At 73.2% G+C, this 57,671-nt stretch carries 43 protein-coding genes and 2 tRNA genes (1 of these 45 running past the window's edge); 30 read left to right on the top strand and 15 right to left on the bottom strand.

The features are described from left to right. A protein-coding gene (locus tag ACZ3KJ_RS13680) for an NYN domain-containing protein (protein ID WP_467526836.1) crosses the window boundary here: on the top strand, positions 1-210 show its end. It extends 696 nt beyond the left edge of the window; only the last 210 of its 906 coding nucleotides appear in the window; its start codon lies off the left edge, out of view; the stop codon is at positions 208-210. A 153-nt stretch (positions 211-363) separates the two neighbouring features. Here ACZ3KJ_RS13680 and ACZ3KJ_RS13675 read toward each other — a convergent pair whose 3' ends face one another. Further along, positions 364-1,248: an alpha/beta fold hydrolase gene (locus ACZ3KJ_RS13675; RefSeq protein ID WP_467526738.1), complete on the bottom strand. Its 885-nt coding sequence runs from the start codon at positions 1,246-1,248 to the stop codon at positions 364-366. A gap of 158 nt (positions 1,249-1,406) precedes the next feature. After that, positions 1,407-4,334, bottom strand: a complete 2,928-nt coding sequence (locus ACZ3KJ_RS13670; protein ID WP_467526737.1) for a DEAD/DEAH box helicase — start codon at positions 4,332-4,334, stop codon at positions 1,407-1,409. 521 nt (positions 4,335-4,855) lie between these two features. On the opposite strand from ACZ3KJ_RS13670, the gene ACZ3KJ_RS13665 reads away from it, so the two are divergent. Continuing rightward, positions 4,856-5,593, top strand: a complete 738-nt coding sequence (locus ACZ3KJ_RS13665) for a ferritin-like fold-containing protein (RefSeq protein WP_467526735.1) — start codon at positions 4,856-4,858, stop codon at positions 5,591-5,593. A 44-nt stretch (positions 5,594-5,637) separates the two neighbouring features. Here ACZ3KJ_RS13665 and ACZ3KJ_RS13660 read toward each other — a convergent pair whose 3' ends face one another. From ACZ3KJ_RS13660 to ACZ3KJ_RS13645, 4 genes are all read right to left on the bottom strand, one after another. Continuing rightward, a complete protein-coding gene (locus ACZ3KJ_RS13660) occupies positions 5,638-5,910 on the bottom strand; it encodes a hypothetical protein (RefSeq protein ID WP_467526733.1) in 273 nt (90 codons plus the stop codon). A 275-nt stretch (positions 5,911-6,185) separates the two neighbouring features. Next, positions 6,186-6,413, bottom strand: coding sequence for a DUF3107 domain-containing protein (locus ACZ3KJ_RS13655; RefSeq protein ID WP_030784015.1), 228 nt, complete (start codon positions 6,411-6,413; stop codon positions 6,186-6,188). A 147-nt stretch (positions 6,414-6,560) separates the two neighbouring features. Next, positions 6,561-7,202 (bottom strand): TetR/AcrR family transcriptional regulator, encoded by a 642-nt coding sequence (locus tag ACZ3KJ_RS13650; RefSeq protein WP_385061927.1) that lies wholly within the window; start codon positions 7,200-7,202, stop codon positions 6,561-6,563. Between the two features lie 261 nt (positions 7,203-7,463). Beyond that, the gene (locus ACZ3KJ_RS13645) at positions 7,464-7,688 is read right to left on the bottom strand and encodes a hypothetical protein (protein WP_467526732.1); all 225 of its coding nucleotides are present in this window, start codon (positions 7,686-7,688) and stop codon (positions 7,464-7,466) included. Positions 7,689-7,880: 192 nt separating this feature from the next. Here ACZ3KJ_RS13645 and ACZ3KJ_RS13640 point away from each other — a divergent pair, with 192 nt between their 5' ends. From ACZ3KJ_RS13640 to moeZ, 7 genes are all read left to right on the top strand, one after another. Further along, positions 7,881-8,912 carry an alpha/beta fold hydrolase gene (locus ACZ3KJ_RS13640; RefSeq protein ID WP_467526730.1) on the top strand — a complete coding sequence of 344 codons (1,032 nt, stop codon included), beginning with the start codon at positions 7,881-7,883 and terminating at the stop codon, positions 8,910-8,912. A gap of 680 nt (positions 8,913-9,592) precedes the next feature. Continuing rightward, positions 9,593-10,747, top strand: coding sequence for a DUF3152 domain-containing protein (locus ACZ3KJ_RS13635; protein WP_467526729.1), 1,155 nt, complete (start codon positions 9,593-9,595; stop codon positions 10,745-10,747). A gap of 246 nt (positions 10,748-10,993) precedes the next feature. Further along, complete coding sequence (locus tag ACZ3KJ_RS13630; RefSeq protein ID WP_467526727.1) at positions 10,994-12,952, top strand: DUF3492 domain-containing protein; 1,959 nt, start codon at positions 10,994-10,996, stop codon at positions 12,950-12,952. Further along, positions 12,949-14,430 carry a hypothetical protein gene (locus tag ACZ3KJ_RS13625; RefSeq protein ID WP_467526725.1) on the top strand — a complete coding sequence of 494 codons (1,482 nt, stop codon included), beginning with the start codon at positions 12,949-12,951 and terminating at the stop codon, positions 14,428-14,430. Before ACZ3KJ_RS13630 ends, ACZ3KJ_RS13625 begins: the two co-directional genes overlap by 4 nt. Positions 14,431-14,763: 333 nt before the next feature. Then, on the top strand, positions 14,764-15,726 hold the full coding sequence (locus tag ACZ3KJ_RS13620) for an NAD-dependent epimerase/dehydratase family protein (protein WP_467526723.1): 963 nt from the start codon (positions 14,764-14,766) through the stop codon (positions 15,724-15,726). Beyond that, positions 15,714-16,469, top strand: coding sequence for a spherulation-specific family 4 protein (locus ACZ3KJ_RS13615; RefSeq protein WP_467526721.1), 756 nt, complete (start codon positions 15,714-15,716; stop codon positions 16,467-16,469). The genes ACZ3KJ_RS13620 and ACZ3KJ_RS13615 overlap by 13 nt, the downstream gene beginning before the upstream one ends. Positions 16,470-16,532: 63 nt before the next feature. Then, a complete protein-coding gene (gene moeZ, locus ACZ3KJ_RS13610; protein ID WP_389514011.1) occupies positions 16,533-17,711 on the top strand; it encodes an adenylyltransferase/sulfurtransferase MoeZ in 1,179 nt (392 codons plus the stop codon). A gap of 65 nt (positions 17,712-17,776) precedes the next feature. Here moeZ and ACZ3KJ_RS13605 read toward each other — a convergent pair whose 3' ends face one another. The 3 genes from ACZ3KJ_RS13605 to ACZ3KJ_RS13595 all read right to left on the bottom strand — a co-directional run bounded on the left by ACZ3KJ_RS13605 (position 17,777) and on the right by ACZ3KJ_RS13595 (position 23,928). Continuing rightward, on the bottom strand, positions 17,777-19,339 hold the full coding sequence (locus ACZ3KJ_RS13605) for an alpha/beta hydrolase (protein ID WP_467526719.1): 1,563 nt from the start codon (positions 19,337-19,339) through the stop codon (positions 17,777-17,779). A gap of 171 nt (positions 19,340-19,510) precedes the next feature. Continuing rightward, the gene (locus ACZ3KJ_RS13600; protein ID WP_467526717.1) at positions 19,511-21,055 is read right to left on the bottom strand and encodes an alpha/beta fold hydrolase; all 1,545 of its coding nucleotides are present in this window, start codon (positions 21,053-21,055) and stop codon (positions 19,511-19,513) included. A 167-nt stretch (positions 21,056-21,222) separates the two neighbouring features. Beyond that, entirely contained in the window at positions 21,223-23,928 is a 2,706-nt protein-coding gene (locus tag ACZ3KJ_RS13595) for a lysylphosphatidylglycerol synthase transmembrane domain-containing protein (protein WP_467526715.1), read from the bottom strand. A 321-nt stretch (positions 23,929-24,249) separates the two neighbouring features. On the opposite strand from ACZ3KJ_RS13595, the gene ACZ3KJ_RS13590 reads away from it, so the two are divergent. The 5 genes from ACZ3KJ_RS13590 to nudC all read left to right on the top strand — a co-directional run bounded on the left by ACZ3KJ_RS13590 (position 24,250) and on the right by nudC (position 34,885). Beyond that, the gene (locus ACZ3KJ_RS13590) at positions 24,250-24,606 is read left to right on the top strand and encodes an MGMT family protein (protein ID WP_467526834.1); all 357 of its coding nucleotides are present in this window, start codon (positions 24,250-24,252) and stop codon (positions 24,604-24,606) included. 275 nt (positions 24,607-24,881) lie between these two features. After that, on the top strand, positions 24,882-28,379 hold the full coding sequence (locus ACZ3KJ_RS13585; RefSeq protein ID WP_467526713.1) for an ATP-dependent helicase: 3,498 nt from the start codon (positions 24,882-24,884) through the stop codon (positions 28,377-28,379). A 135-nt stretch (positions 28,380-28,514) separates the two neighbouring features. After that, entirely contained in the window at positions 28,515-32,360 is a 3,846-nt protein-coding gene (locus tag ACZ3KJ_RS13580) for a UvrD-helicase domain-containing protein (protein WP_467526711.1), read from the top strand. 10 nt (positions 32,361-32,370) lie between these two features. Beyond that, the gene (locus ACZ3KJ_RS13575) at positions 32,371-33,783 is read left to right on the top strand and encodes a dipeptidase (RefSeq protein WP_467526709.1); all 1,413 of its coding nucleotides are present in this window, start codon (positions 32,371-32,373) and stop codon (positions 33,781-33,783) included. 157 nt (positions 33,784-33,940) lie between these two features. Continuing rightward, positions 33,941-34,885: an NAD(+) diphosphatase gene (nudC, locus tag ACZ3KJ_RS13570; protein ID WP_467526707.1), complete on the top strand. Its 945-nt coding sequence runs from the start codon at positions 33,941-33,943 to the stop codon at positions 34,883-34,885. 74 nt (positions 34,886-34,959) lie between these two features. On the opposite strand, the gene ACZ3KJ_RS13565 is transcribed toward nudC, so the two are convergent. After that, positions 34,960-35,202, bottom strand: a complete 243-nt coding sequence (locus ACZ3KJ_RS13565) for a mycoredoxin (protein WP_037937849.1) — start codon at positions 35,200-35,202, stop codon at positions 34,960-34,962. A gap of 207 nt (positions 35,203-35,409) precedes the next feature. Between ACZ3KJ_RS13565 and ACZ3KJ_RS13560 the strand changes: the two genes are divergently transcribed. The 4 genes from ACZ3KJ_RS13560 to ACZ3KJ_RS13545 all read left to right on the top strand — a co-directional run bounded on the left by ACZ3KJ_RS13560 (position 35,410) and on the right by ACZ3KJ_RS13545 (position 39,025). Then, positions 35,410-37,671: an ATP-dependent DNA helicase UvrD2 gene (locus ACZ3KJ_RS13560; RefSeq protein WP_467526705.1), complete on the top strand. Its 2,262-nt coding sequence runs from the start codon at positions 35,410-35,412 to the stop codon at positions 37,669-37,671. Positions 37,672-37,837: 166 nt separating this feature from the next. Then, positions 37,838-38,164 (top strand): hypothetical protein, encoded by a 327-nt coding sequence (locus ACZ3KJ_RS13555; RefSeq protein WP_467526703.1) that lies wholly within the window; start codon positions 37,838-37,840, stop codon positions 38,162-38,164. Between the two features lie 172 nt (positions 38,165-38,336). After that, entirely contained in the window at positions 38,337-38,705 is a 369-nt protein-coding gene (locus tag ACZ3KJ_RS13550) for a WhiB family transcriptional regulator (protein WP_388567928.1), read from the top strand. Next, on the top strand, positions 38,702-39,025 hold the full coding sequence (locus ACZ3KJ_RS13545; RefSeq protein ID WP_467526701.1) for a hypothetical protein: 324 nt from the start codon (positions 38,702-38,704) through the stop codon (positions 39,023-39,025). Before ACZ3KJ_RS13550 ends, ACZ3KJ_RS13545 begins: the two co-directional genes overlap by 4 nt. Positions 39,026-39,181: 156 nt before the next feature. Here the strand turns inward: ACZ3KJ_RS13545 and ACZ3KJ_RS13540 are convergent, their stop codons facing one another. After that, the gene (locus ACZ3KJ_RS13540) at positions 39,182-40,552 is read right to left on the bottom strand and encodes an ABC1 kinase family protein (protein WP_467526699.1); all 1,371 of its coding nucleotides are present in this window, start codon (positions 40,550-40,552) and stop codon (positions 39,182-39,184) included. Further along, positions 40,545-41,759 (bottom strand): TOMM precursor leader peptide-binding protein, encoded by a 1,215-nt coding sequence (locus tag ACZ3KJ_RS13535; RefSeq protein WP_467526697.1) that lies wholly within the window; start codon positions 41,757-41,759, stop codon positions 40,545-40,547. The genes ACZ3KJ_RS13540 and ACZ3KJ_RS13535 overlap by 8 nt, the downstream gene beginning before the upstream one ends. A gap of 262 nt (positions 41,760-42,021) precedes the next feature. On the opposite strand from ACZ3KJ_RS13535, the gene ACZ3KJ_RS13530 reads away from it, so the two are divergent. From ACZ3KJ_RS13530 to ACZ3KJ_RS13515, 4 genes are all read left to right on the top strand, one after another. Further along, positions 42,022-42,618, top strand: coding sequence for a M48 metallopeptidase family protein (locus tag ACZ3KJ_RS13530; protein WP_467526695.1), 597 nt, complete (start codon positions 42,022-42,024; stop codon positions 42,616-42,618). Between the two features lie 135 nt (positions 42,619-42,753). Continuing rightward, positions 42,754-44,466 (top strand): TerD family protein, encoded by a 1,713-nt coding sequence (locus ACZ3KJ_RS13525; RefSeq protein ID WP_467526694.1) that lies wholly within the window; start codon positions 42,754-42,756, stop codon positions 44,464-44,466. A gap of 11 nt (positions 44,467-44,477) precedes the next feature. Next, positions 44,478-45,158 carry an AIM24 family protein gene (locus ACZ3KJ_RS13520; protein ID WP_389514042.1) on the top strand — a complete coding sequence of 227 codons (681 nt, stop codon included), beginning with the start codon at positions 44,478-44,480 and terminating at the stop codon, positions 45,156-45,158. A gap of 16 nt (positions 45,159-45,174) precedes the next feature. Continuing rightward, entirely contained in the window at positions 45,175-45,930 is a 756-nt protein-coding gene (locus ACZ3KJ_RS13515) for an AIM24 family protein (protein ID WP_467526692.1), read from the top strand. Positions 45,931-45,983: 53 nt separating this feature from the next. Here the strand turns inward: ACZ3KJ_RS13515 and ACZ3KJ_RS13510 are convergent, their stop codons facing one another. Both ACZ3KJ_RS13510 and ACZ3KJ_RS13505 read right to left on the bottom strand, forming a co-directional pair. Next, positions 45,984-46,511 (bottom strand): NUDIX hydrolase, encoded by a 528-nt coding sequence (locus ACZ3KJ_RS13510; protein WP_389514044.1) that lies wholly within the window; start codon positions 46,509-46,511, stop codon positions 45,984-45,986. Further along, on the bottom strand, positions 46,508-47,953 hold the full coding sequence (locus ACZ3KJ_RS13505; RefSeq protein ID WP_467526690.1) for a zinc-dependent metalloprotease: 1,446 nt from the start codon (positions 47,951-47,953) through the stop codon (positions 46,508-46,510). Before ACZ3KJ_RS13505 ends, ACZ3KJ_RS13510 begins: the two co-directional genes overlap by 4 nt. Before the next feature lie 192 nt (positions 47,954-48,145). Here ACZ3KJ_RS13505 and ACZ3KJ_RS13500 point away from each other — a divergent pair, with 192 nt between their 5' ends. The 4 genes from ACZ3KJ_RS13500 to ACZ3KJ_RS13485 all read left to right on the top strand — a co-directional run bounded on the left by ACZ3KJ_RS13500 (position 48,146) and on the right by ACZ3KJ_RS13485 (position 51,282). Next, positions 48,146-49,255, top strand: coding sequence for an SDR family oxidoreductase (locus ACZ3KJ_RS13500; protein WP_467526688.1), 1,110 nt, complete (start codon positions 48,146-48,148; stop codon positions 49,253-49,255). 121 nt (positions 49,256-49,376) lie between these two features. Beyond that, entirely contained in the window at positions 49,377-49,838 is a 462-nt protein-coding gene (locus ACZ3KJ_RS13495; RefSeq protein ID WP_467526686.1) for a molybdenum cofactor biosynthesis protein MoaE, read from the top strand. Between the two features lie 73 nt (positions 49,839-49,911). Beyond that, entirely contained in the window at positions 49,912-50,133 is a 222-nt protein-coding gene (locus tag ACZ3KJ_RS13490; RefSeq protein WP_385061945.1) for a hypothetical protein, read from the top strand. Between the two features lie 54 nt (positions 50,134-50,187). Beyond that, positions 50,188-51,282: a YlbL family protein gene (locus tag ACZ3KJ_RS13485; protein WP_467526685.1), complete on the top strand. Its 1,095-nt coding sequence runs from the start codon at positions 50,188-50,190 to the stop codon at positions 51,280-51,282. A 51-nt stretch (positions 51,283-51,333) separates the two neighbouring features. On the opposite strand, the gene ACZ3KJ_RS13480 is transcribed toward ACZ3KJ_RS13485, so the two are convergent. After that, positions 51,334-51,873, bottom strand: a complete 540-nt coding sequence (locus ACZ3KJ_RS13480) for a PPA1309 family protein (protein ID WP_389514052.1) — start codon at positions 51,871-51,873, stop codon at positions 51,334-51,336. Between the two features lie 165 nt (positions 51,874-52,038). Here ACZ3KJ_RS13480 and ACZ3KJ_RS13475 point away from each other — a divergent pair, with 165 nt between their 5' ends. The 4 genes from ACZ3KJ_RS13475 (at position 52,039) to ACZ3KJ_RS13460 (ending at position 57,663) form a co-directional block, all read left to right on the top strand. Then, positions 52,039-55,059: a UPF0182 family membrane protein gene (locus tag ACZ3KJ_RS13475; protein WP_467526833.1), complete on the top strand. Its 3,021-nt coding sequence runs from the start codon at positions 52,039-52,041 to the stop codon at positions 55,057-55,059. 57 nt (positions 55,060-55,116) lie between these two features. After that, a tRNA-Met gene (locus ACZ3KJ_RS13470) sits at positions 55,117-55,190 on the top strand. 208 nt (positions 55,191-55,398) lie between these two features. Then, positions 55,399-57,228, top strand: a complete 1,830-nt coding sequence (locus ACZ3KJ_RS13465) for a tetratricopeptide repeat protein (RefSeq protein ID WP_467526683.1) — start codon at positions 55,399-55,401, stop codon at positions 57,226-57,228. A gap of 361 nt (positions 57,229-57,589) precedes the next feature. After that, positions 57,590-57,663: transfer RNA gene (locus ACZ3KJ_RS13460), tRNA-Met, on the top strand. Positions 57,664-57,671 lie beyond the last annotated feature (8 nt).

Genomic DNA, 57,671 nt, shown 5'->3' with positions numbered 1-57,671 from the left:
GGCGCGCAGATCGCCGCGAAGTGGCTGGCGGCGCGGGGCAGGGAGTCCCTCGGGGAACTGCTGCCCGGCCACCCCTACCTGCCCGGTTCCGTCGACCAGGACCTCCTGGTCGAGGCGGAGGGGCTCCTGCAGTACTCCCTGCGCGGCCAGGCGGACCTGCGGCGCGCGCTGCGGGACGGCTTCTGGGAGCACCTTCAGACGCAGTACTAGCGGGACCCGGGTGTACCGGCGGGGCGGGGCGCGGCGTGCTGGCGGGACCGGTGGTACCGGTGGTACCGGTGGTGCAGGGGGTGCAGGGGGTGCTGGGGGTGCAGGCGGTGCAGGCGGTGCAGGCGGTGCGGGCGGTGCAGGCGGGACTGTCTGCTATAGGCCGTACCGGTCCTGCTGGACCTTGTCCCAGAAATCCGCGAGGCCGTGGGCCGTCGGCAGGGGCTGGTCCATGTTCGGCGAGTGCTCCGCGTCCGGGACGACCGTCCGGTGCGCCCCCAGCCGTACGGCCATGTCGTCGAGGACCGTCACCGGCCAGGTGTCGTCGTGGACCCCCGACAGGACGTGGAACGGCAGCGGGACGGCGGCGAGTTCGTCGACGCGGTCCGGCTCGACGGTCAACTGACGTCCGGTGGCCAGGAGTTGCGCGGGCTTGTGGTTCAGCCAGCGCTGCCGCCGAAGGGCGAGGCCCCCGAGGCCGCGGGCCGGTCCGCCGACCTCCTCCGGCGGACCCATCGCCAGGATGGCTTCCCACACCTCGGACATCGTCAGCACCGCGAGCGCCTCGTGCAGCAGCCGCACGCGTTGCTGCTGGGCCGGGGAGATCCTGGCCGGGCCCGAGGAGAGCAGGGTGAACGAGACGAAGGGGGAGTGGTCCAGGAGGACGGCGGCCCGGGCGATCTGTCCGCCCAGGGAGTGTCCGACGAGGTGGACGGGTGTGTCGAGGGCGGCCGCCTGGGCGAGCACGTCCCGCGCCAACTCCTGCTGTGCGTAGGGTGCTTCGTCGTGCGCGGGACCGTCCGACTCGTTCTGTCCGCGCCCGTCGACGGCGACGGTGCGGTACCCGCGCGCCGCGAGGGGTTCGTGCAGGAGGTGGAAGTCCTCCTTGCTGCCGGTGAACCCGGGCACCAGCAGCGCGACCCCCCGGGGCTCGACCCCGGCGGCCACGGGCGCGTCGACGACGGCGAACTCACCGCGCTCGGTGCGCAGGCGGTGGGCGCGGGCGCCGGGAGGGGGCGTGAAGCTGATCGGCGTGGTCACGGAGCGAGGTTATCGGGCGGGTGGGCCGGGGCGGTGCCGGGTGTCCGGTGCCCGGTGTCGTGCGGAACGCCGACGGCCCGGCGCCTCCGTGCGGGAGGAACCGGGCCGTCGGGCCGTTCTGCCTTGCCTTGCCTTGCCGGGCCGTTCCGGCCGGGCGATCAGCCGTCCGCGGGCTCCGCGGGGACCGTCGCCTTGCGGGTGGTGCGGCGTGCCCTCGGCTTCGCTTCGGCCGTGTCGGCCGTGCCCGAGGTGGTGTCGACCGTCGTGGTGGCGGCGGTCTTGCGGGTGCGGCGGGGCTTGGGCTCCGGTTCCGCGGTGGCCTGGGCCGGGATGCCGGCGGTGGTGGCCGGTTCCGGCTGGGTGGCCTTGCGGGTGGTGCGGCGGCGGGGCTTGGCCTCGGTGCCTTCGGCGGTGTCGACGGCCGCGACGGCGTCGGCGGTCCCGGCGGGTGCCTCGGTCGGGGCGGCGGCCGCGGTCTTGCGGGTGCGGCGCGGCTTGGCCTCGGGGGCCGCCTCCACGGCGTCAGCCGGGCTCTCGGCCTTCGCCGCCGTCTTCCGCGTGCGGCGCGGCTTGGCCTCGACGGTCTCGGCCGTGTCGGCCGTGGTCTCGGCCTTCGCCGCCGTCTTCCGCGTGCGGCGCGGCTTGGCCTCGGTGGCTTCGGCCGTGTCGACCGCCGCTTCGGCCGCTTCGGCCGCTTCGGCCGTGTCGGTCGCAGCGGCCGCCTTACGCGTACGACGCGGCTTGGCCTCGGCCGCGTCCGGGGCGACCTCCGGAGCTTCGGTGCTCGCGGCGGCCTTCCGGGTGCGGCGCGGCTTGGCCACCGTAGCCTCGGCCGTGTCGACAGCCTCGGCCGTGTCGACGGCGGCTTCCGCCGTCGCCGTCGCCTTGCGCGTGCGGCGGGGCTTCGCCACCGCGGGCTCCGCCGTCGCCGGCGTCTCCTCGGCGGTCGTCGCGCTGTCCGTCGTCGTCGTGGTGGCGGCGGCGGTCTTGCGGGTGCGGCGGGGCTTGGGCTCCGGTTCCGCGGTGGCCTGGGCCGGGATGCCGGCGGTGGTGGCCGGTTCCGGCTGGGTGGCCTTGCGGGTGGTGCGGCGGCGGGGCTTGGCCTCGGTGCCTTCGGCGGTGTCGACGGCCGCGACGGCGTCGGCGGTCCCGGCGGGTGCCTCGGTCGGGGCGGTCGCCGCGGTCTTGCGGGTGCGGCGCGGCTTGGCCTCGGGGGCCGCCTCCGCGGCCTCGGCCGTGTCGACCGTCGCGACGGCGGCCTCGGCCGGGGCCGCGGCAGCGGTCTTGCGGGTGCGGCGGCGCGGCTTGGCCTCCACGGCCTCCACAGCCTGCACGGCCTGCACAGCCTGCACGGCCTCTAGAGGCTGCACGGTCTCCACGGCCTGCGCCGAGTCGACGGCGGCCTCGGCGGCCGTGGCCACCGCAGCCTGCGCGACCGTCTCCGCCGTGGGCTCGACGACCGTCTCCGCCGGTGTCTCGACGGCCGTTCCGGCCGGGGCGTCCGCCCCGCGACGGGTGCGGCGGCGCCTCGGCTTCGTCGGCGTCTCCGGAGTGCCCAGGGCCGGGCTCTCCGCCGTCGTGACGGCCGCTTCCGCGGCCTCGGGTGCGGGGGCGGTGACGGTCACGGCCGGTGCGGTGTTGACGGCCTCCTGCGCGGCACCGCCGCGCATACGGCGGCGACGGCGCGGAGTGCGCGAGGGAGCCGCGTCCTCCGCCACCGGGGTCTGCTCGACGGCGGGAGCGGGAGCGGCAGTCGGCGTCGCGTCGAGCGAGGACCCGCCCCGGGTACGGCGTCGGCGGCGCGGCGTCCGCGCGGGGCGCTCGTGGTCGGCGGAGCGGGACTCGTCCCGGCCGCCGCCGCGGCGGTCACCGCGACCGCGTCCACCACGGCCACCCGGCTCGCCCAGGTCCTCCAGCTCCTCCGCGTCGAGCCCGGCGCGGGTGCGCTCCGAACGGGGCAGGACACCCTTGGTGCCGGCGGGGATGCCCAGGTCCTCGAAGAGGTGCGGGGACGTGGAGTACGTCTCCGGCGGGTCGGCGAAGTCGAGCTCCAGCGCCTTGTTGATCAGCTGCCAGCGCGGGATGTCGTCCCAGTCGACGAGCGTGATCGCCGTGCCCTTCGCACCCGCGCGGCCCGTACGGCCGACGCGGTGCAGGTACGTCTTCTCGTCCTCGGGGGACTGGTAGTTGACGACGTGGGTGACGCCCTCGACGTCGATGCCGCGGGCGGCGACGTCGGTGCAGACGAGCACGTCGACCTTGCCGTTGCGGAAAGCGCGCAGCGCCTGTTCGCGGGCGCCCTGGCCGAGGTCGCCGTGGACCGCGCCGGAGGCGAAGCCGCGGCGCTGGAGCTGCTCGGCGATGTCGGCGGCCGTCCGCTTCGTGCGGCAGAAGATCATCGCGAGTCCGCGGCCGTCGGCCTGCAGCATGCGGGCGACCATCTCCGGCTTGTCCATGGAGTGCGCGCGGTAGACGAACTGCTTGATGTTGGCGACCGTCGCGCCCTCGTCGTCCGGCGCGGTGGCGCGGATGTGCGTGGGCTGCGACATGTAGCGGCGCGCGAGGCCGATGACCGCGCCCGGCATGGTCGCCGAGAACAGCATGGTCTGCCGCTTCGCCGGCAGCATGTCGATGATCTTCTCGACGTCGGGCAGGAAGCCCAGGTCCAGCATCTCGTCGGCCTCGTCGAGGACGAGGGACTTGATGTGCTTCAGGTTCAGCTTCTTCTGGCCCGCGAGGTCCAGCAGGCGGCCGGGGGTGCCGACGACCACGTCGACGCCCTTCTTCAGGGCCTCGACCTGCGGCTCGTACGCACGGCCGCCGTAGATCGCGAGGACGCGCACGTTGCGCACCTTGCCCGCGGTCAGCAGGTCGTTGGTGACCTGGGTGCACAGCTCGCGCGTGGGGACGACGACGAGCGCCTGCGGGGCGTCGGTGAGGTCCTCGGGACGGGCGCGGCCCGCCTCGACGTCCGCGGGGACGGTGACCCGCTCGAGGAGGGGGAGGCCGAAGCCGAGCGTCTTGCCGGTGCCGGTCTTGGCCTGGCCGATGACGTCCGTGCCCGACAGGGCCACGGGGAGCGTCATCTCCTGGATGGGGAAGGGGGTGATGATGCCGACGGCCTCGAGGGCTTCGGCGGTCTCGGGGAGGATTCCGAGCTGTCGGAACGTCGTAGTCAGGGTGCTGCCTCTTCTGTGTGCGCGGTGCGAGGCGAGCGCGGGGGGTCTTTGACGGACCGTGCCGGGGACGTCGGCTGCCTTACGGGCATACCGCTGGGGCAAGCCGTATGGCACGGGACCACTGCCGACGCTCTAGCGCTCGTACCGCTGAGGGGTTCCCTCCGGTCGCCGTACGCGATGTGCCGTACGAGCCGGTAGGGCTGTCGGGTCGGAGCCGATCGGGCCACCGACCGGGCATCCTCATACGTGCGGCCCGTCGAGATACGTCAACGTACTCAGCAGGCGCATTACCACCATACCCCGGATTCGCGCACATGCGATGGCCGATTCGGTCACGTTGTGGTTGTCACACCGACGGGCCCGGTCCTCGGAGCGTCGTGGCGGCACTGTCCGACCAGGGCCTTCCCGTACGCGACGGGCGAGCTATTGTGCGCTTCATGACGACCTCTGACAAGCCCGAGAACGCCGCCACCGGTATCGCAGCCCAGGACTGGGCGAGCGCCTCCGCGGATCCCCAGTACCGCGCCGCGGTCGTGGACCTGCTCGGCGCGCTCGCGTACGGCGAGCTGGCGGCGTTCGAACGGCTCGCCGAGGACGCCAAGCTGGCGCCCTCGCTGGAGGACAAGGCGGAGCTGGCGAAGATGGCGTCGGCCGAGTTCCACCACTTCGAGCGGCTGCGCGACCGGCTCGCGGAGATCGGCCAGGAGCCGACGAGCGCGATGGAGCCGTTCGTCGCCGCGCTCGACGGCTTCCACCGGCAGACGGCCCCCTCGGACTGGCTCGAGGGCCTCGTCAAGGCCTACGTCGGCGACTCGATCGCCAGCGACTTCTACCGGGAGGTCGCCGCGCGCCTGGACTCCGACACCCGCGCGCTGGTGCTGGCCGTGCTCGACGACACCGGGCACGCGGGATTCGCCGTGGACCGGGTGCGTGCGGCGATCGACGCCGACCCGCGCGTGGGCGGACGTCTCGCCCTGTGGGCGCGGCGGCTGATGGGCGAGGCCCTGTCGCAGTCCCAGCGGGTGGTCGCGGACCGCGACGCGCTGTCGACGATGCTGGTGGGCGGTGTCGCGGACGGCTTCGACCTCGCGGAGGTCGGCAGGATGTTCTCCCGGATCACCGAGGCGCACACCAAGCGGATGGCCGCTCTGGGCCTCGCGGCCTAGCCGGCGTTCGCTCGCCGCCGCTTCCGCTCCGCCGACGCTTGGCCCTAGGCCGTCGCTGATCGTCGGCGGAGCCGGCGGCCCGCGGGACGCAGCAGCAGGGAGAGCGAGGCGGCGGAGACGACCGCCGCGCCGATGAGGCTCACCGGCGCGGAGCCGGGGCCCAGCGCGCTGTGGGTGACGAAGTCGCCGAAGAGCGCTCCGGCGACGCCCGTCGCGAAGACCAGGGTGGGCGCCGGCAGCCGGTGGGACAGGCGGTGGACCGCCGCCCACGCGAGCACCAGACCGAGCACAGCGGAGCTGAGCGCTTCCAGAATCATGCGGGTCCCTCCGAGACGGCCTGGCTGTGCATCGAGGTCGTAGCCGGTCTTACCCGTGACCTGCGGAATGCAATCCTCCCCTGTGGCCGAGATGTGCTCCATCTGTGGAGGGCCGGACGGGTGTACGGAGGAAGCGGCCGGGCCCGGCGGGCGGGTGCCGGTGACGGGCCGGAGAGGGGCGAAGAGGAGCGCGGGGCGGAGCGGCGCGCTCAGGAGCGGAGACGAGAAGGGGCCCGGCGACCGCATGGTCGCCGGGCCCCTTCTCGCGTATGTGCCTACAGCGCGCCGAAACCCACCTTGCGCGGGGCCGGCTCGCCCAGCTCGACGTAGGCCAGGCGGTCCGCCGGGACCAGGACCTTGCGGCCGTGCTGGTCCACGAGGCTGAGCAGCTGCGACTTTCCGGCCAGGGCCTCGGCCACTACCCGCTCGACCTCCTCGGGAGTCTGACCGCTCTCCAGAACGATCTCGCGGGGCGCGTGCTGCACGCCGATCTTGACCTCCACGGCTATGTCCCTCCGACGGTCAGTGGTGCGCGGGCGTCCGCGCCGTACGCTGCACACATTAGCCCGGTGAGGGGACGGACACGGCATGGCCGTCCACGCCACGAGCGAACAGCGGGCGGGAACAAACGGCCGACACGCGGGAACGGCTCAGTGCTGATCGGTGCCGTGCAGCGGGAAACCGGCGATGCCGCGCCAGGCCAGCGAGGCCAGCAGCTGCACCGCCTGGTCACGCGGGACGCTGCGGTCGCTGTGCAGCCAGGAGCGGGCCACCACCTGGGCGAGCCCGCCGAGACCCGAGGCCAGCAGCATCGACTCCGCGCGCGAGAGACCGGTGTCCTCGGCGATCACGTCGCAGATCGCCTCGGCGCACTCGTTGGTGACCTTGTCGACGCGTTCGCGCACCGCGGGCTCGTTCGTCAGGTCCGACTCGAAGACCAGCCGGAAGGCTCCTCCGTCGTCCTCGACGTACGCGAAGTAGGCGTCCATCGTCGCGCGGACGCGCTGCTTGTTGTCCGTGGTCGACGCCAGCGCGCTGCGGACCGCCTGGATGAGCGACTCGCAGTGCTGGTCCAGCAGGGCGAGGTAGAGATCGAGCTTGCCCGGGAAGTGCTGGTAGAGCACCGGCTTGCTGACACCGGCGCGCTCGGCGATGTCGTCCATCGCGGCCGCGTGGTAGCCCTGTGCGACAAAGACTTCCTGGGCGGCGCCCAGCAGCTGGTTCCGTCGGGCACGGCGCGGCAGGCGCGTGCCTCGCGGGCGCGCCGCCTCAGTTTGCTCGATGGCTGTCACGCCGCCTCCCAAAGTCGTCCTCTTGCGGTGTGCCGCCGCGCCGCCATCGTACTTTTCGGTAACCGTGCTGTGCGCGGTGCGAGCGCAGAATTTCACGGACCGGACGGTGACAAAAGCCGTACGCAAGGTTTCAAAGCGGGGCGTTATGGGCATAATGCGGCCCCGTCCCAGGTCGGCGCAGGCCGACGCGGCCGTGGGTGGCCGTCGGTCCCCGGCTCCGCCTCCCTGTCACTCGGTCCCCTGCCCCAGGTCACCGTCCCGTCAGCGGTAGTCGTCCTCGTCGAGCGAGACGACCCGGGCCTGTTCGACGAGGTCGGCCTCGTTCGCCCGGCCGGGGTCCACGCCCTCCAAGGGGTCGTCGCGCTCCGGTGCGAGGTCCGTGTGCTGCTGGGCGGCGTCGTTCTCCGGGGCCTCGACGTCGAACTCCGCCGCGTCGTCCTCCGTGAACGTCTCGGGATCGGTGGGGTCGATGGGGTCGATGGCCATGGCGGGCTCCCTTCCTACGAACGTCCCTGAAGATGCAGGGGCCACACGCGGGTGCCCTCTGTACGAGCCTAGGAGACACCCTTTTCGGACGCTATGCGATGTGCCCGCGATCCGTGCGGCCATCCGGACCGGCCCCGCAGCTGTGACGCCGAACACACGGGTCCCGACGTGATCACCTCGTAACATTGCCGCATGTCTTCGACCGAGCTGCCGTCCGTGCCGCCCACCGACGTGCTGCCGGAGGCCGCGTCCGTCCGGATCGCCGAAGGTGAGCGGCTCCGGTCGGTCGGACTGCCGGGCGTCACCCTGAAGATCCGCAGCAGGCCGCCCGCGCGCGAGGGGCTCGAACCGGCGCTGTACGTGCACGGGTTGGGCGGTTCCTCGCAGAACTGGTCCGCGCTGATGGCGCTGCTCGACGGGGTCGTCGACAGCGAGGCCGTCGACCTGCCCGGCTTCGGCGACTCGCCGCCGCCGGACGACGGCGACTACTCCGTCACGGCACACGCGCGTGCCGTCATCCGCTACCTCGACGCGTCCGAGCGCGGGCCCGTGCACCTCTTCGGCAACTCCCTCGGCGGCGCGGTCTCCACACGCGTCGCCGCGGTCCGCCCCGACCTCGTCCGCACGCTCACGCTCGTCTCGCCCGCCCTGCCGGAGCTGCGTGTGCAGCGCACCGCGGTGCCGACGGGACTGCTCGGCCTGCCCGGGGTGGCCGCGCTCTTCAACCGGTTCACCCGCGCGTGGACGGCCGAGCAGCGTGTCCGTGGCGTCACCGCCCTGTGCTACGGCGACCCCGGGCGGGTCTCGCCGGAGGCGTTCCGCCACGCCGTGGAGGAGATGGAGCGGCGCCTGCGGCTGCCGTACTTCTGGGACGCGATGACACGTTCCGCGCGCGGGCTGGTCAGCGCCTACACCCTGGGCGGTCAGCACGGACTGTGGCGCCAGGCCGAACGCGTCCTGGCCCCCACCCTCCTCGTCTACGGCGGGCGCGACCAACTCGTCGGCTTCCGCATGGCCCAGCGGGCCGCACGGGCGTTCCGCGACTCCCGTCTGCTCACGCTGCCGGACGCCGGGCACGTGGCGATGATGGAGTACCCGGAGACGGTGGCGACGGCGTTCAAGGAACTGCTGGCGGAGAGCGGCCCGAAGGTCCGTCCGGGAACCGGCCGGGACCGTGAAGCGTTGTCCGAGCGGACCGGCCGGTCCGCGGACGCGGGGAGCTGAGGGGGGTCGTGGGACGCCACAGCCGACGGGGGCCCGCGCCCAAGAGCGCGTCGCAGAGCGGTTCGGGGGGAGCCTCATCTCCGCCGGCACCGGCACCGGGAGCCCGGACCGGGGACGCGGCGCGGGACGGTCGGGGTGATCAGGGCGATCGGGAGGGTCGGGAGGGTCAGGACGGTCGTGGTCCGGGAACTGCGGGCCGGTCCGTCGACGGCACGCCGGTACAGGGCAGGCCGCGGATTCCCGACGGCACGCCGGCGTACGGCACGCCGCGGTTTCCGGACGGCATGCCCGCCGGTGGTGTGCCCCGGGTCGCTCAGGGCACTCCGGCCGGTGGTGTGCCCCGGGTCCCCGGCGGGCCGCCGGCCCGGGGTGCGTCGAGGCTCCCCGACGGGACGCCGGCCCACGGCACCCCCGGCCTCGCCGACGGCACGCCCGCTCGTGGCACGCCGAGGCTTTCCGATGGCACGCCCGCCCGTGGCATGCCGAGGTTTCCCGACGGCACGCCCGCCGGTGGCGTGCCGAGCCTGTCCGATGGCACGCCCGCTCGTGGCACGCCGAGATTTTCCGATGGCACGCCCGCCGGTGGCGTGCCGAGGGTCCGTGGCGGTCACCCGCAGCAGCGTGAGACCGGCGGAGGCCGGGGCGAGTCGGGTGGGCGTACGGCCGGTGGTGCCGGGCCCGTGATCCCCCGTCAGCGGCCGGCGGCCTCGGGCGGGCCGCGCCAGGAGTACCTCGACGCCTTCGCCGAGGACGAGGACGTCTTCGCACGTCGCAAGCCCGTGTCCGTCGCCGCGTCCGCGCGCGTCAGGGACCCGTACGACACCGCCGGCCCCCTCGATCCGGACGGCCGTCAGGGCCAGGACGGACGCCGGGATCCCCGCGGCTCACTGGACCCGGACGACCCCCGGGGCCGCCTCGGCGTGTCCGCCTCCGTCGCGGGCCCGGACGCGGTCCGCCGCCCGCCCGGCGCCGCCGACGGAGCGCCGCCCACCGGTGAGCCCGAGCCCGCCGCGAAGGGCGGCAGGGGGCGGGCGTTCACCGGGGTCGCGGCCGCCGCCGTCACCACCGTGCTGGCCGTCGTGGTGGCCGGGCAGGTCGCCGACTCGCGCGGGGGCGGGGACGGGGACTCCGTCCAGTCGCAGTCCGCGGCCGACCAGGCCGGCCGCGACGTCAGCGACTCCTCCGGGCGTGCGGACGACCGGCCGAGCCCCTCCGCGTCGGCCGCGGCGGCACCGCTGACGTACGAGCAGAAGATGGCCCGGAAGTACGAGATCAGCGCCACGCTCGAAGGGCCGGGGACGTTCGAGGCGGTGCCGGGTGTCGACAAGGCGCCCGGCACGGGGCAGAAGTACACCTACCGCGTGGACGTCGAGGAGGGACTGGGGCTCGACGCCGAACTCTTCGCGCAGGCCGTGCAGACGACGCTGAACGACGACCGCAGCTGGGCGCACAACGGCGCGCGCACCTTCGAGCGGATCTACTCGGGCGACCCCGACTTCGTCATCACGCTCGCCAGCCCCGGCACCACCGCCGACTGGTGCGCCAGATCGGGCCTGGACACCACCGTGGACAACGTGTCCTGCGACTCGGCCGCCACCCAGCGAGTGATGATCAACGCCTACCGCTGGGCGCAGGGGTCCGAGACCTACGGCGACGCCATGCACTCCTACCGGCAGATGCTCATCAACCACGAGGTCGGCCACCGGCTCGGCTACGGCCATGTCACCTGCGACAAGGACGGGGACCTCGCGCCGGTCATGCAGCAGCAGACGAAATTCCTCGAGCACGACGGGATCCGCTGTCTGCCGAACGCCTGGCCCTACCCCGAGAGCTGACGCACGGGCCGCCCGCCGTCCCGGTCGGCGTCCGCCCGGCCGGACCGGTGGTGTCACGTTGTGCATGCGCGTGATCTCTTAGCGCGACGAAACGCGGCCCGTCCGGGAAAGTTACGACCGTTCACCCCTTTTGGTGGTGCGACGGACAACCGTCCGTCGTACCACCGCCTTGTCCGCATACGTTCTTCCCGCTGCGAGCCGCCGGGTCAACGGCGGCTCACCAAACGGGAGATCGGGGGTGCACACGTGCGCATCGGACTGCTGACGGAGGGCGGCTATCCGTATGTGAGCGGTGACGCCGGACTCTGGTGCGACCGGCTCGTACGCGGGCTCCGGCAGCACGAGTTCGACCTCTACGCGCTCAGCCGCAGCGAGCGCCAGGAGGCCACCGGCCGGGTCGGACTGCCGCCGAACGTCGGCCGGGTGCACACCGCGCCACTGTGGAGGGCGCGGAACGACGGAGCGGCGCACGGCCGCCGCGCGCGCCGGCGCTTCACCGAGTGCTACGGCGAACTGGTGACCGTCCTGTGCGAGGGAAGCCCCGTCGACGCCTCGAACGGCACAAGCGTCACACGGGTCACGCATGCCACACCGGTCACAGGCGCCATGGGGACCACAGGGGTCACGGACGCCTCGGAGGAGCGTCTCGCTTCTCAGGCGGACCGTTTCGGCAGTGCCCTGTACGGACTCGCCGATCTCGCCCGCGACGAGGGCGGACTGGTCGGCGCCCTCCGCTCGGAAGGCGCCGTACGGACGCTGGAACGCGCCTGCCGTGCGCCCGGCGCGCTGCGCACGGCGCGCGAGGCGCGCGTACCCGATCTGCTCGCCTTCGCCGCACACCTGGAACGCCTCCTGCGCCCCCTCTCGCTCGACTGGTACGAGGACCACGGCGCCGACGGTCTCGGCTCCGTGGACCTGTGCCATGCGACGTCGGGCGGCGCCGCGGCCCTGCCGGGGCTCGTCGCACGGCACTTCTTCGGAATCCCCCTGGTGGTCACGGAGTACGGCGTGCGGTTACGGACCCACTACCTCGGATCCGGTACCGGATCGCACGCCACGGGCTCCGCGGCGGCCTCGTCGCCGGCCGGCCCGTCCGCCGAGCCGACCCCCGCCGTCCGCGCGCTGCTCGCCGCCCTCCACGGCCGGCTCGCCGCCGAGGTGTACCGGCAGGCGGCCTGTGTGACCTCAGGCAACGCGCACGCCCGGCGCTGGCAGGAGCGGTGCGGGGCCGACCGGACCGCGCTGCGCACCGTCTACCCCGGCATGGAGGCCGCCCGCTTCGCCGAGGCCGGCGACTTCCCGGACGGCGCCGACCCGCGCACCCTCGTCTGGGTCGGCCGTGTGGAACCGGCCAAGGACCTGGTGTCCCTGCTGCACGCCTTCGCGCAGGTCCACAAGGAGGAGCCCGGGACCAGACTCCGGATCATCGGAGCGCCGGCCGGGCCCGAGGGGCCCGCGTACCTCGGCCACTGCCGGATGCTGGCCGCGCAGCTCTTCCCCGACGAGGCGGACGGACCGCACGCCGTCGGGGACAACCCCGTCTCCTTCGAGGAGATCGGCGGCCCGGAGGCGCCCGGCCTCGCGGAGGCGTACGCGGCGAGTGCCGTCGTCGTTCTCTCCAGCGTCGTCGAGGGCTTCCCGGTCGGCCTGGTCGAGGCGATGTTCTGTGGCCGCGCGACGGTGTCCACCGACGTCGGAGCGGTCGTCGAGGTCATCGGCGGTACGGGGCTGGTCGTCCCGCCGCGCAATCCGCGGGCGCTGGCGGACGCGTGTGTGGCGCTGTTGCGCGACCCCGAGCGCCGTGCGCGCCTGGGCGCGGCCGCCCGCGCACGCGCCCTCGAACTCTTCACCGTCGAGCAGAATCTCGCGGCGTTCCACGGCATCTATCTGGAGACCGTCGCCCGCAGCCCGGTCCGTCGGATCGTCCTCGACGAGGCCGGCGAGCCCCGGCCCTTCGCCGTCCCGGCGGAGGCATGGGTGCCGGGCCACTGGACCGGACCCCGCGCGCGGAACCACGCCGGGTGCGGGGCCGGGCGCCTGGCGGAAGCACGGGGAGGGGACGCGCCGCCGGCGCGGGCCGCCTCCACGGTGTCCGGCCACTCTCCGGCCCGGGCCGCGTCGCCGATGTCCGGTGCGTCGGGTGCGCCCGCGGTGACGCCGGTGCCGTCCGTCGCGTCGGGCGGTACGAGGGAGGGAGCGCGATGAGCGGCCTCGATGAACTCTTCGGTGCACTGGACCGGCCCGGCACACCGGGCAGTCCAGGAGCCTGGGACGAGCGGTCGGAGGGATGGCTCTCGGGGGAGAGCGGCGAAGCGGGGGAGCGCCGTCGGCCGGTGGGACGCGAGCAGGCGGGCGGTGACACCCACCCCGGTGAGGGCCACGGCGCGCGGCACGGCGAGCGGCACGGTGAGGGCCGCCGTGAGTGGCACGGTGAGGGCCGCCGTGAGTGGCACGGTGAGGGCCGCCGCCGTCAGGGGGAGGAGCGGGGGAGTGCCCGGGCCGGGAGCCGGGGCTGGGGCGCCGACGCGCCTTCTCCCCCTCGCCCCGAAGCTGCGGCCCCCCGTGGACCGAGCGCAGCCCGTCGAGGTGCCGCGGACCCCGTGAAGGTCCTGATGCACCGCCACCGCGCACTGTGCGAACGGGCCGTCGACCCCTTGGAGATCGCGGCCGCCCTGGAGGCCCACGGCATCACCGACCGGACCGCCGCCCGCTTCCGGCACCGGGACGTCTTCTCCCTCGCGGAGGAGATGTACGCCCGCGTGCCCCGCGACGGCGACATGCCACCGCAGCCGGCAGCGCCCGAGGCGGTGCCGAGGGCGCGTGCCGACTGGGCGCTCCTCACCCTGCTGCCGGGCGCCCTGTGCGCGGCGACGGTCGCGGGCGCACGCCTCACGCAGGGCCAGACGCGTGCGTTCGTCGTGGCCGCGGGTGTTCTGGCGGTGGCGCTCGCCCTGGGCGCGGCCCTCCGCCGGGGCCCGCTGAGCCCGCCGGACCGTCCGGACCCCGGCCCGCACCGGGCCGGCGGCTGGACCTGCTGGCTCCTCGCTTACGCGGCCCTCGGCGACGGCCTCCTGCGTGCCGCCGCCCACGGCGGCCCCGACGGCCTCCCCACCGGTGCCGCAGACGGGCCGTGGCCCCTCACCGTCGCACCCCTGATCGCCCTCACCCTGGCCTGTGCCCCCGCCGCCTGGAGCGCCCACCTCCTCGCCGTAGGCGCCCGGCGCCGGCTGAACGCCAGTCGCGGCCTGGAGGAGTTCGCCGCCTCCGTACAGCCGTTGGTGCTGGGCACGTTCGCGCTGTTCCTGTGTGCGCTGGCGGCGCTCGCCGGCCTCTGCGCGGCCGCCCTCGGCGAGCCCGCCGGTCTTGCGCAGGTCCTCCCCCTGGGTGCGCTCCTGTTCCTGGCGCGCCTCCTCACCGCGCACGGCTTCCCGCACGCCCCGGCGCTCGCCCTCGGGGCCGCCGGCGCCGCCGAGGGGACCGCTCTGGCCTCCGTCTTCGCGGCCCGGCTGCCCGGCTGCGGATTCCTGGCCACCCCCGTCGACGGCCTTCTGGCCGCCTGGGGCCCGGCCGCTGTTCCCGCCCTGTGCTGCGGAGCGGCCGCCCTGGCCCTGCTGGTCCAGGCGACCCGCATGCTCACCCGGGCCTCCGCCCACGCCCACGCCCGTGCGGAGCGGCCGTGCTGACGCGCGGCCACCCGGCCGCACCGCGGCAGCCGTCCGGGACACGACCGCGCGCAGTGCCGCCCCCACCGTGCACGGACCGCACGCGGCACGCGCTCCCTCGCCCACGCAACACCCCCGAAGGAGAAACGAGATGACCACCTCCCGATCCGGAGCGACCGGAGCGACCGGAGCCACCGGGGCACCCGCGGTCGCGGGAGCCCTCGCGGTCACCGGAGCAGCCGGAGCGGTCGCGGCCCCGGAAGCCGCAGCCTCCGCAGCGGCCGCAGTGACCGGAGCACTCGACGTGACCGGGGCGGCCGGAGCGGCCGGAGTACGCACCCCGGGAGCCGCACGATGAGGGCCCTGCTGATCGGAGCCAACGGTTACCTCGGCCGCTTCGTCGCCGACCGTCTGCTCGCCGACCCGGCCGTCCAGCTCACCGCGCTCGGCCGCGGTGACGACGCCGACGTCCGCTTCGACCTCGCGACCGGCAGCCCCGGCGCGCTCACCCGCTTCCTCGACGCGGTGCACCCCCAGGTCGTCGTCAACTGCGCGGGCGCCACCCGCGGCGGTGCCCGTGAACTCACCCGGCACAACACCGTCGCCGTCGCCACCGTCTGCGAGGCCCTGCGCCGCAGTGGCTGCGGCGCCCGTCTCGTCCAGATCGGCTGCGGCGCCGAGTACGGCCCGAGCCAGCCCGGCTCCTCCACCGCCGAGGACGCCGTGCCGCGCCCCGGCGGCCCGTACGGGGTCAGCAAGCTCGCCGCGACGGAACTGGTCCTGGGCTCGGGCCTGGACGCCGTCGTCCTCCGCGTCTTCTCCCCGGCCGGGCCCGGCACCCCCGCCGGCTCCCCCCTCGGCCGGCTCGCCGAGGCGATGCGCCGCGCCATGCAGTCCGGCGACGGCGAACTCAAACTCGGCGGCCTGGGCGCCCAGCGCGACTTCATCGACGTCCGCGACGTCGCCCGCGCCGTGCACGCCGCCTCGCTCTCCGCCGCGCAGGGCGTCATCAACATCGGTTCCGGCCGTGCCGTCCGCCTGCGCGACGCCGCCGGGATCCTCGCCCGCGTCGCGGGATACGGCGGCGCCCTCCATGAACTCGACGGTCCGCCCGGCGCCCACCTGCGGCCGGCCATCGGCCACCCCCGCGCCGACTCCGACCACGCGGCCCCCGTCGCGTACCCGTATCCGGACGGCTGCGGCAGCTGGCAGCAGGCCGACGTGCGCACCGCACGCGACCGGCTCGGCTGGCGGCCCCGGATCAACCTGGAGGAGTCCCTCGCCGACATCTGGATGGAGGCGGCGTGTCGTATCTGACGGGCACCCCGGCGGGTACCGCGGACGCCGGGACCGACGTCCGCGCCGGCATCGGCGTCCCCGGCATCGCCCATCCCCTCCTCGCGCCGGCCGAGTGGGGCGAACTCGCCCGTCCCGGCCGGCCCCTGCACTGGGTCGTCCTCGACGTGGCCTACGGACCCGGCACCCGTCCCGACCCGCACTGCCTGGAGGCCGCCGGCCGACTCCGCGCCGCGGGCGTCCGCGTCCTCGGCCGCCTCGACCTCGCCCACGGTGCCCGTGCCGTCCCCGAGGTGATCTCCGAGGCCCAGCGGTTCCTCGACTGGTACCACACCGACGGCTTCCTCCTGGACCGTTGTCCGGCGGACCGCGCGGACCTCCCCGGGGTGCGCCGCATCACCGGCACGCTGCGCACGCTCCACCGGGCGTCCCACCTCGTCCTCGGCCACGGCACCCACCCGTACCCCGGCTACGCCGAGAACGCCGACCAGCTCGTCACCTTCTCCGGCTCCTGGAGCGACTACCGGTGGTCGCAGGTGGCCGAGTGGACCGCGGCCCATCCGCCGGAGCGCTTCTGCCACCTCGTGCACGGCGTCCCCCGCGGCCATCTGGAGGAGGCGCTGCGCATCGCCCGCTGGCAGGGCGCGGCGACGATCTGGTTCACCGACCGCACCGACCGCGGCGGCCTGCACGACCCCTGGGAGACGATGCCCGGCTACTGGGACGAAATCGTCTCGCGCATCGGAATGGGTGTCTCGGAATGAAGATGGCCATGGCAGTGTTACGGGGAGAACAACCGTAGTGATTGACCGACCAACGGAGTCCCCGTGTCGTTGCCACCCCTGGTCGAGCCCGCCTCCGAGCTCACCGTAGACGAGGTCCGCAGGTACTCCCGCCACCTGATCATCCCCGACGTCGGGATGGACGGGCAGAAGCGGCTGAAGAACGCCAAGGTGCTGTGTGTCGGCGCCGGCGGCCTGGGCTCGCCGGCGCTGATGTACCTGGCCGCGGCGGGCGTGGGCACACTGGGCATCGTGGAGTTCGACGAGGTCGACGAGTCGAACCTGCAGCGCCAGATCATCCACAGCCAGGCCGACATCGGCCGCTCCAAGGCCGAGTCCGCCCGCGACAGCGTCAAGGGCATCAACCCGTACGTCGACGTGGTCCTGCACGAAGAGCGGCTCGAGGCCGACAACGTGATGGACATCTTCAGTCAGTACGACCTGATCGTCGACGGCACGGACAACTTCGCGACCCGCTACCTGGTCAACGACGCGTGCGTGCTGCTGAACAAGCCGTACGTGTGGGGTTCGATCTACCGCTTCGACGGTCAGGCCTCCGTCTTCTGGTCGGAACACGGCCCCTGCTACCGCTGCCTCTACCCGGAGCCCCCGCCCCCCGGCATGGTCCCCTCCTGCGCCGAGGGCGGCGTCCTGGGCGTGCTGTGCGCTTCCATCGGCTCCATCCAGGTCAACGAGGCCATCAAGCTCCTCGCCGGTATCGGCGAGCCGCTGGTCGGCCGTCTGATGATCTACGACGCCCTGGAGATGCAGTACCGCCAGGTCAAGATCCGCAAGGACCCGAACTGCGCGGTCTGCGGTGAGAACCCGACCGTCACCGAGCTCATCGACTACGAGGCCTTCTGCGGCGTCGTCTCCGAGGAGGCCCAGGAGGCGGCCGCCGGCGCGACGATCACTCCCAAGCAGCTCAAGGAGTGGATCGACGACGGCGAGAACATCGAGATCATCGACGTCCGCGAGCCGAACGAGTACGAGATCGTCTCCATCCCGGGCGCCAAGCTGATCCCGAAGAACGAGTTCCTCATGGGCACCGCCCTGGAGGGCCTGCCCCAGGACAAGAAGATCGTCTTGCATTGCAAGACGGGCGTCCGCAGTGCGGAAGTCCTCGCGGTGCTGAAGTCCGCGGGCTTCGCGGACGCGGTCCACGTCGGCGGCGGTGTGATCGGCTGGGTCAACCAGATCGAGCCGAGCAAGCCCGTCTACTGATCCGACCTGTCTGCCCGGACGGCGGGGGTCTCGCGCACCACGGGTGCCCGGGGCCCCCGCCGCCGTCATGAGCAGACCGTGCCGTCCTTCGGCACCGTGCCGTTCAGCAGGTAGCCGTCCACCGCCGTGTCGACACAGTCGCTGCCGCTCCCGTACGCCCCGTGCCCCTGGCCCTTCCAGGTGAGCAGCACACCCACGTCCTTGCCGAGTTCGTCCGCCATCTTCCGCGCGCCCTCGTAGGGCGTCGCCGGGTCCCCGGTGTTGCCGACCAGCACGATCGGCGCCGCGCCCGGTGCGCTCACCTCCGGGGTGTCGAACTGCCCGGCCACCGGCCAGTCGTGGCACCAGCCCGCCGTGTCCCAGCCCAGGAAGGTGCCGAACACCGGCGAGATCTCCTCGAACTCCGCCAGCAGCTTCTTCGTCTGCTCCAGCGTCGGCCGCTGCTTGTCGTCCAGGCACGATATGACCCGCTGCGAGTGGGTCATGGTGCCGTAGTGCCCCTCGGTGTCCCGTTCGTTGTAAGCGTCGGCGAGCGTCAGCAGCTCGGAGCCGTCGCCCTGTTCCGCCGATTCCAGGGCGCTGGTCAGGCTCGGCCAGCCCTGCTTGCTGTACAGCGGCAGGACGATGCCGGTCACCGCGAGGGTCTGGGTCAGCTCGCGCCCGGACGACGTCGGCAGGGGCTTGGTGTCGATCCGCTTCAGCAGGGCCGCGATCTTCGCGCTGCCCTGCTCGGGGTCCTGGCCGGTCGACTCCAGGTAGTTGTCGAGTGCGAGCTGGAAGCCCTTCGTCTGGTTCTTTGCGTGGCCCACCGTGTCGGCGGTCGGGTCGACGACCGCGTCGAGGATGAGCCGGCCCACGTTCTTCGGGAACAGGTGGGCGTACACGCCGCCCAGTTCGGTGCCGTAGGAGATGCCGAAGTAGTGGAGCTTGTCGTCGCCGAGGACCTGGCGCATGAGGTCCAGGTCGCGGGCGGTGTCGGTGGTCGAGACATGCGCCAGCAACGGGCCGGCCGCCTTCTCGCAGCCCTCGCCGAAGTCGGTGGCGTCCTCGAGGTAGGCCTGCTCCTCGGCCGAGGTGTCCGGGGTGGAGTCGACGGACTCGGCCGCCTGGATCTCCTTGTCGCTGCGGCAGCGGACGCCCTCGCTGGCGCCCACCCCGCGTGGATCCCAGCTGACCAGGTCGTAGCGCTCGCGCAGTGAGGAGACCGTGGAGCCGTAGGACGGCAGGGTGGAGATGCCCGAGCCGCCCGGGCCGCCGAAGTTGAACAGCAGTGAGCCGATGCGCCGGTTCTCCGAGCCGCTCGTCCGCGCACGGATCATCGCCAGGTCGATCGTCTCGCCGCCCGGCTTCGACCAGTCCAGCGGCACCTTCAGCGTCGCGCACTGCCATTCGCCGCCCGGCGCGGGCGTGTCGGCGCTGTCCTCGCACTGCCCCCAGGCGAGTTTCTGCCCGGTCAGCGAGGCGGGCAGTGCCGCTGTCGTGCCCGCCGTGCCGGAGGAGTCGGCCGACGCCTGCGCGTCCGTCGTACTCCCTTTGCCGTCGCCCCCGTCCGAGGTGCCGCCGCTGCACCCCGCCACCAGCAGCACGGCGGCGGCGCCGAGTGCCGTCCACTGTACGAATCGCGCCATGTGCACTCCCCCCTAGCGGACCGTCCGCATCGGGCGGCGGACGGCTGTCAGGCCATGGTAGGCGGATCGGGCGGCGACTGCCGAAGCCTGTGGATAACCCTCTGACCTGGCTATTTGTCATGCTCCGGATATGGTCGAAGGGTCGCCGGAAGCCCCGCGGGCCGGTGGGCCTCAGGAACAGACCGTCCCGGCGGCCGGCACCTTCCCGTCCAGCAGATAGCCGTTCACCGCCGCCTGCACGCACTTGTTCTTGCTGTCGTAGGCGCCGTGCCCCTGACCCCGGTACGTCAGCTCGACCCCGACGCCCTCGCCCAGCGCGGCCGCCATCTTGCGCGCGCCCTCGTACGGGGTGGCCGGGTCGCCGGTGTTGCCGATCACGAGGATCGGCGCCGCACCGGGCGCGGACACGTCGGGATGGTCGGCGGCTCCCGGCACCGCCCAGTCGGTGCAGCTGAGCATGGACCAGGCCAGGAAGTCCCCGAACACGCCGGACGCGGCCCGGAACCGGGGCAGCTCGCGCCGCACGTCGGCGACGGAGTACCGGGGTTTGTCGTCCGAGCAGTTGATGGAGACGTTGGCCGCGGTGATGTTGCTGTACTCGCCGTTCTCGCTGCGGCCGTTCATCGCGTCGGACAGCAGCATCAGGATCCTGCCGTTGCCGGCGTACGCCTCCTCCAGTCCCTCGGTGAGGTACTGCCAGAAGTCCTGCGAGTACAGCGACTGCGCGATGCCGTTGGTCGCGGCGGTCTGGGTCAGTTCACGCGGGAAGATGCCCGGGATCGGCTTGCGGTCGAGCTCGTCGAGCAGCTCGGCGATCCGGTCCTTCACCTCCTGTGCCGTGTCCCCGACGGGGCAGTCCTCGACCTTCGACGTGCAGTCCTCGGCGAAGTTGTCCAGCGCCCGCTGGAAGCCCCCCGCCTGTCCGAGCGAGCCCTGCTCGGGCGTCTGCGTGGGGTCGACGACCGCGTCGAAGACGGCACGCCCCACGTTCTTCGGGAACAGATGGGCGTACACGCCGCCCAGTTCGGTGCCGTAGGAGATGCCGAAGTAGTGGAGCTCGCCGTCGCCGAGGACCTGGCGCATGAGGTCCAGGTCGCGGGCCGCGTCGGTGGTGCGCACGTGCGGCAGGATCTCCTCGGAGTTCTTCTCGCAGGCGTCGTTGAACCTCTTGGTGCTGTCCACGAGCGCCGTGCGCTCGGCGCTGTCGTCCGGTGTCATGTCCTGCTGGAAGTAGGCGTCGAGCTGCTGGTCGTTCTCGCAGCGGACGGGTGCGCTGCGGCCGACCCCGCGCGGGTCGAAGCTCACCAGGTCGTACCGGGTGCGCAGGGCCGCGTAGTCCTCGCCGAACGCGGGCAGCGTGGTGACACCGGAGCCGCCCGGCCCTCCGAAGTTGAAGATCAGCGATCCGATCCGCCGGCTCTTGTCGCCGTCGGCCCCGGCCCGGATCAGTGCGATGCCGATGGTGTCTCCGTCGGGTTCGTCCCAGTCCCGGGGCGCTTTCATGGTGGCGCACTGCCACGGGTCGCCGTCCGGCAGGGGGGAGGGCGCGCTGCCGCCGCCCTCGGCCTGGGACGGGGCGGGGCAGTCCGTCCATTCCAGCTTCTGCGCCGTCAGGTCCCCGTCCCGGGCGTCGTCGCCACAACCGGCCGCCAGGGAGCACAGCAGGACGGCCGCGGCGGTCAGGGCGAGGGCGCGCGGGCGGGAAGGTTTCGGCATGGTCCCATCCTGGGGTCGTGCCCGCCCACGCGCGCGGGGCGCGGTGCGTACGAGGTACGGCCGTCGCGGCCGGCCCGGCACTCCCAGCCTTCGGCCGGGGCCCCGGAGCACGCACCTGACGCCGCAGGGCCGCCCTCCGGGCGACGACGGGAATGCGACGACAGGACCTAGAGGGCGCCCTTGCGCGTCAGGTGGTTGAAGGCCAGCCAGCCCGGCAGGACCGGCAGCCACAGCGTGAGCAGCCGGTACAGCAGTACGGCGGGAGCGGCGACCTCCTTGGGGAGGCCGACGGCGATCAGACCGACGGTGAGGGTCGCCTCCACCGCGCCGACACCGCCGGGCGTGGGGGCGGCGGAGCCGAGCGCGTTGCCGGCGAGGAAGACGACGGCGACGCCGGCGATGCTGATCGACGTGGTCTCGTCGCCGAACGCGCGGATCGACGCGTCCAGGCACATCACGAAGCAGGCGGTCAGCAGCAGCATGCCGCCGATGCCGGTGACCAGCTTCTGCGGCCGTTGGAGCACGTCCAGCATGCGCGGCACGACGCCCGCGAAGAGCGACCTCACGCGCGTGACGACGAACTTGCGCAGGAACGGCACCGACGTCACCACGAGCACGAGCACGGCGACCGTCAGCAGACCCGCGATGACCGTGCGGGACGGCGACAGCGACGGCGTCTTCTCGGTGCCGGTCAGATAGCCGAAGGACAGCAGCATCAGGATGTGACAGCCGAGCCCGAACAGCTGCGAGGCGCCGACGCTCGCCACCGCGAGCCCCGGCCGGACCCCCGAGCGCTGGAGGAAGCGCGTGTTGAGCGCGACCCCGCCGACCGCGGCGGGCGCCACGATCTTCACGAACGACCCGGCGACCTGCGCCGCAACGGTCCGCGGGAAGGGCACCCGCTCGGGGACGAACCCCAGCAGGCTCATGGCCGCGGCGACGTAGCTGAGGGCGGAGAACAGCACGGCCGCGGCGACCCAGCCCCACTCGGCGTTGGCGATGAGCGGACCGAACTCGATGTGCGTGAGCTGGGTCAGCAGGAAGTACGCGCCGATGGCGCCGGCGATGAAGCTGATGAGGGTGCGTGGCCGCACCCGCTCCAGCCGGGCCGGCTCGACCGGCGCCTGCGGCCTGATCCGCAGCACCGCGTGCCGGATCTGCGTCAGCAGGTCCTCCTCGCGGGCCTCCTCCAGCGCCTCGTCTATGGCCCGCTTCTCGGCCCGTGCCTCGGCGCGCTCGGCCTTCTTGCCGGGCTTGTCGAGGGCCGGCTCCGCATCCGTCCCGGCGGCCTCCTGGCGGGCCTGCTTGGCCTGCCGGGACGCCTCCAGCACCGCCTCACGCTCGCGCTCCGCGCGCTCGCGGCCCAGTCTGCGCAGCGTCGCGCGCGTGGAGCGGCTGAGCGCGATGGGCTGGAGCATCGGCAGGCAGTCCGCCACCGCGTCGGGCCCGAGCACGCTCACCGCCGAGGCGACCGCGCGCTCGGCGCCCACCCGAAGCCCCAGCGTCACGAGCAACTGGGAGGTGTCCATGCGCAGCAGCAGGTCACCGGCCGCGATCTCGCCGACGCGCAGGTCGGTGAGGACCACCGTGCCGGAACGATCCACCAGGATCGCGTCGCCCACCAGCCTGCGGTGCGCGATGCGCCGGGACTGAAGGGCGCGCACCTGGTGCCAGGTGTCGTGCAGCAGCTCGTCGGTGATCTCCTCGTCCGGCAGCGAGTCCAGGGTGCGGCCGCCGGTGTGCTCGTAGACCAGCATCACGGCGTCGGGGCCGAGCTCGGAGGTCGCGATCAGCTTGGGCGCGTTCGCGCCGGCGGCGATGGCCGCGTAGGCCAGCAGCGCCTCCTGCTCCAGTGCCTGGCGCAGCGACTGCAGGCTGCTGCGGGTGGCGAAGCCGCGCAGGGTGAGGTTGCGCCACGCACGGTAGAAAAAGCCCTGTGCCTGCTGCTCGCGGTCGACCACCGTGACGTCCAGCGGAGGGCCGTCCTCCAGGGTGACGAAGTAGCGCCGGCCCCGGTCGCCGGTCTCCGCGGTGTCCGCGACCTCCTGGCGCGCGGCGCTCACCGGGTGGAAGCCGACGTGCCGCAGGCCCGCCATCAGCGTCCGTCCGGTGGGGCGGACGTTGGGCGAGCCGACCGCGTACAGCGTCCCGTAGGCCACCGTCCAGCCGATCAGCACCGTCAGGATGATCGAGAACGGGGTGGTGTAGCCGGTGACGAGCATGGAGAACGCGTCGAGGAGCAGCACGATCCACAGCACCGCGCGCCAGCGCGGTCTGCGCGACATGCCCACGGCCGTCATGTACGCGATGACCGGGGCGAGGTAGCCGTGCACCGGGTCGGTGAGGGCGTGGATGTCACCGGGGGAGGGCTGGGTGAGCGCCTCCTGGATCGAGTCCGGGGCCGCTTTGGCCACCCAGAGGTCGGTGGCGAGGGTCACCCCGTGCGCCAGGACCGCCGCGAGGACGCCGTCGGCGATGCGCAGCCCGTCCCGCTTGATCAGCCGCTCGATCGCGAAGGCCACCGGCACCAGCAGGATCGCGATGCTGGACGCCAGCCCCGCGATCTTGATGAGCAGGTCGGGCGCCTGTCCGGTGCCCTTGTTGATGTCCTGTTCCAGGCCCGACGTCGTCCCGTGCGCGAAGGCGGCGACGGCCAGCAGCACGACGACGCCGAGCACGCCCACGAGCAGGCGCATCAGGTCGGACGGACGGTGCACGCGCGCGGGGAGCAGCGGTTCGTCGCCCTCGACCTCGTCGATGGTCGTCACCTCGACGAGTTCCGGGTCCCGCTCCGCCGCGTCGGCGGGATCCGGGCGCGACGCAGCGTCAGAGGTGCCCTCCGCGTCCTCGGGATGCACACCCTGCTGCTTCATCGTCTCTTCTTGATCTCGTATCACCGGTCACCGCCCGCACGATGGTGGCATGCCCCACCGACACACAGGGGCATCAGGGTGCAAACGCGGGGGCGGACAGTCTGCCCGAAGCACCGCCCGGGGGCGAGGCTCACGCACCGCCGCGGGCCCGTCGCATTGTCGGTGGGATGGGGCAGGATGGGGCGGATGAGCGAGCAGAGCCTTCCGGACGGCGCCCGCCCGGAGCGCACCGCCGGGCCGCCGGAGGACGCGGGGACCCGGCGCGGGCGCGAGGAGACACGGAGCGGGTACGCGGACGCGCCCCCCGAGCCCGCGGACACGCTGCCCGAGCCTACGGACGCGCTGCCGGAGTACGCGGAGCGGGTCCTCGACGTCGCCGAGCTGATCCCGCCCGGGCGGGTCATGACGTACGGGGACGTCGCCGAGTGGCTCGCGGAGGGCGGCCCCCGGCAGGTCGGCCGGGTGATGGCCCTCTACGGGGGAGCCGTCCCGTGGTGGCGCGTGGTCCGCGCCGACGGGGTACTGCTGCCGGGCCACGAACTGCGGGCCCTCGACCACTACCGCACCGAGGGCACGCCGCTCAGGGAGGCGGGCAGGGCCGCCGAGGGCCATCTGCCGCGCCTGGACATGAGACGCGCGCGATGGGACGGCGGCGAACGAGCGGAGGGTCACACCTGACAGCTTCCGCCATCGGACCCGTCCAGCGGGACCCCGTGGCCCGTACGGGGGAAACGGGGCACGTCCGGGACATGGCGTACGTTCGAAGGGCGAGGGACACGCGGGGCTCACGGGCCGCACGTGCCTCGCGGGTCGTGAGGGAAGAAGCGGAAGCGGCCCTTCCGGGCAGCCCGTCGGCGTAGCGTCGCCGGCACGCCTCCCCCTCACCCCTCGACCACCGCTCTGCCCGAGCGGCCGTCCGCCCACCAGCACACCCACCAGGACCGGCGAACCACGTGAGCTCCTCTTCCTCCACCAGGCGCCTGCCGCCCCCGCGCGGGCGGCAGGGGAGCCGTGGCGCTTACCGGCTGGTACGTACCCCGCCGGAGCGGGTGGATCCCCCTCGTCTGGACGCCGCGCAGCGCTCCGTGGTTGACCACGCCACCGGCCCGCTGCTCGTCCTCGCGGGTCCGGGCACCGGGAAGACCACCACCCTCGTCGAGTCGGTGGCCGCCCGCGTCGCCCGCGGCGCAGACCCCGCGCGCATCCTGGTGCTGACCTTCAGCCGCAAGGCCGCCGTGGAACTGCGCGACCGGATGGCGCTGCGCATGGGAGCCGCCCGCGCGCCCCGGGCGACCACCTTCCACTCGTACTGCTACGCCCTGGTCCGCGCCCAGCAGGACAGCGACCTGTTCGTCGAACCGCTGCGGCTGCTCTCCGGACCCGAACAGGACGTGGCCGTCCGCGAGCTGCTCGCCGGCCAGCTCGACCTGCAACGACTCGGCCTCGCGCACGTGCGCTGGCCGGACGACCTGCGCGCCTGCCTCACCACGCGCGGCTTCGCCGACGAGGTGCGCGCGGTGCTCGCCCGCAGCCGCGAACTCGGCCTCGACCCGGACGCCCTGGACGCCTTCGCCCGCCGCATCGGCCGGCCGGACTGGCGTGCCGCGGCCTCCTTCCTCGCCGAGTACCTCGACGTCCTCGACCTGCACGGTGTGATCGACTACGCGGAACTCGTCCACCGCGCGGTCCTCCTCGCCCGACGCCCCGAGACCGCCGAGCGGCTCGCCGCGCAGTACGACGCCGTCTACGTCGACGAGTACCAGGACACCGACCCGGCCCAGGTGCGGCTGCTGCACGCGCTCGCCGGCGGCGGCCGCACCCTGGTCGCCTTCGGCGACCCCGACCAGTCCATCTACGCCTTCCGGGGCGCCGACGTGAACGGCATCCTGGAGTTCCCGCGCGCCTTCCCGCGCCCCGACGGCCGCCCCGCCCCCGTCGAGGTCCTGCGCACCTCCCGCCGCTCCGGCGCCGTCCTGCTGGACGCCACCCGGCTGCTCACCCGGCGCATGCCCCTGACCCGGCTCCCGGCGGAGAAGGTCCGCGCCCACCGCGACCTCGCCGCGGCGCGGGACGGCGGCCGCGTCGAGGTGTTCACGTACCCGACGCCCGGCACCGAGCTGGACAACATCGCCGACGTGCTCCGCCGGGCACACCTGGAGGAGGGTGTGCCCTGGCGCGAGATGGCCGTCCTGGTCCGCGCCGGCGCGCGCACCATCCCGGCGGTCCGCCGTGCCCTCACGGCCGCCGGCGTGCCCCTCGACATCGACGGCGACGACCTGCCACTGCGCCACGAACCGGCGGTGGCACCCCTGCTGGCGGCGCTGCGGGCGGTGGCCACGGCGGAGGCTGCCGCGGCGGGGACGGTGATCACGGCGGAGGCTGCCGCGGCGGGGGCGGTGATCACGGCGGAGGCTGCCGGGGTGGGGGTGATGTCCGCTGCGGAGGCGACGGTCACGGGGGAGGCTGCCGCGGAGGCGACGGTCACGACGGAGGCTGCCGCGGAGGCGGTGGCTACAGAGGAGACAGAAGGGGCGGTAGCGGCAAAAGACGCAGAAGCCGCGAATCCCTGCTGGCTCGACACCGAGACCGCCCTCGCCCTCCTCGCCTCCCCTCTCGCCGGCATGGACGCCGCGGACCTGCGCCGCCTCGGGCGCGCCCTGCGCGAGGAGGAACGGGCCGCGGGCAACCCGCTCCCGCCCCCCTCCGACGAACTGCTCGCGCGGGCACTGGCCGAACCGGAGCGGCTGGTCACCCACGACCCCGCGTACGCGCGCGGTGCCCAGCGGCTCGGCGGGCTGCTGCGCAAGGCGCGTGAGCGCCTCGCGGGCGGCGGCACGGCCGAGGAGGCGCTGTGGGACCTCTGGGATGGCACGCCATGGCCGGGGCGCCTGGAGCGGGCCGCCCGGCGCGGCGGCGCCGCCGGCCGCAACGCCGACCGGGACCTCGACGCCGTGTGCGCGCTGTTCGCCACCGCCGCGCGCGCGGAGGAGCGCACCGGAGGCCGGGGCGCCCTGAACTTCCTGGCCGAGATCGAGGCGGAGGACATCGCCGCCGACACCCTCGCCCGGCGTGCCGTGCGCCCCGACGCCGTGCGCCTGATGACCGCGCACCGCGCCAAGGGCCTGGAGTGGAGCCTGGTCGTCGTGGCCGGCGTCCAGGAGGGGCTGTGGCCCGACCTGCGCCGCCGGGGCTCCCTCCTGGAGGCGGACCGCATCGGCCGCGACGGACTCGCCGAGCCGCTCACGCCGGGCGCCCTGCTCGCCGAGGAACGGCGCCTGTTCTACGTGGCCGCCACGCGCGCGCGTGACCGCCTCGTCGTGACGGCGGTGAAGGCGCCCGCCGAGGACGGCGACCAGCCCTCCCGGTTCCTCACCGAACTCGGCGTCGAACCCAGGGACGTCACGGGCCGCCCGCGCCGCCCCCTGTCGGTCGCGGCACTCGTCGCGGAACTGCGCGCCACGACCGTCGACCCGGAGGCGTCCGCGCCCCTCAGGGAGGCCGCCGCACGCCGTCTCGCCCGCCTGGCCGCCCTCACCGACGAGGACGGCCGGCCACTGGTGCCGTCGGCGCATCCGTACCGCTGGTGGGGGATGTTCGAGCCGACCGAGAGCAAGGTGCCGCTGCGCCACCGCGACCAGCCCGTCGTGCTCTCCGGCAGCGCCCTCGACCAGCTCGCCAACACCTGCGCCCTCCAGTGGTTCCTGGGCCGCGAGGTGAAGGCCGACGAGCCCGCCACCGCCGCCCAGGGATTCGGCAACGTCGTGCACGTCCTCGCCGACGAGGTCGCCTCCGGGCACACCCCGGCCGACCTCGACGTCCTCATGGAGCGGCTGGACTCCGTGTGGAACGCGCTCGCCTTCGACGCGCCCTGGAAGTCGGCGCAGGAGAAGGACAACGCGCGCGTGGCCCTCGAACGCTTCCTGAAGTGGCACGTGATGGACCGCACGGGCCGCACGCCGGTGGCCAGCGAGCACGACTTCGACGTCACCCTCGAAGCGGGCGACTACGAGGTGCGCATCCGCGGCCAGATGGACCGGGTCGAGGCGGACGCCGACGGCCGCGCCTACGTCGTGGACTTCAAGACCGGCAAACAGGCCCCCACCGCGCGCGAGGTGGAGCGCCACCCCCAGCTCGCCGTCTACCAGCTCGCGGTCCGCGAGGGCGCCGTCGACGAGGCCTTCGACGGCGTACGCCCGGAGCCCGGCGGTGCCGAACTCGTCCAGCTCCGCCAGGGCGCCGCCAAGCGGGACGGCGGCGAGAGCCTGCCCAAGGTGCAGGCCCAGGAAGCCCTGGAGGGGGCGTCGGGGGAGTGGATCGGCGACCTGCTCGCCACGGCGGCCGGCAAGGTCCTCGACGAGCGGTTCACCCCGACCTCCGGTCAGCACTGCACGCACTGCGCCTTCCGCGCCTCGTGCAGCGCCCGGCCCGAAGGACGGCACGTGGTCGAGTGACAGGGCGGACGCCGTACGCGGACCCGCGGCACCTACGGTGTGACGGACCGCACCCCACGCGCTGACCTGCGCATCCTCCATCCCGCCGGGGTGATTTGTCACCGACTGTCAGTGCCCGCCGCTAGCCTCTCCGTCATGCCCGCCCGTATCAGCGATCCCGAGCAGCTCAAGGAGCTCCTCGGGATCCCGTTCACCCCGGAGCAGACGGCCTGCATCATCGCGCCGCCCGCCCCGCAGGTGATCGTGGCCGGAGCGGGATCGGGCAAGACGACCGTGATGGCCGCGCGCGTGGTGTGGCTGGTCGGCACCGGCCAGGTCGCGCCCGAGCAGGTCCTCGGCCTGACCTTCACCAACAAGGCCGCCGGCGAGCTCGCCGAGCGCGTCCGCAAGGCCCTGGTCAGGGCGGGCGTCACCGACCCCGACGTCATCGACCCGGACAACCCGCCCGGGGAGCCGGTGATCTCCACGTACCACGCCTTCGCGGGCCGTCTGCTGACCGACCACGGCCTGCGCATCGGCCTGGAACCGACGTCCCGCCTGCTCGCCGACGCCACCCGCTACCAGCTCGCCGCGCGCGTGCTGCGCGAGGCGCCCGGCCCCTACCCGGCGCTCACCCGGTCCTTCGCCGACCTCGTCAGCGACCTCCTCGCCCTCGACTCCGAACTCGCCGAGCACCTCGTCGACCCCGACGACCTGCGCGCCTGGGACGCCGCGCTGCTGCACACCCTGGAGGGCGCCAAGCTCACCAACGCCGACCTGCGCAAGGTGCCCGAGGCCGCCGCCGCCCGCCGGGAACTCGCCGACCTGGTGCTGCGCTACCGGGCCGCCAAGCGCGCACGCGACCTGCTCGACTTCGGCGACCAGATCGCCCTCTCGGCGCGCCTCGCACGGATCGCCGAGGTCGGCCGTCTCCTGCGCGACGAGTTCCGCGTGGTCCTGCTGGACGAGTACCAGGACACCTCCGTGGCCCAGCGCGTCCTGCTCGCCGGTCTCTTCGGCGACGGCACCGGCCACCCGGTGACCGCCGTCGGCGACCCCTGCCAGGCCATCTACGGCTGGCGGGGCGCCTCCGTCGCCAACCTCGACGACTTCCCCGAACACTTCGCCCACGCCGACGGCCGCCGCGCCACCCGACAGGCGCTCAGCGAGAACCGCCGCAGCGGAGGCCGCCTCCTCGACCTCGCCAACGGCCTGGCCGAGCCGCTGCGCGCCATGCACGCGGGCGTGGAGGCCCTCCGCCCCGCCCCCGGCGCCGAACGCGACGGCGTGGTCCGCTGCGCCCTGCTGACCACCCACGCCGAGGAGATCGACTGGATCGCCGACTCCATCGCCCACCTGGTGGACACCGGCACGGCACCCGGCGAGATCGCCGTCCTGTGCCGTACGGCCGGCGACTTCGCGGAGATCCAGGGCGCGCTGGTGGCCCGGGACGTCCCCGTCGAGGTGGTCGGCCTCTCCGGGCTGCTGCACCTGCCCGAGGTCGCCGACCTCGTCGCCGTCTGCGAGGTGCTCCAGGATCCCGGCGCCAACGCCTCCCTGGTCCGCCTGCTCACCGGCCCGCGCTGGCGCATCGGGCCACGCGACCTCGCCCTCCTGGGACGGCGGGCGCGGCTGCTGGTGTCCCACGCGCGCGGGGACGCCGCCGACGACCCGGACCGGCGGCTCGCCGAGGCCGTCGAGGGGACCGACCCGTCCGAGGTGATATCGCTCGCGGACGCCCTGGACACCTTCCTCGAGTCCCCCCTGTACGGCGACGACGGCGCCGGTGACGACGACGGGCTGCCCTTCTCCCCGGACGCACGCGTGCGCTTCGCCCGGCTCGCCGCCGAACTGCGCGACCTGCGCCGCTCCCTCGCCGACCCGCTGATGGACGTCCTGCACCGCGTGCTGGCCGTCACCGGCCTCGAGGTCGAGCTGTCGGCGTCCCCGCACGCCCTGGCCGCCCGCCGCCGCGAGACCCTGTCGAACTTCCTCGACATCGCCGCCTCCTTCGCCGCCGCCGAGAGCGAGACGAGCCTGCTGGCCTTCCTCGGCTTCCTGCGCACCGCCGCCCAGTACGAGAAGGGTCTCGACAACGCCCTGCCCGGCGGCGAGAACACCGTCAAGGTGCTCACCGCGCACAAGTCCAAGGGCCTGGAGTGGGACGTCGTCGCCGTACCGGGCCTGGTCACCGGGACCTTCCCCAGCGCCCAGGGCCGCGAGAAGTGGACGGCCCAGGCCCGGGTGCTGCCGCACGGGCTGCGCGGCGACGCCGACACGCTCCCGGAGATCGAGACCTGGGACTCACGGGGCATGAAGGCCTTCCACGAGTCCATGAAGGACCACCAGCACACCGAGGAGCTCCGCCTCGGCTACGTCACCTTCACCCGCCCCCGCTCCCTGCTCCTCGGCTCCGGCCACTGGTGGGGCCCCACCCAGAAGAAGCCCCGCGGCCCCTCCGCCTTCCTCCAGGCGCTCCACGACCACTGCGCGGCCGGCCACGGCGAGATCGAGGTCTGGGCGGACGAACCGGAGGAGGGCGCGGAGAACCCGGCCCTGCACCGGGCCACCGCCGACCAGGTCTGGCCGCTGCCCCTGGACGACGCGGCCATGGCCCGCCGCCGCGCCGCCGCCGACACCGTCCTCGCCCACCTGGACGCCCTCGCCGCCGCCGAGGACGGCCACCCCGCCGCCCCCCACGACCACGACCCCGGCACCTACGACGACCCGGACTGGCCCACACCCGCCGCGGAGGACGAGCCCGCCCACGACGGGCCCCCGTCCCTGGAAATTCCGTACGACGACCCGTTCCCGGACGACCCCTTCGCGGACGATCGCTTCCCGGACCACCCGTTCCCCGAGGGCCCGTTCCCCGAGGACCCGGCCGCCGACGAACCGCCGTACGACGACGCCCCCCATGAGCCGTCCCTCGAGCCGCCCCACGATCCGCTCGACGACAGGCCGCCGTACGACAGGCCGCCGTACGACAGGCCGCGCCACGACAGGCCGCGCCACGACACCCCGCCGTACGACGAGCCGCCCCACGACGAGCCCGCCCCCTTCGACGACGGCCGGCCCGCGGTCGCCGCCTCCTCCCCGGAGGATCCCTCCCCCGGCCGGGAGCACGCCTGGGTCCCCGCCCGTCCGACCGTCCCGCACCAGGCCACGGCACCGGAACCGCCCGTCGGACGCCCCCACCCGCCCGAGCCCCGGCACGCCCCGGGCGCCTCCCTCACCCCCGAGGAAGCGCGTGCCGTCGCCTCCTGGGACCGGGACCTCGACGCGCTCACCGGGGAACTCCTGCGCACCCGGCAGAGCGTCACCGAGGTACCCCTGCCCACGACGCTGACCGCGTCGCAGCTGCTGCGTCTCGCCGCCGACCCCGACGGGTTCGCGCAGGAGCTCGCGCGCCCCATGCCGCGCCCCCCGCAACCCGCCGCCCGCCGGGGCACACGCTTCCACGCGTGGGTGGAAGCCCGCTTCGAGGAGTTGACGCTCCCCCTCCTGGAGCCGGAGGAACTGCCCGGCCAGGACGCGGAGATCGCCGACGAACGCGACCTGGAGGCCCTCAAGGAGGCCTTCGAACGCACCGAGTACGCCCGCCGCACCCCCCACCGCGTCGAGGCGCCCTTCCAGCTCGCCCTCGCCGGGCGCGTCGTACGGGGACGGATCGACGCCGTCTACAAGGACGGCGACGGCGCGACGGCGACGTACGAGATCGTCGACTGGAAGACCGGCCGGATCCATGCCGCCGACCCCCTCCAGCTCGCGCTGTACCGTCTCGCGTGGGCCGAGCAGGCGGGAGTGCCCGTGGAATCCGTCACAGCGGTGTTCCTCCACGTGCGCACCGGCGAGACCGAACGACCCGAGCACCTGCCCGATCGGGCCGCTCTGGAGCGCCTGTTGACGGGGGAAGAGGCGTCCGCGGACGCCTCCGGGGCTCCCGGCGTGCAACAAAACCCTGCGGAAGGGCCCGGCGAGGATGCCGGCCCGGGCCGATAGGCTCGTGACCATGAGCCATCCCGTTGACAGTGTGGTCAGCGCCGTCCGCACCTACATCGAGCGCCACCGTGCCGCCTTCCTCGACGACCTCGCCGAGTGGCTGCGCATCCCGTCGGTGTCGGCCCAGCCCGACCACGCGCCCGACGTACGCCGCAGTGCCGACTGGCTCGCCGGCAGGCTCAAGGAGACCGGCTTCCCGACCGCCGAGGTCTGGCAGACCCCCGGCGCGCCCGCCGTCTACGCCGAGTGGCCGTCCGAGGACCCCGGGGCACCCACCGTCCTGGTCTACGGCCACCACGACGTGCAGCCCGCCGCCCGCGAGGACGGCTGGGACGGCGACCCCTTCGAGCCCGTCGTCCGCGACAACCGCCTCTACGCGCGCGGGGCGGCCGACGACAAGGGCCAGGTGTTCTTCCACACCCTCGGCGTCCGCGCCCACCTCGCCGCCACCGGCCGCACCACCCCCGCCGTCACCCTCAAGCTGCTGATCGAGGGCGAGGAGGAGTCCGGCTCCCCGCACTTCCGCGCCCTCGTCGAGGAGCACGCCGAGCGGCTGGCCGCCGACGCCGTGATCGTCTCCGACACCGGCATGTGGTCCGAGGACACCCCCACGGTGTGCACCGGCATGCGCGGCCTCGCCGAGTGCGAGATCCGGCTGTCGGGCCCCGACCAGGACATCCACTCCGGCTCCTTCGGCGGCGCCGTGCCCAACCCGGCCACCGCGGCCGCCCGCCTCGTCGCCGCCCTCCACGACGAGCACGCGCGCGTGGCCGTCCCCGGCTTCTACGACGGCGTCCTCGACCTCACCGACCGCGAGCGCGCGCTCTTCGCCGAGCTGCCCTTCGACGAGCGGCAGTGGCTGCGCACCGCCAGGTCGCACGCCGCCCACGGCGAAGCCGGGTACACCACCCTGGAGCGCGTCTGGGCCCGTCCCACCGCCGAGGTCAACGGCATCGGCGGCGGCTACCAGGGCCCCGGCAGCAAGACGATCATCCCGTCGTCGGCCTTCGTGAAGCTCTCCTTCCGGCTGGTCGCCGGGCAGGACCCCGACCGGATCGAGAAGGCCGTCCGGGCCTGGGCCGACGAGCAGGTGCCCGCCGGGATCCGGCACGAGATCACCTTCCTGCCGGCCACCCGCCCCTGCCTGACACCGCTCGACCACCCGGCCCTTCAGTCCGTGGCCCGCGCCATGGGCCGGGCCTTCGAACGCCCCGTCCGCTTCACCCGCGAGGGCGGCTCGGGCCCGGCCGCCGACCTCCAGGAGGTGCTCGGCGTCCCCGTGCTCTTCCTGGGCATCTCCGTCCCCTCGGACGGCTGGCACGCCCCGAACGAAAAGGTCGAGCTGGACCTGCTGCTCAAAGGCGCCGAGACCGCCGCCCACCTCTGGGGCGACCTCGCGGAGACCTGGCGCCATGCGCCCTGACGTCCCCGCTCCCTGCGGAGCGACCCACCGCGCGCGGCACACTGGAGTGACCGCCCCGCCCCACGGCACCGCACCCGACCCGGTCGCCCTCCGCCGCCCGTCCCGCTGAACCGCCCGCCGAAAACAACCGTTCCACCGGGGGAGTTGGAAGCAACCCGTGACCACCTGGACCGACCAGAACGCCGACCGACCCATCTCGCTCACCGCCCCGAGCGGCGTCGACCGGGCCGCCCACCACCGGCTCGACGAGGCCTGGCTCGCCGCGGCGTGGAGCCACCCCACGACCCGCTGCTTCGTGGTCTCCGGCGGCCAGGTCCTCATCGACGAGACGGCCGACGGCCGGACCGAACTCGTCATGACGCCCTCCTTCGAGGCCCCCCTGACCGAGGCGCACCGCTACTTCCTCGGCATCGACGAGGACGGCGTCAGCTACTTCGCCCTGCAGAAGGACGGCCTGCCCGGACGCATCGACCAGTCCGCCCGCCCGGCGGGCCTGCGCGAGGCGGGCCTGCTGCTGTCGCCGCGCGACGCCGGACTGATGGCGCACGCCGTCGGGCTGGAGAACTGGCAGCGCACCCACCGCTTCTGCTCCCGCTGCGGCGAGCGCACCGTCATTGCGGCGGCCGGCCACATCCGCCGCTGCCCCGCCTGCGGCGCCGAGCACTACCCGCGCACCGACCCGGCCGTGATCATGGCCGTCACCGACGAGGACGACCGGATCCTGCTGGGCCGCCAGGTCCACTGGCCGGAAGGCCGCTTCTCGACGCTCGCCGGCTTCGTCGAGCCCGGCGAGTCCATCGAGCAGTCGGTGCGCCGCGAGGTCTTCGAGGAGGCCGGCATCACCATTGGCCAGGTCGAGTACGTCGCCAGCCAGCCCTGGCCCTTCCCGTCCAGCCTGATGCTGGGCTTCATGGCCCGCGCCACCTCCGTGGACATCGACGTCGACGGCGACGAGATCCACGAGGCCCGCTGGTTCTCCCGGGACGAACTGAGCGCCGCCTTCGAGTCCGGCGAGGTCCTGCCGCCCTACGGCATCTCGATCGCGGCCCGCCTGATCGAGCTGTGGTACGGCAAGCCCCTGCCCACCCGCAGCTTCGTCTGACCACGGCGAAGGGGGCCGCCCCATCGCGACGGCCCCCTCCGCGGCTGTGCCGCCGACGGCCTACCGGTCGCCGCTCACACGCCGACCTTCTGCTTCACCTGCGCCAGCGACGGGTTCGTCAGCGTCGAGCCGTCGGCGAAGAGCACCGTCGGGACCGTCTGGTTCCCGCCGTTCGCCTTCTCGACGAACGCGGCCGACTCGGGGTCCTGCTCGATGTTGATCTCGGTGTACGCGATGCCCTCACGGTCCAGCTGGCTCTTCAGCCGACGGCAGTAGCCGCACCACGTGGTGCTGTACATCGTCACAGTGCCCTGCATCTCGCTCGCGCTCCTCTGGCAGCTCGGGAAGGTCGTCCGAGGGAGGAACGCACGAGGCCGGGCCGCCATTCCCGCCCGGGGCACACGCCCGACGTGACACCCGCCGCACCTGCCGCTTCGGCCCTCCGCGACGCCGGCCGCCTCGGCCCCGCGTGACGCCTGCCGCACCGGCCTCCCGTGACGCCTGCCGCATTAGTACGACGAAAGGTGCCCGCCTGTGGACAACCGGCTCGTCCGTCACGGGCGACCTGGCAGCATGGCTGTGTGACAGCAGCAACGCACTCCACCCTCTTCCCGCAGGTACCGGACTCGGCCGACGCGGTGCTCGAAGGGCTCGACCCCGAGCAGCGCGAGGTGGCCACCGCCCTGCACGGCCCGGTGTGCGTGTTGGCCGGGGCCGGCACCGGCAAGACCCGGGCCATCACCCACCGCATCGCCTACGGGGTGCGCGCGGGCATCCTGCACCCCTCCAGCGTGCTCGCGGTCACCTTCACCAACCGCGCCGCCGGCGAGATGCGCGGCCGGCTGCGCCAGCTCGGTGCCCAGGGCGTCCAGGCCCGTACCTTCCACTCGGCGGCGCTGCGGCAGCTGCAGTACTTCTGGCCGAAAGCGATCGGTGGCTCGCTGCCCCGGCTCGTGGACCGCAAGATCCAGCTCGTCGCCGACGCGGCGGCCGTCTGCCGCCTGCGGCTCGACCGCGGTGAGCTGCGGGACGCCGCGGCTGAGATCGAGTGGTCCAAGGTCACCCAGACCGTCCCCGCGGACTACCCCTCGGCCGCGGCCGAGGCGGGCCGCGAGGCCCCCCGCGACCCCGCCGAGATCACCCAGCTCTACGCCGCCTACGAGGACCTCAAGCGCGAGCGCGCCGTCATCGACTTCGAGGACGTCCTGCTGCTGACCGTCGCCGTCCTCCAGGACCGCCGCGACATCGCCGAGCAGGTCCGCGCCCAGTACCAGCACTTCGTCGTCGACGAGTACCAGGACGTCAGCCCCCTCCAGCAGCGGCTGCTGGAACTGTGGCTCGGCGAGCGGGACAGCCTGTGCGTGGTCGGCGACGCGAGTCAGACGATCTACTCCTTCACCGGAGCCACCCCCGACCACCTCCTCGACTTCCGCACCCGCCACCCCGGCGCCACCGTCGTCAAGCTGGTCCGCGACTACCGCTCCACCCCCCAGGTCGTCCACCTCGCCAACGGCCTGCTCGCCCAGGCCCGCGGCCGTGCCGCCGACCACCGCCTGGAACTGATCTCCCAGCGCGCCCCCGGTCCCGAGCCCGTGTACGCCGAGTACACCGACGAACCCGCCGAGGCCGAGGGCGCCGCCCGCCGCATCCGGGAACTGCTCGACGCCGGCGTCCCGGCCGCCGAGATCGCCGTCCTGTTCCGCACCAACGCCCAGTCCGAGACCTACGAGCAGGCGCTGGCCGACGCCGGCATCCCGTACCAGTTGCGGGGGGCCGAGCGCTTCTTCGACCGGCCCGAGGTGCGCAGGGCGATCACCGCGCTGCGCGCTTCCGCCCGCTTCGGCCGCAACGACACCCTCCTGGAGGACACCGTCGACCTGCCCTCCCAGGTCCGCGCCGTCCTCTCCGGCGAGGGCTGGACCTCGCAGCCGCCGGCCGGCTCCGGCGCCGTCAGGGAGCGCTGGGAGTCGCTGGCGGCCCTGGCCGACCTCGCCCAGGACTTCGCCGCCGCCCGCCCCGGCGTCACCCTCGCCGACCTGGTCACCGAGCTGGACGAGCGGGCGAACGCCCAGCACGCCCCGACCGTCCAGGGCGTCACCCTCGCCTCGCTGCACTCGGCCAAGGGCCTGGAGTGGGACGTCGTGTTCCTGGTCGGCGTCGCGGAGGGCATGATGCCGATCACCTACGCCAGGACCGACGAGCAGATCGAGGAGGAACGCCGCCTCCTCTACGTCGGGGTCACCCGGGCCCGCGAACGCCTCCACATCTCCTGGGCCCTCTCCCGCGCGCCCGGCGGCCGTCCCAGCCGCCGTCCCAGCCGCTTCCTCGACGGGCTGCGCCCCGGCTCGGGCCCCGCCGCCGGCCGGACCGGAACCGCCGTCGGCGGAGGCGTCGAGCACGGCCACCGCACTGCCAGGACGAGCGCCCCCGCCGTACCGCGCCGGACCCACCGCGTGCCGGCCCGCTGCCGGGTCTGCGGACGCACCCTGACCGACGCCGGCGAGATGAAACTGATGCGCTGCGAGGACTGCCCGTCCGACATGGACGAGGGACTGTACGAACGGCTGCGGTCCTGGCGCGCCCTCCAGGCGCGACGCAACGGTCAGCCGGCCTTCTGCGTCTTCACCGACAAGACACTGATGGCGATCGCGGAGGCGGTTCCCGAGGAGGCGGGCGAACTCGCGCGGATCGCGGGCGTCGGCATGCGCAAGTTCAACCGCTACGGAGCCGATGTGCTGGCCATCTGTGCAGGCCAGGACCCGGAAGGGGGCGCCGGGGACGATTGATCCGAACTCGTCGAAAAAATAGTTTGCGCATGCCCCAGCGATCCCCATAGGTTCTTAGGCACGAGACCGGAGGCCTTCTCGAAGGCCCTGATCCCGTGCTGTACTTACATATCCGTCGGACTGGGCTCACCCCGGTCCCCCGAGACGCCGAGAGGAGGCGATTCCAGTGATCATCAACAACGCCGGTTCCATCAGCACCGCCAAACTGACCGATCCCTCGATCGTCTCCCTGTGCATGCTCGGCGGCTCCGACCTGGGCACCGGTCTGTCCGGCATTCGTGCCGACCGGCTGGCCTCCTCCTCCGTTGCCCCCGCGGGCCTTCCCGTCCGCGAGCGCAGCGAGCGACCGACCAAGGCACTGGAAGCGGCAGTAGCGGCACAGGCGAAGGCCTATGCCTTTACGGCGACCGGTGCCGGATACCGGAAGCAGACGACGCAGCACCACCTGATGTGGGCCTTCCGTGGGCCACAACCCTGGAGTGATCCAGCCTGATTCTCAGGCCGGCGCCTTCAGGGCCGCGGAACCCCATCCGGGATCCGCGGCCCTTCTGTTTGTCCTCCGACGGGACGACGGAGCGAAGGGGCCTCGGGACAAGAAAAGAACCCGGTACTCAGCCGCCACCCGGCCCAACAGGGCCGGAACGACCAGACGAGGAAGACGAACCGTGCAACTCGAAGCGCACGCCCCGTCCGTACCGCCTTCCGAGACGATCCCCCCGCCCGGCCCCACGGAGGACTCCACCTTGACCCCGCTCACCGCGCTGACCGCGCTCGACGACGCCATCGAGAACCTCGGCGTACCCGTCCCCTGCCGCTCCTACGACCCGGAGGTCTTCTTCGCCGAGTCCCCGGCCGACGTCGAGTACGCCAAGTCCCTGTGCCGCACCTGCCCGCTGATCGAGGCCTGCCTCGCCGGCGCCAAGGAGCGCCGCGAGCCCTGGGGCGTCTGGGGCGGCGAGCTGTTCGTCCAGGGCGTCGTCGTCGCCCGGAAGCGGCCGCGCGGCCGCCCGCGCAAGAACCCGGTCACGGCATGAACACCGCAGGAACGATCGATCGCCCCCTCACGCACGACCCCAAGAAGCAGGCCCCGATGAAGCCGTCCACCAACGAGCCCGCAGGCTCCGCGACCGAAGACGTCACCACCACCGGCGCGATCGACTCGCGTCAGAACAGGACCCGAGAGATGCAACTCATCCCAGAAGCCTTGGCGCGTGCGCATATGCACGAGCGCCTGCGCGAGGCCGAGCAGGAACGCCGGGCCCTGCGTCTGGCGACCGCCCGCCGGATGCAGCGCCGGGCCGAGCGCGCCTCGCTGCGTGCCCGCCGGGCGCTCGCCATGGCCGTGATGCAGTAACCCCTCCCACCTGAAGCGGTGACCTCCCGGCAGGGAGGTGGAGCTCTCCTCGCGGGGGCCGGTCCGTCCGAACGGACCGGCCCCCGCCGCGCGTTGCCCCGGCGATGCACCGGCCGCGGCGCCGCCGTCCGAGGGACGCCCGCGCCCTCGGACGGTTCACGCCTCCGCCACCAGTTCCTCCGCCACCGTGCCCTCCTCAGGGACGAACCCCGGAAGCCACTCCTCCAGCTCCTCGCGCAGCCGCACCGTCGCACCGAGCTGGCACAGCACCCCGATGGTGCTCAGGGTCACCCGGTGGATCAGGAGATACGCCGGGGGCAGGTTCAGCTGCTTGCCCAACTGATGGGCGGGGGACCGCGGATCGGCGATCCTGGCCGCCTGACTGCGCATCCAGTCACGGGTGAACGTGAACTCCTCGGCCCGCGCCGGCTCGATGATCGGCAGCAGGTAGTCGAGGACCGCGTCCGGATCCAGCTCGATGGACTCCTTGACGAAGCCCTCTGCACACAGAAGGGCGTACACCGCGTCCGCCTCGCCGTCGAGCGTCATCCGCAGGGACTCGCCGATCGGCTGCGGCAGGCCACCCGAGAGCCGGTCGACCGTACCGAAGTCGAGCACGCCCAGACGCCAGTCGTCCTCGCCCCCCGGACCGCCGGGCAGCAGCCGGAAGTTGCCGGGGTGGGGATCGGCGTGCAGCAGACCGGTGCGCGCCGGGCCGGAGAAGAGGAAACGCGACAGCAGCTGACCGGCCCGGTCCCGCTGCTCCCGCGTGCCGCCGGAGATCACCTCGGACAGGGGCACCCCGTCGATCCACTCGGTGACCAGGACCTGGTCGCACTGGTGGACCACCGCGGGCACCACGACGTCGGGGTCGTCGGCGAACTCCTCCGCGTGCTCCCGCTGGGCCCGCGCCTCCAGGCCGTAGTCCAGTTCCTCGGAGACGCGGTCCCGCAGCTCGGTGATCAGCGGCTTGACATCCATGCCGGGAACCAGCGGGCCCAACAGCCGTGCGAACCTGCTGAGTTGGGTGAGGTCGGAGAGGAGGGCCTCGCCCGCCCCGGGGTACTGGACCTTGACCGCGACCTCGCGCCCGTCGTGCCACACCGCCCGGTGCACCTGGCCGATCGAGGCGGCCGCGGCCGGTTTGTCGTCGAACTCCAGGAACAGCTCGGGCCAGTCCTCGCCGAGGCGTTCGGCGAGCACCGAGCGCACCGTGCGGGTCGGCATCGGCGGGGCCGCTTCCTGGAGTTTGGTGAGGGCCGCCCGGTAGGGGCCGGCGATCTCCTCGGGCAGGGCGGACTCGAAGACGGACAGGGCCTGCCCGAACTTCATCGCACCGCCCTTCAACTCGCCCAGCACCTTGAACAGCTGTTCCGCCGTGCGCTGTTGCAGCTCACGGCCGACGATCTCCGCGGACTCGCCCACGATCCGTTTGCCCAGCCCCCAGGTGGCCCGGCCGGCGAAGCCGAGCGGGAGCGCGGCGAGCTTGGCGGTCCGGGTGACCGCCTTCCGGGGAAGATCAGACATGCGCCCTCCAAGTCCCAGCCGGCCGCGCCGCGTCCGTCGTACGGCCCGAATCCTTCGAATGCCGTTGCCCCGCCATTGTCGCGCGCGATCCCCCGTCCTCGGAGGGGTGTTCCGCGCTGCCCTTCCCCGCGGCCCCGCAGGGGCACGCGGAGTGGCCCGGCACCGGCCGCGCGTGCCACTGGAGAGCGGGTGGCGAGACCTCCCAGCGGGCCCCGGCGCTCGACGGGAGCCGGCCGTCGAGGAAGGTCAGCGCGTGGGCGGCCGCCAGTCCGGCGACCGTCGTGGCCAGCGCCAGGTCGCAGGCCCGGGCCGGGCGGCGCCTCCCGGAGTGCCACTGCGCGACCAGCCGCGGCCAGGTCGGGTCGCGGTCGGCGCGCGCCCGGTGCAGACAGCCGGCGCATCCCGTCTCACCGGGCAGGACGAGCGGGCCGACCACGCCGGTCGCCTCCACCACGCCCGCGTGGAGATGGGGTGTCCCCGAGGCGACCAGGGACTCCGAGGCCGACGGCGGGGGCGCGTGCACGGACACGTCGTCCCTCGGGGCGAGCACCACCAGGGAGAAGCCCGGGGCGTGCGTCCCGGCCGGTGACCGCGCGCCGGCACGGGGCGGGCGGCCCGGAGCGGCCCGGCGCGCCGCGCGGCGGGCGGCCTCGCCCCGGCGTTCACCGACCGCCTCGGCCGGCAGGCCGCCCGGGGCGACGTCCCCCGGCTCCACCCGGCCCTCGTCCCGTACGTCCACCTCACCGACGCCGGCCCCCGCCAGGAGGGAGGCCAGCACCGCGCCCACCCGCCCCGCGCCCCGGACCTGCACCCGCAGCCGGCGCCGGGCGGCGAGCCGCCCGTACGCCTCCCCCGGGTCCGACGTCGTCAGCGACAGCGAGGCGAGGTCCGGGCGCAGCCGGTCCAGGACGTCCCGGCTCTCCCTCAGCGCGTCGGCGTCCGGCCCGCCGCCGCGCGCGTCGTCCAGCAGACCCGCCTGCGCCAGCCGCTCCACCAGCCGGTCGACCCGGCCGTCGGGCAGATTCCTGCGACGCCCCTCCTCCCGCAGGAGCGAGAGCCCCCGGGTGCCGTCCAGCTGGTCCAGGAAACCGGCCGTCGCCGCATCCAGCGGGCCGAGCGTCATCGCGTGCGCCGGTGCCATGCCGAACTGCACGGTGTTCAGGTCACGCCAGCCGCGCCGCAGCGCGGGCTTCACCATCGGATGCATCGAAGACCCCCGTCCGCCTGGAACTTCCCCGTACGCCGGCGGAGCGGGGACGTGGAGGCGACCTCGCTCCGCCGACGAGTGCCAGCATGCCGGGCCCCGCCGGCAGGCGCCGAAAGTTGTCCACAGGCAGACGGATTCGTCGTACAAATCAGTCGTTTGCGGTGGACACCGGGACGGGCGGCTGCGTGGCCGGGGCGGAGCGACGGAACCGAACCATCCCGGGGGCGGGACTTCCGCCGTGTGCAGCGGGTAACGTCTTGGCGTGCCCGCCGACCCACCGCACCGCGCCGGAACGCCACAGCGCAGCACGACGAGCCAGCCGCCGAGCGGCCACGGGGCGAGCGCGATCGAGGTCCGCCGGAGCGCCCGCCGACGCCGCACGGTCTCCGCGTACCGCGAGGGCGATCGCACCATCGTGCTCATCCCTGCCCGCATGTCCGAGGCCGAGGAACAGCGCTGGGTGAGCGTCATGCTCGACAAACTCGCCGCCCAGGAGAGCCGGCGCGTGCCCGGCGACGCGGAGCTGGCCGAGCGCGCCGGACGGCTGTCGGCCCAGTACTTCGGCGGCCGGGCCCGCCCCGCGTCGGTCCGCTGGGTCACCAACCAGAACACGCGCTGGGGCTCGTGCACGCCCGCGGAGGGAAGCATCCGCCTGTCGCACCGGCTGAAGGGCATGCCCGAGTACGTCATCGACTACGTACTCCTCCACGAGCTCGCGCATCTGCTCGTGCCCGGCCACGGCCCCGACTTCTGGCGGCTGCTGGAGGCCTACCCGCGCACCGAGCGGGCCCGCGGCTACCTCGAGGGCGTGGCCGCCGCCGCGCGTCTGCCGCATCCGCCCGGCGCCCGCGACGAGTGAGGCGGCCGCGAGGACCGTCCGGCACCCACGCGCGCGGGTTGTGTACCGGGTCTGTACCGACCTCGTCCGATGTCCGAGTTAGCCGTTAGCCTGGCGCGACGCACTCGCCATCGGGATGGGGGACGGTCGTTACGCATGCCCAGGGAATTCCAACGCGGCCACAAGGCCAGGATCAGTGACCTCACGGCGGGCACCGATCTGTACGTAGGCGTGCAGATCTCCGCCCCCGGCCTGACCTTCGACATCAGCTGCTTCGGCCTCGACGCCGACGAACGGCTCTCGGACGACCGGTACTTCGTCTTCTTCAACCAGCCGAAGTCCCCCGAGGAGTCCATCCAGCTGCTGGGCGCCCAGGCCGGTGACACGGAGTCCTTCCGCGTCACCCTGGACCGGATCCCGCCGCAGATCCAGAAGCTGTCCTTCACCGCGACCATCGACGGCGCCGGGCAGATGTCGCAGATCGACCCCGGGTACATCCGGATCGTCGCGGGCGGCGAGGAGGTGGCCCGCTACGCGTTCGACGGCGCGGAGTTCTCCACCGAACGGGCCGTGATGCTGGGCGACTTCTACCTGAAGGACGTGTGGCGCTTCGCGGCCGTCGGGCAGGGTTTCGACGGCGGTCTGGAGGCGCTGCTGAGGAACTTCGGCGGAGAGGTGCTGGAGGAGGAGGCGCCCGCCGCCCCGCAGCAGCCGCAGGCCGGTGCCGCCCCGGGCTTCGCCCCGCCGTCCCAGGCCGCCGCCCCGCCCCCCTTCGGCGCCCCCTCCGCTCCGACGCCCCCGCCCGCCCCGGCTCCCGCGCCGCAGCAGCCGCAGCCCGCGGCGCAGGGCTTCGCCCCGCCGGCCGCGCCGCCCGCGGCCGCGCCCCCGCCGCCGGCCCAGCCCGTGCACACCGCGCCGACCATCGTCGCGCCCATGACCCCGCCCGGCGGCGCCCAGGTCCCGCCGCCGGGCCCCGCTCCCGCGCCCTACGGCCAGCCCGGCCAGCAGCCGCCGCACGGCCGGCCGCCCCAGCAGCAGCCCTACGGCCAGGCCGCCGCACCGACCGCCCCGCCACCGCCCGGCTACGCCCAGCCCCAGGCCCCCCAGGCGCCCCAGGCCCCGCCCGGCTACGGCCAGCAGCCCCCCTTCGGACAGCCGCCGGGCCAGCAGCCCTACGGTGTGCCCCCGCAGGGCACGCCCCAGGGCGGCGCCGGGGTGACCGCCGCGCTCGAGCAGTTCAAGGAGACGCCCACCGGGCAGCGCTGGACGCAGCAGAACCGGAAGATGGTCCGCGTCGACCTCGGCATCGGTGGCCAGCCCGTGCTCGCCCGCCAGGGCAGCATGGTGCTCTACCAGGGCAAGGTCGATTTCAGCTACAAGGGCGCCGGGTTCGCCGGCCGGATCGTGGGCAACGCGACCGGCCAGGAGATGCAGCTGATGCGCTGTACCGGCCAGGGCCAGGTGTTCCTCGCCGAGGACTCCACCATGCTGCACCCCATCGAGCTCCAGGGCGACGGCATCTGCGTCTCCGCGGAGAACGTCCTCGCCTTCGACGAGAGCCTCCAGTACGAGGTCCGCCGCATCGAGGGGCACGGGATCCCCGGCGGAGCGCTCTTCACCATGCAGTTCACCGGTACCGGCACGATCGTCGTGAAGACGCACGGCGCGCCCGTCGTCCTGCCGGTCACCCCCACCACCTTCGCCGACTGCAACGCCGTCGTCGCCTGGTCGGCGGCCTCCCAGGTCGTCGTCTCCAGCCAGGTGCGGATGCGCCGCAACGCCTACCCGGGCGACACCGGCGAGAGCGTCAACCTCCAGTTCCGGGGCGCGCCCGGCAACTTCATCGTCGTCCAGCCGTACGAGGTCTGAGGGAGCCCGTCATGAACCAGCCGCTCGCGGGCTACGCCCCGGCACCCGTCACCGCCCGGATGGAGAACCACGGCAACCACATGCTGAAGGTCGCCCTCCAGACCGGAAACGACCTCTTCGCGCGCGTGGGCTCGATGGTCGCCTACGAGGGCTTCATCCAGTACGAGCCCAACCCGCCGGCCGTGCGCCAGATCGCGCGCGACTGGATGACCGGCGAGGGCGCACCGCTGATGAAGTGCTCCGGCGACGGCCTGCTCTACCTCGCCGACTACGGCGCCGACGTCGTGGTGATCAACCTCAACGGCGACGGCATCTCGGTCAACGCCACCAACCTGCTCGCCTTCGACGCGCACCTCACCTGGGGCGTGGAACGGGTCAAGGGACTGGCCAAGTTCGCCGGACAGGGCCTGTGGAACACCAAGATCTCCGGACAGGGCTGGGTCGCGCTGACCTCCCGGGGCAAGCCGATCGTCGTCGACTGCGGCGGCGGCGAGAACGAGACGTACGTCGACCCCGACGCGCTCGTCGCCTGGTCCCCGAACCTCAAGGTGAAGGGCAAGCGCAGTTTCAAGGCGCAGTCGCTCCTCGGCCGGGGCAGCGGCGAGGCCTTCCAGATGGCCTTCTCCGGCGAGGGCATCGTCGTCGTCCAGCCCAGCGAGGACAGCACCGACCGCCTCCGGGTCCGGGGCTGAGGGGGAGCCAGTCACCATGCAGAGCCCGCTTTTCGCCTACAACGACCAGCAGACCCAGGAGCGCTGGAGTCTGCAGAACAAGCAGATGCTCCGTGTCGTCCTGGAGGGCCACGACGACATCCTCGCCCGCAAGGGCACCATGGTCGCCTACCAGGGCCTCGTCGAGTTCGACGCCGAGTTCCGGAGCAACAGCCAGTCACGCGCGCGTGCGCGCACCGGTGAGGGCCTGGACCTGATGCGGTGCCACGGCCAGGGCACCGTCTTCCTCGCCAACCTGGCCCAGCACGTCCACCTGGTGGACGTGGACCAGGACGGCCTGACCGTCGACAGCAGTTACGTGCTGGCGATGGACTCCTCGCTGCACCACGAGGTCATCGCCGTCGACAGCCTCTACGGCATCTCCGGTTCGGGGAAGTACCAGCTCAACATCACCGGCCGGGGCCGGGTCGCCCTGATGACCTCGGGCGCCCCGCTGATGATGCAGGTCACACCCGACAAGTACGTCAACTGCGACGCCGATGCGATCGTCGCCTGGTCCACCGGGCTGCGGGTGCAGATGCAGGCCCAGACGCACTCCTCCGGGGTGTGGCGGCGCCGCGGCAACACCGGTGAGGGCTGGGAGCTCAGCTTCATGGGCACCGGCTTCGCCCTCGTCCAGCCCAGTGAACTGCTCCCGCCGCAGAACGCCCAGATCGGCTCGGGCCTCGCCGCCCAGTACGGCATGGGGCAGCAGGGGGCGCGCGGGCAGAACCAGGGCAACGTCTGGAGCTGACCGCCCGCGGAGCACGCGCGTAAGGGGCGACCGTCCAGGAGGTCGCCCCTTACTCACGCGTCGGACCGAAGACGCGCGCGGGTGGCTCGCAGCAGTCGTACGACGGAGTCGTCCGCCACGTCGGCGACCTCCGTGTACGCGAACCAGCGCAGGTCGAGGGACTCGTCACTGATGGCCTCCACGGCCCCGGCCGGGGCCAGCGCGGCGTACTGGACGTCCAGATGCCAGGCGCAGGGCGTGTGATGCCGGTCCAGTCGCACCGGGCCGCCCGGCAGCAGCGTCAGCCCCGGGATGCCGGACTCCTCGGTCGCCTCCCGCAGGGCGGCGGCCGCCAGCGTGTCGTCGGCCGGCTCGCAGTGGCCGCCCATCTGCAACCACATGCGCATCTTCTTGTGGAGGGTCAGCAGGACGCGTCCCCGCTCCGGGTCGATCACCAGGGCGCTCGCCGTGATGTGCCCGTCCCCGCAGGCCTTCCACATGCCGTCCGGGTGGCTCTCGAGGTGCTCCAGGTAGGTCTGGCGCAGCTCCTGCTGGTCCTCGTAGCCCTTCAGCACGAGGACCGCGTCGTCATGGAGGCTCACTCGGTGCCGTCGCCCTCGTCCTGCTCGTCCTTCTTCCTCAGGTCCGGCTTCTCGCCGGTCCCGCCGCTCGCCGCCTCGCCGAGCATCTTGTCCCACTCGGAGAAATCCATCTGCTCGCGGTGCACGAAACCGTCGGGGTCGTCCAGGTCACCGGCCGTCGGCAGCATGTCCGGGTGGGCCCACAGGGCGTCACGGCCGTCGACGCCGCGCGCGTCCGTCAGCGAGGCCCACAGGCGCGAGGCGTCGCGCAGACGGCGCGGGCGCAGCTCGAGACCGATCAGCGTGGCGAACGTCTGCTCCGCCGGGCCGCCCGAGGCGCGGCGGCGGCGCAGGGTCTCACGCAGCGCGTCCGCGGACGACAGACGGGGCTTCGCGGCCGCGTGCACCACGGCGTCCACCCAGCCCTCGACCAGCGCCAGCGCCGTCTCCAGACGGGCCAGCGCGGCCTTCTGCTCGGGGGTGTCCTCCGGCTGGAACATGCCCTGCTGGAGCGCGTCCTGCAACTGCTCGGGGTTCTGCGGGTCGAACTGGCCGACCACGTCCTCCAGCTTCGCGGTGTCGACCTTGATCCCGCGCGCATAGCCGTCGACCGCGCCGAACAGGTGCGAGCGCAGCCACGGCACGTGCGCGAAGAGACGCTGGTGGGCGGCCTCCCGCAGGGCGAGGTACAGCCGCACCTCGTCCTTGGGCACGCCCAGGTCCCTGCCGAACCCGTCGATGTTCACCGGGAGCAGCGCGGCCTTGCCGGCCGGGCCCAGCGGCAGGCCGATGTCGGTCGAACCGACGACCTCGCCCGCGAGCACGCCGACGGCCTGCCCGATCTGCGAGCCGAACATGGCGCCGCCCATCGAGCGCATCATGCCGATCAGCGGGCCGGCCATGGCCTGCATCTCCTCCGGCAGCACGTCGCCCATCGCCGTGCCGACGCGCTCGGCGACCGGGTCCACCAGCTCCTTCCACGCGGGCAGCGTCGCCTCGACCCACTCCGCGCGCGACCAGGCGACGGCCGAGCCGGCGCCGGACGGCAGGGACGTCACGTCGTCCAGCCACAGGTCGGCCAGGCGGACGGCCTCCTGCACGGCGGTGCGCTCGGCCGGGCCGATGCTGGAGTCCTTGACGCCGTCGGAGGTGCCCTGCGACACCGTCTGGCGGGCGATCTGCTTGGCCATGTCCCAGTTCACCGGGCCGCCCTCGTAGGAGAGCATCTGGCCCAGCTGCTGGAACGCGGCGCCCAGGTCGGTGGGGTTCAGCGAGCCGAACACGGCAGCGAGCGGGTTGTCGGCTCCCGGACCGCCCGGGCCGCCGAAGCCTCCGGGCTGCCCGAAACCGAACGGGTTGGCCGGTCCCTGACCACCGCCGCTCTGCGGGTCCTTCTTCTTGCCCTCGTCGCCGTCCTCCGGCTCCTCCGGCGGAAGGCCGAATCCGAATGGGGTGTCACTCACGGGGTTCCTCGGCTGGTAAGGCCACCGGCTCTCGTCCGGCGGCGCGGCTGCCCTGCAACACCACCCAGCGTAGACACCCCGGCTCGATCGGGCCTCGGTGCTTCGCCGACTCTCGGCCTGCGGCAGGATGGATGCCACCTGGTACGCACGCGTCATCGCGCTCGTATGGAAAACAACCGCTGGAGACACCTGGTGAGTTCCCCAGATCCGCAGGTTCGCGCAGCGCGAAACCACTCGACCCCGGTCGGCGGGCGAGGGCCCGTCGTGGCCGTCACCGGCGCCGCGACCGGGGTGGGCGCGCTGCTCGCCGAGCGCCTCGCCGCCTCGGACGAGATCAAGCAGGTCGTCGCCATCGACGAGCGACGGGGGGAGTGCGACGCGGCGCAGTGGCACATCCTCGACGTCCGCGACCCGGCGATCGCCGACAAGCTGCGGGGCGCGGACGTGGTGGTCCACCTCGCGCTCGACCTCGACCTGGGGAGTGACAGCGCCGCCCGGACGGCCTACAACGTGCGGGGAACGCAGACGGTGCTGACCGCCGCCGCGGCCGCCGGGGTGCACCGGGTGGTGCTGTGCACCTCCGCGATGGTCTACGGGGCGCTGCCCGACAACGAGCTGCCGCTGTCGGAGGACGCGGAGCTGAAGGCGACGGCCGAGGCGACCGGGGTCGGCGACCTGCTGGAGATCGAACGGCTGGCGCGCCGCGCACCGCGGGCGCATCCGGGGCTCAACGTCACCGTGGTCCGGCCGGCGGTGCTGGTGGGCGGCACGGACACCGCCCTGACCCGGTACTTCGAGTCGCCCCGGCTGCTCGTCGTCGCCGGCTCGCGCCCGGCCTGGCAGTTCTGCCACGTCGAGGACCTGTGCGGCGCGCTGGAGTACGCCGTCCTGGAGAAGGTCGACGGGGAACTGGCCGTCGGGTGCGACGGGTGGCTGGAGCAGGAGGAGGTCGAGGAGCTCAGCGGGATCCGGCGGATGGAACTGCCGTCGGCGGTCGCGCTGGGCGCCGCCGCCCGGCTGCACCGGATCGGGCTCACGCCGTCCCCGGCGGGGGACCTGGCCTACACGATGTACCCGTGGGTGGTCAGCGGCAGCCGGCTGCACGACGCCGGGTGGCGGCCGCGGTGGACCAACGAGGAGGTGCTCGCGGAACTGCTGGAGGAGGTGTCCGGCCGGCACACCGTGGCCGGGCGGCGGCTGGGGCGCAAGGACGCCACCGCCGCCGGCGCGGCGGGGGCGACCGTGGCACTCCTGGGCGCCGCGGCCGTGGTGCGGAGGGCCCGCAAGGCCCGGCGGAGGTGAGGCAGGGGCGCGGGTGCGCCCCGGGAACCCGCCGCCGGCCCCCGGCGCCTCGGCCATCCTGGTCCGCTTCCCCTCTGTCGTCCGGTTCCCCCTCGTCCCCGGCGTGCGGCACGATGAGGGCATGGCACCGAGCAATGATCATCCCGGCGAGCAGCCGGCGCAGGACCCCGTCAAGCTGATCGCGATCCGTGAGACGGCGCTCTCCGTGGACGAGGTGTTCACGGCCGTCGGGGACGCCGCGGCCGGTGGGACGGCGCTGTTCGTGGGGACCGTGCGCAACCACGACGGGGGTGCCGACGTCGACGCGCTCGGGTACTCCTGCCACCCCAGTGCCGAGGCGGAGATGCGGCGGATCGCGGAGAAGGTGGCCGCCGAGTACCCGGTGCGGGCGCTCGCCGCCGTGCACCGGGTGGGGGACCTGGCGGTCGGCGACCTCGCCGTCGTCGTCGCCGTGTCGTGTCCGCACCGGGGAGAGGCCTTCGAGGCCTGCCGCAGGCTGATCGACGACCTCAAGCACGAAGTGCCCATCTGGAAGCACCAGACGTTCTCCGACGGGACGGAGGAATGGGTGGGCGCCTGCTGAGAAACGGGCCCCCTGCCCAGCGACGGCCTCCGGTTGCGTAACCGCCCCCCTGGCACGAGCGTTGTCCGTACGGATGGTTAATCTGCTGATCAGTCAGTTGCGGTCGCTCGATTGGGGTTGGGAGGTCGGCATGGCGGTGCTCGCCTGGTTGCTGATTCCGCTGATGGCTGCGGTCGGTGCCGGTCTGTGGGGCAGTTGGGCCCACCGGACCCGCAAGGTCCGTGGCGACGGTCCCGAACTGGACGGGTACGCCAGGTTCCGCGCGGCGATGGAGAAGCCCTCGTCCCGCACGTGACCCGGGCGGGGCCCCTGACGGTGCGCTGACAGAGGCGTCCCGTACTGTCGAGGCATGCCACGCCGCACCGCGACGATGCTCGCCTCCACCCTGATGCTGATCGCACTCCTGTGCGTGGGAGTGCTCATCAAGGCGCCGTACTCGGAGATGTCCCCGGGGCCGACGGTGAACACGCTGGGCGAGCACGACGGCGAGCCGGTGCTGCAGATCTCCGGCCGGAAGACCTATGCGACGACCGGCCACCTGAACATGACCACGGTGCGGGTCACCGGCGCCGACTACCGGATGAACCTCGTCGAGGCGGTCTACGGCTGGCTCGCCCACGACAGCAAGGTCGTGCCGCACGACACGCTGTACCCGGACGGCAAGACCGAGGAGGAGTCCACCCAGGAGAACGCCGAGGAGTTCAGCCAGTCCCAGGAGAGCGCCAAGGTCGCCGCCCTGGAGGAGCTGGGCGTCCCGGTGCAGTCCTGGGTGATCGTCTCCACGGTCGTCAAGGGCTCGCCCGCCGAGGGCGAGCTGCACGCCGGTGACGTCATCAAGACCGTCGACGGTACGGACGTCAAGGCGCCCGAGGACGTCGCGAAGCTGGTCACGAAGCACAAGCCGGGCGAGAAGGTCGTCTTCGGGATCGTGCCGGCCGCGGCCCAGGCCGCCGCCGAGAAGGCGAACAAGACGGCGACCGAAGTCGAGTCCGTCACGATCACCACGGCCGAGTCCGACGACGAGGGGGAGGACCGGGCGATCGTCGGGATCTCCGCCGGGACCGACCACACCTTCCCCTTCACCATCGACATCAAGCTCGCCGACGTCGGCGGGCCGAGCGCCGGCCTGATGTTCGCGCTCGGCATCTACGACAAGCTCACCCCGGGCAGTCTGACCGGCGGGAAGTTCGTCGCCGGCACCGGGACGATCGACGACGACGGCACGGTCGGCCCGATCGGAGGCATCGAGATGAAGACCGTCGGCGCCCGCGACCAGGGCGCCCGGTACTTCCTCACGCCCGCCGACAACTGCGCGGCCGCCGCCAAGGACACCCCGAGCGGGCTCACCCTCGTCAAGGTCGGCACCATCGACGACGCCCTCGGCGCCCTGAAGGACATCCGCAGCGGCGACACCGCCGACCTGCCGAAGTGCACGACGAAGTAGCCGCCCGGCCGCACGCCCGCCCGACGGGGCGGGCCGCGCGTGTCCTCCGCCCTACTCCTCGAAGGTCGCCGACAGGGCCTCCGCCAGGCCCGGGACCAGCCCGGCGCCGGTGAGGACCTCCGTCGAGGCGTCCTTCTCGCGCAGGCGCAGCGCCGACTCACGGCTGCCGTCCCGCAGGACCGCGACCGTCATCCGGACCTCCTGGCGCTCGGGGTGGTCCGCGACCCACCGGGCCAGCTTGGCCTCGCTCAGGCCCTGGGGGACCTGCGCCTCGGCGGACGGGGGCAGCATCAGGCGCTCCACGGTCAGGGCGCAGCCCGTCACCGCGTCCGGCCAGGCGATCGTGGCCAGGAACTCGTCGAGCGGCTTGTCCGTTGGCACTTCATCCTGCTCGATCGGGGTGAGACCGGTGGTCTCGGACTCTTCCAGACCGAGCTGGGCGGCGAGCGAGGGTTCCTGCACCCGCAGCCGTGCGGTGTCTACGAGGGCGAAGAGGCGGGCGGGCTGGTCCCAGCCGAGGCCGGAGGCGTACTCGTCGATCTCGAGCACGGCCCGGGTGAGCGGGTTCGCTGCCATGGGAGTGTTGGACATGGTCACAATCCTGCCTCGTTCCCGGCCGGAATCGGGAACCGAGTAAACGGTGAGTAAGTTGCATAGGTGTGGGCCCACGATCACGGGGGGCCACCCACGGTCCACGAACACGCGGGCCTGACGGACTCAACAGCGACTTTCGAGGTGCGCACCTTGGCTTTCCAGATGCCGGACCGCGGCGGAGGCCCGACAGGGCCGCGGATGAGAGTGGGCCGCCCGTCCCGGCGCGTCCGGACCCTGCTCATGACACTGGGCGTCCTTGCCGTGCTCGGCATGGCGTTCACCATGTTCGCCGGGTTCTGGACGGACTGGCTCTGGTACCGGTCGGTGGACTACTCGTCCGTGTTCACGACGACCCTGTGGACCAAGATCGGGCTGTTCTTCGTCTTCGGTCTGCTGATGGCCCTCGCGGTCGGGTTCAACATCTGGCTGGCCCACCGGCTGCGCCCGCCGCTGAGCGCCATGTCGATGGAGCAGCAGAGCCTCGACCGCTACCGGATGGGCATCGCGCCGTACAAGAAGTGGCTGCTGCTCGCGATCACCGCCCTGGTGGGCCTCATCGCCGGCGCCTCGGCGTCCGGCCAGTGGCGGACCTGGCTGATGTGGGTCAACGGCGTGTCCTTCGGCCAGAAGGACCCGCAGTTCCACCTCGACGTGAGCTTCTACGCCTTCGACCTGCCGTGGTACCGGTTCCTGCTCGGCTTCGGCTTCGCCGCCGCGATCCTCTCCCTGATCGCCGCCGCGCTCACCCACTACCTGTACGGCGGGCTGCGCGTCACCAGCCCCGGCGCGCGCGCCACGGCCGCGGCCACCGGGCACCTGTCGGTGCTGCTGGGCATCTTCGTCGCCCTGAAGGCGGTGGCGTACTGGCTCGACCGGTACGGCCTGGCGGTGAAGTCCAGCGACTTCAAGGCCACCGACAACTGGACCGGCCTGCGGTACGTCGACGCCAACGCCTATCTGCCGGCCAAGACCATCCTGTTCTGCATCGCCGTCATCTGCGCCCTCCTCTTCTTCGCCACCCTGTGGCGGCGCACCTGGCAGCTCCCGGTGATCGGCTTCGGTCTGATGGTGCTCTCCGCGATCCTGATCGGCGGCCTCTACCCGGCGATCGTCCAGAAGTTCCAGGTCCAGCCGAACGAGCAGGCCAAGGAAGCGCCGTACGTCGAGAAGAACCTCGAGGCGACGCGTGAGGCGTACGGCATCGACGGCGCCGAGGTCACCGAGTACACGGGGACGAGCAAGACCGAGGACAAGACCCAGCTGCGCGACGACGTCGACGCCACGGCGAGCATCCGCATCATGGACCCGAACATCGTGTCGCCGACGTTCCAGCAGCTCCAGCAGATGCGTAAGTACTACGCCTTCCCGGACAACCTGGACGTCGACCGCTACAGCGTGAACGGCACCGACCAGGACACCGTCATCGGTCTGCGCGAGCTCAACCTCGCGGGCGTGGACAAGCAGAACTGGATCAACAACCACTTCCGCTACACGCACGGCTACGGCGTGGTCGCCGCCAAGGGGACCACGGCGGACTCCGAGGGCCGGCCGGCCTTCACCGAGTCGAACCTCCCCTCGGAGGGTGTCCTCGGGGAGTACGAGCAGCGGATCTACTACGGCGAGAAGACGACCACGTATTCGATCGTCGGCGGTCCCCAGAAGGAGATCGACTACTCCGACGACCAGGGCGAGAAGACCACCAGCTACACCGGCAAGAGCGGGGTCAACCTCTCCAACCCGGTCAACCGCGCCGCGTACGCGGTCGCCTTCGGTGAGCCGCAGATCCTGTACTCGGGAGCGATCGGCGACGGTTCGCGGATCCTGTACAACCGCACGCCTAAGGAGCGCGTGGAGGCGGTGGCCCCCTGGCTCACCATCGACGGCGACGCCTACCCGGCGGTCGTGGACGGCAAGATCCAGTGGATCGTCGACGCGTACACGACCACCAACGGATACCCGTACGCCTCCCGTACGACCCTCGGTGACACGACGGCCGACTCGCTGACCGCCACCAACACCAACCGCGCGGTCGTGGCCCAGCAGAACCAGGTCAACTACATCCGCAACTCGGTCAAGGCGACGGTCGACGCCTACACCGGTGAGGTCAAGCTCTACCAGTGGGACACCGAGGACCCGGTCCTGAAGACCTGGATGAAGGCTTTCCCCGGCACGGTCGAGAAGAAGTCCGCGATCTCCGACTCGCTGATGGCCCATCTCCGCTACCCGCAGGACCTGTTCAAGGTCCAGCGCGAGCTGCTCACCCGCTACCACGTCAAGGACGCGACGACGTTCCTCAGCGGCAGCGAGGTGTGGCAGGTGCCGGACGACCCGACCAACAAGTCGGGCGACGCGGTGCCCCCGTACTACCTGAGCATGAAGATGCCCGGCCAGGAGGCGCAGGCGTTCTCGCTGACGACGACGTTCACGCCCAACGGCCGGGACAACCTCAGCGCGTTCATGGCGGTCGACTCCGAGGCGGGCACGCCCGACTACGGCAAGATCAGAGTGCTGAAACTGCCGACCAGCACCACCGTCGACGGCCCCAAGCAGGTCCAGAGCCAGTTCAACTCCGAACAGGACATCGCCGAGTCGATCAGGCTGCTGAGAGGCGGCGACTCCGAGGTCGAGTACGGCAACCTGCTCACGGTGCCGCTCGACGGAGGACTGCTCTACGTCGAGCCGGTCTACGTGCGCGGTGGTGGGCTCAAGTACCCGCTGCTGCGGAAGGTGTTGGTGACCTACGGAGGCAACACCGCCTTCGAGGACACCCTCGACGAGGCCCTCGACAAGGTCTTCGGCACCGAGGGCACGACAACGACGCCGCCGGCGGACGACGGTGACACCACGACCCAGCCGCCGACGTCCGGCGACGCGACGGTCCAGGAGGCGCTGAAGGACGCCCAGGAGGCCTTCGCGGCCGGCCAGGAAGCCCTGAAGAAGCCCGACTGGGAGGCGTACGCCAAGGCGCAGAAGGAGCTCGAGGCCGCACTCAAGCGGGCCGAGGAGGCGCAGGCCGAGGTGGACCGGAGCAGCAGCAGCGGCGGCAGCAGTGGCAGCAGCGGCGACAAGGCCACCAGCAGTCCCGGTCCGAGCGCGAGCGCCGGCGCGAGCGGGAGCGGCGGAACCGGCAGCAGTGCCAGTCCGAGCACCAGCCCAAGCCCTGTCAGCAGTTCCAGCGGCTGACCGAAACGGCTGGTCGTAAAGGCCCACCCCGCGTCGTGGTACGGTTGTGGAACACGACGCGGGGTGGAGCAGCTCGGTAGCTCGCTGGGCTCATAACCCAGAGGTCGCAGGTTCAAATCCTGTCCCCGCTACTGAAACCGAAGGCCCGGATCCTGAAAAGGATCCGGGCCTTCGTGGTGTGTGCGAACGCATGTGCTCGCCCCGGGGATCGTCGCGCCGCCTCGGGGAGTTGGGCGATCTGTGTTTGACTTGTCTCTCTGTGGGCATGTCGACAAAACGCTGAAGTGACCTCACGGGCTGCGGCATACGAGGTGTACCCGGGGTGCAGGTGGTGCGACGATGGACGTTATGGGGGACAAGGCAACTCTGTTCGAGACAGGGCGGTTTGTGCAGCCTTCCACTCAGGAAGCGACCCCGGGCGAGGCTCCGGACGACAGCCGGGACGAGACGGGGGAGGCCGTAGAGGAGGCCCGCCGACGGATGGCCGCCGAGGCCGGCGACGTCGAGGCGATGAGCGTCCTCGGGGCCATGCTGCTGCGCCGCGGCGATCTCGACGGTGCCGAGCCCCATCTGCGTGCCGCCACCGCGGGCGGCGACCGGGCCGCCGCCAACAACCTGGGCGTCCTCCTCCACCAGCGCGGCTACGCCGACGACGCCGCCGGATGGTGGCGGGTCGCCGCCGTCGCCGGCTCCGCGGCCGCCGCGCACGCGCTGGGCCGACACCACCGTGAGCGCGGGGACGAGCCCGCGGCCGAGTACTGGCTGCGCCAGTCCGCCGAACAGGGGCACGTGCTCGGCGCGTACGCCCTCGCCGATCTGCTGGAGCACCGCGGGGACCGGGGAGCCGAGCGGTGGATGCGGGCCGCGGCGGAGCGGGGGCACCGGGAGGCGGCGTACCGGCTGGCCCGCGCCCTCGACCGGCGGGGGGCCCAGGACTCCGGCGGCGACCCCGGCGTCTCCGCGGCGGCGGAGGCGGAACAGTGGTACCGGCAGGCCGCCGCGCGCGGCCACCGGCGGGCCGCCCTGCACCTCGGGGCGATCCTGGAGCAGCGGGGCGACATCCAGGAGGCCGGGCGCTGGTACCTGACGTCCGCCAAGGACGGCGAGCCGCGGGCGGCCTGCGCGCTCGGGTTCCTGCTGCGTGACGCCGGCGACACCGAGAACGCCGCCGTGTGGTGGCTGCGGGCCGCGCAGGACGGTGACGGCAACGCGGCGAACGCGCTGGGCGCGCTGTACGCCGAGCGGGGCCAGACCCAGACCGCCGAGCGCTGGTACCGGGCCGCCATGGACGCCGGGGACGACAACGGCGCCTACAACCTCGGCCTGCTCTGCGCCGAGCAGGGCCGTACCGCACAGGCCGAGCAGTGGTACCGGCGCGCCGCCTACGCCGGGCACCGGGAGGCCTCCAACGCGCTCGCCGTCCTGCTGCTCCAGGGCGGGGACACGGCCGGAGCCGAGCCCTGGTTCTCCAAGGCCGCCGAGGCCGGCAGCGTCGACGCCGCCTTCAACCTGGGCATCCTGTTCGCGGGACGGGGCGAGGACGCCCTGGCGCTGCGCTGGTACGAGCGGGCGGCGGCGGCCGGGCACACCGAGGCCGCGCTGCAGGTCGGGATCGCCCGGCTGCGGGTCGGCGACGAATCCGACGCCGAACGGCACCTGCGATGCGCGGCCGGCGGCGGCAGCGCGGAGGGGGCGTACCGGCTCGCGACCGTGCTCGACGCGCGCCGTCCGCCGACGCCCGCGCACGAGCTCGGTGAGTCCGTGCACGAGAAGACCGAGTGCGAGGAGTGGTACGAGCGGGCGGCCTGCCAGGGGCACCGGCGGGCGCAGGTGCGGGTGGGCATGCTGGCCGCCGCGCGGGGCGACGTGCCGGAGGCGGCGCGCTGGTACCGGGCGGCCGCCGAGGCCGGGTCGCGCAACGGCGCCTTCAACCTGGGCCTGCTGCTGGCGCGGGAGGGCAGCGAACCGGAGGCGGCGGTGTGGTGGGCGCGGGCCGCCGACGCCGGCCACGGTCGGGCGGCGTTGCGCCTCGCCCTGGTCTACGCGCGTCGTGGAGAGCTCGCGGAGGGGCAGCGGTGGGCGGACCGGGCGGTGTCGCTGGGGCCCCGGGAGGTGGCCGAACGCGCCGCACGGCTGCGGGACGCGCTGCGCGAGGAACTGTCGGCCTAGGGCCTGTTGTGAAAGTCCCGCCTGCCTGGCGACGCCATGCACGCTCCCCCAGCCTCCGGCCGGGGGGGACCCCCACTCGCCGCACCGGCCCCTGACCCAAGTACATCCAGTACGAGGGCCAGGGGCCGGCACTCCCCCAGCCTTCGGCCGGGGGACCCCCAGAGCACGCACCTGACGCCGCCAGGCCCGCCCTCCGGGCGGACGACGGGACTTTCACAACAGGCCCTAGAGCGGGGGCGTAGAGGTCCCCGGAGGAGTCTCGCCGGGGAGGCCTCCTCCTGTGTGACCGAGGTCGCGTGGCGGGTCCCCCGGTACTCATTTGCTTCTTGCCGCCGTGTTGACGTAACGTTGCATTCATCGACGCGGGGTGGAGCAGCTCGGTAGCTCGCTGGGCTCATAACCCAGAGGTCGCAGGTTCAAATCCTGTCCCCGCTACTGAAGGC

Source organism: Streptomyces sp. NPDC003248, from assembly GCF_055563235.1.
The sequence above is the reverse complement of the archived record's forward strand: the minus strand, read 5'-3'. Positions and strand labels throughout refer to the sequence as shown.

Coding starts and splice junctions, on each gene's coding strand:
- ACZ3KJ_RS13670 (WP_467526737.1), bottom strand. CDS start 4,334: ATGACGCTCCCCGTGGCCCTGTCGGGCACGGACGTCATCGGCCAGGCC.
- ACZ3KJ_RS13660 (WP_467526733.1), bottom strand. CDS start 5,910: ATGATTCTGGAAGCGCTCAGCTCCGCTGTGCTCGGTCTGGTGCTCGCG.
- ACZ3KJ_RS13645 (WP_467526732.1), bottom strand. CDS start 7,688: ATGGCCATCGACCCCATCGACCCCACCGATCCCGAGACGTTCACGGAG.
- ACZ3KJ_RS13640 (WP_467526730.1), top strand. CDS start 7,881: ATGTCTTCGACCGAGCTGCCGTCCGTGCCGCCCACCGACGTGCTGCCG.
- ACZ3KJ_RS13625 (WP_467526725.1), top strand. CDS start 12,949: ATGAGCGGCCTCGATGAACTCTTCGGTGCACTGGACCGGCCCGGCACA.
- ACZ3KJ_RS13620 (WP_467526723.1), top strand. CDS start 14,764: ATGAGGGCCCTGCTGATCGGAGCCAACGGTTACCTCGGCCGCTTCGTC.
- ACZ3KJ_RS13605 (WP_467526719.1), bottom strand. CDS start 19,339: ATGGCGCGATTCGTACAGTGGACGGCACTCGGCGCCGCCGCCGTGCTG.
- ACZ3KJ_RS13600 (WP_467526717.1), bottom strand. CDS start 21,055: ATGCCGAAACCTTCCCGCCCGCGCGCCCTCGCCCTGACCGCCGCGGCC.
- ACZ3KJ_RS13595 (WP_467526715.1), bottom strand. CDS start 23,928: ATGAAGCAGCAGGGTGTGCATCCCGAGGACGCGGAGGGCACCTCTGAC.
- ACZ3KJ_RS13580 (WP_467526711.1), top strand. CDS start 28,515: ATGCCCGCCCGTATCAGCGATCCCGAGCAGCTCAAGGAGCTCCTCGGG.
- ACZ3KJ_RS13575 (WP_467526709.1), top strand. CDS start 32,371: ATGAGCCATCCCGTTGACAGTGTGGTCAGCGCCGTCCGCACCTACATC.
- ACZ3KJ_RS13565 (WP_037937849.1), bottom strand. CDS start 35,202: ATGCAGGGCACTGTGACGATGTACAGCACCACGTGGTGCGGCTACTGC.
- ACZ3KJ_RS13545 (WP_467526701.1), top strand. CDS start 38,702: ATGAACACCGCAGGAACGATCGATCGCCCCCTCACGCACGACCCCAAG.
- ACZ3KJ_RS13540 (WP_467526699.1), bottom strand. CDS start 40,552: ATGTCTGATCTTCCCCGGAAGGCGGTCACCCGGACCGCCAAGCTCGCC.
- ACZ3KJ_RS13535 (WP_467526697.1), bottom strand. CDS start 41,759: ATGCATCCGATGGTGAAGCCCGCGCTGCGGCGCGGCTGGCGTGACCTG.
- ACZ3KJ_RS13525 (WP_467526694.1), top strand. CDS start 42,754: ATGCCCAGGGAATTCCAACGCGGCCACAAGGCCAGGATCAGTGACCTC.
- ACZ3KJ_RS13520 (WP_389514042.1), top strand. CDS start 44,478: ATGAACCAGCCGCTCGCGGGCTACGCCCCGGCACCCGTCACCGCCCGG.
- ACZ3KJ_RS13515 (WP_467526692.1), top strand. CDS start 45,175: ATGCAGAGCCCGCTTTTCGCCTACAACGACCAGCAGACCCAGGAGCGC.
- ACZ3KJ_RS13495 (WP_467526686.1), top strand. CDS start 49,377: ATGGCACCGAGCAATGATCATCCCGGCGAGCAGCCGGCGCAGGACCCC.
- ACZ3KJ_RS13490 (WP_385061945.1), top strand. CDS start 49,912: ATGGTTAATCTGCTGATCAGTCAGTTGCGGTCGCTCGATTGGGGTTGG.
- ACZ3KJ_RS13485 (WP_467526685.1), top strand. CDS start 50,188: ATGCCACGCCGCACCGCGACGATGCTCGCCTCCACCCTGATGCTGATC.
- ACZ3KJ_RS13480 (WP_389514052.1), bottom strand. CDS start 51,873: ATGTCCAACACTCCCATGGCAGCGAACCCGCTCACCCGGGCCGTGCTC.
- ACZ3KJ_RS13475 (WP_467526833.1), top strand. CDS start 52,039: ATGCCGGACCGCGGCGGAGGCCCGACAGGGCCGCGGATGAGAGTGGGC.
- ACZ3KJ_RS13465 (WP_467526683.1), top strand. CDS start 55,399: ATGGACGTTATGGGGGACAAGGCAACTCTGTTCGAGACAGGGCGGTTT.